The organism is Streptomyces sp. NPDC048462 (assembly GCF_043200175.1).
In the GTDB taxonomy this organism is placed as follows: Bacteria; Actinomycetota; Actinomycetes; order Streptomycetales; family Streptomycetaceae; genus Streptomyces.
Window position 1 is genome coordinate 286879 of record NZ_JBICXG010000004.1, and the last position, 57028, is coordinate 343906.

At 71.5% G+C, this 57028-nt stretch carries 53 protein-coding genes (1 of these 53 cut by a window edge); 37 read left to right on the forward strand and 16 right to left on the reverse strand.

The window, feature by feature from the left end; translation table 11 throughout:
* From ACGFU6_RS09785 to ACGFU6_RS09795, 3 genes are all read right to left on the reverse strand, one after another.
* Positions 1–1613 carry the 5' portion of an alkyl/aryl-sulfatase gene (locus ACGFU6_RS09785; protein WP_393609416.1) on the reverse strand. 133 nt of this gene lie to the left of the window's left edge, so the window shows 1613 of its 1746 coding nt (coding positions 1–1613); the start codon lies at positions 1611–1613; its stop codon lies off the left edge, out of view.
* A gap of 145 nt (positions 1614–1758) precedes the next feature.
* Positions 1759–2721, reverse strand: coding sequence for an electron transfer flavoprotein subunit alpha/FixB family protein (locus ACGFU6_RS09790; protein WP_393609418.1), 963 nt, complete (start codon positions 2719–2721; stop codon positions 1759–1761).
* 52 nt (positions 2722–2773) lie between these two features.
* Complete coding sequence (locus ACGFU6_RS09795) at positions 2774–3559, reverse strand: electron transfer flavoprotein subunit beta/FixA family protein (protein ID WP_393609419.1); 786 nt, start codon at positions 3557–3559, stop codon at positions 2774–2776.
* Positions 3560–3666: 107 nt separating this feature from the next.
* On the opposite strand from ACGFU6_RS09795, the gene ACGFU6_RS09800 reads away from it, so the two are divergent.
* The gene (locus ACGFU6_RS09800; RefSeq protein WP_393609420.1) at positions 3667–4383 is read left to right on the forward strand and encodes a TetR family transcriptional regulator; all 717 of its coding nucleotides are present in this window, start codon (positions 3667–3669) and stop codon (positions 4381–4383) included.
* Positions 4384–4571: 188 nt separating this feature from the next.
* Positions 4572–4973: a Zn-ribbon domain-containing OB-fold protein gene (locus ACGFU6_RS09805; protein WP_393609422.1), complete on the forward strand. Its 402-nt coding sequence runs from the start codon at positions 4572–4574 to the stop codon at positions 4971–4973.
* 46 nt (positions 4974–5019) lie between these two features.
* On the opposite strand, the gene ACGFU6_RS09810 is transcribed toward ACGFU6_RS09805, so the two are convergent.
* A complete protein-coding gene (locus ACGFU6_RS09810) occupies positions 5020–5973 on the reverse strand; it encodes an NAD(P)-dependent alcohol dehydrogenase (RefSeq protein WP_393609741.1) in 954 nt (317 codons plus the stop codon).
* Between the two features lie 124 nt (positions 5974–6097).
* On the opposite strand from ACGFU6_RS09810, the gene ACGFU6_RS09815 reads away from it, so the two are divergent.
* Entirely contained in the window at positions 6098–6787 is a 690-nt protein-coding gene (locus ACGFU6_RS09815; protein ID WP_393609423.1) for a TetR/AcrR family transcriptional regulator, read from the forward strand.
* A 157-nt stretch (positions 6788–6944) separates the two neighbouring features.
* Positions 6945–7511: a hypothetical protein gene (locus ACGFU6_RS09820; protein ID WP_393609424.1), complete on the forward strand. Its 567-nt coding sequence runs from the start codon at positions 6945–6947 to the stop codon at positions 7509–7511.
* Here ACGFU6_RS09820 and ACGFU6_RS09825 read toward each other — a convergent pair.
* Together ACGFU6_RS09825 and ACGFU6_RS09830 are read right to left on the reverse strand one after the other, a co-directional pair.
* Complete coding sequence (locus ACGFU6_RS09825) at positions 7493–8446, reverse strand: acyl-CoA thioester hydrolase/BAAT C-terminal domain-containing protein (protein ID WP_393609425.1); 954 nt, start codon at positions 8444–8446, stop codon at positions 7493–7495. The genes ACGFU6_RS09820 and ACGFU6_RS09825 overlap by 19 nt on opposite strands.
* Positions 8447–8450: 4 nt before the next feature.
* Positions 8451–9335 (reverse strand): SIS domain-containing protein, encoded by an 885-nt coding sequence (locus tag ACGFU6_RS09830; protein WP_393609427.1) that lies wholly within the window; start codon positions 9333–9335, stop codon positions 8451–8453.
* A 184-nt stretch (positions 9336–9519) separates the two neighbouring features.
* Here ACGFU6_RS09830 and ACGFU6_RS09835 point away from each other — a divergent pair, with 184 nt between their 5' ends.
* The 22 genes from ACGFU6_RS09835 (at position 9520) to ACGFU6_RS09940 (ending at position 34591) form a co-directional block, all read left to right on the forward strand.
* Positions 9520–10320 (forward strand): DeoR/GlpR family DNA-binding transcription regulator, encoded by an 801-nt coding sequence (locus ACGFU6_RS09835; RefSeq protein ID WP_393609429.1) that lies wholly within the window; start codon positions 9520–9522, stop codon positions 10318–10320.
* Between the two features lie 541 nt (positions 10321–10861).
* Positions 10862–11872 carry an ABC transporter permease gene (locus ACGFU6_RS09840; RefSeq protein WP_393609431.1) on the forward strand — a complete coding sequence of 337 codons (1011 nt, stop codon included), beginning with the start codon at positions 10862–10864 and terminating at the stop codon, positions 11870–11872.
* The gene (locus ACGFU6_RS09845) at positions 11869–12828 is read left to right on the forward strand and encodes a carbohydrate ABC transporter permease (protein WP_123527207.1); all 960 of its coding nucleotides are present in this window, start codon (positions 11869–11871) and stop codon (positions 12826–12828) included. The genes ACGFU6_RS09840 and ACGFU6_RS09845 overlap by 4 nt, the downstream gene beginning before the upstream one ends.
* A gap of 53 nt (positions 12829–12881) precedes the next feature.
* Positions 12882–14522 (forward strand): hypothetical protein, encoded by a 1641-nt coding sequence (locus ACGFU6_RS09850; protein ID WP_393609433.1) that lies wholly within the window; start codon positions 12882–12884, stop codon positions 14520–14522.
* A 60-nt stretch (positions 14523–14582) separates the two neighbouring features.
* Positions 14583–15758, forward strand: coding sequence for a Gfo/Idh/MocA family protein (locus ACGFU6_RS09855; RefSeq protein ID WP_393609435.1), 1176 nt, complete (start codon positions 14583–14585; stop codon positions 15756–15758).
* Positions 15759–16161: 403 nt separating this feature from the next.
* Positions 16162–17160 carry an MBL fold metallo-hydrolase gene (locus ACGFU6_RS09860; protein WP_393609437.1) on the forward strand — a complete coding sequence of 333 codons (999 nt, stop codon included), beginning with the start codon at positions 16162–16164 and terminating at the stop codon, positions 17158–17160.
* A gap of 120 nt (positions 17161–17280) precedes the next feature.
* Positions 17281–18708, forward strand: a complete 1428-nt coding sequence (locus ACGFU6_RS09865; RefSeq protein WP_393609439.1) for an ATP-binding protein — start codon at positions 17281–17283, stop codon at positions 18706–18708.
* A complete protein-coding gene (locus ACGFU6_RS09870; RefSeq protein WP_123527212.1) occupies positions 18705–19130 on the forward strand; it encodes a roadblock/LC7 domain-containing protein in 426 nt (141 codons plus the stop codon). Before ACGFU6_RS09865 ends, ACGFU6_RS09870 begins: the two co-directional genes overlap by 4 nt.
* Complete coding sequence (locus ACGFU6_RS09875; RefSeq protein ID WP_393609442.1) at positions 19127–19480, forward strand: DUF742 domain-containing protein; 354 nt, start codon at positions 19127–19129, stop codon at positions 19478–19480. Before ACGFU6_RS09870 ends, ACGFU6_RS09875 begins: the two co-directional genes overlap by 4 nt.
* Positions 19458–20072, forward strand: coding sequence for an ATP/GTP-binding protein (locus tag ACGFU6_RS09880; protein WP_393609443.1), 615 nt, complete (start codon positions 19458–19460; stop codon positions 20070–20072). Before ACGFU6_RS09875 ends, ACGFU6_RS09880 begins: the two co-directional genes overlap by 23 nt.
* A complete protein-coding gene (locus tag ACGFU6_RS09885) occupies positions 20069–21343 on the forward strand; it encodes a cytochrome P450 (protein ID WP_393609444.1) in 1275 nt (424 codons plus the stop codon). Before ACGFU6_RS09880 ends, ACGFU6_RS09885 begins: the two co-directional genes overlap by 4 nt.
* Positions 21344–21426: 83 nt before the next feature.
* Positions 21427–21846 (forward strand): cell division protein SepF, encoded by a 420-nt coding sequence (locus ACGFU6_RS09890; RefSeq protein ID WP_185092430.1) that lies wholly within the window; start codon positions 21427–21429, stop codon positions 21844–21846.
* Positions 21847–21971: 125 nt separating this feature from the next.
* Positions 21972–23297 carry an ATP-binding protein gene (locus ACGFU6_RS09895; RefSeq protein WP_393609446.1) on the forward strand — a complete coding sequence of 442 codons (1326 nt, stop codon included), beginning with the start codon at positions 21972–21974 and terminating at the stop codon, positions 23295–23297.
* Complete coding sequence (locus ACGFU6_RS09900; RefSeq protein WP_393609448.1) at positions 23294–23653, forward strand: nucleotide pyrophosphohydrolase; 360 nt, start codon at positions 23294–23296, stop codon at positions 23651–23653. The genes ACGFU6_RS09895 and ACGFU6_RS09900 overlap by 4 nt, the downstream gene beginning before the upstream one ends.
* A 125-nt stretch (positions 23654–23778) precedes the next feature.
* Positions 23779–24315, forward strand: coding sequence for a DUF6099 family protein (locus ACGFU6_RS09905; protein WP_393609449.1), 537 nt, complete (start codon positions 23779–23781; stop codon positions 24313–24315).
* 105 nt (positions 24316–24420) lie between these two features.
* Positions 24421–25344 (forward strand): LLM class F420-dependent oxidoreductase, encoded by a 924-nt coding sequence (locus ACGFU6_RS09910; RefSeq protein ID WP_393609451.1) that lies wholly within the window; start codon positions 24421–24423, stop codon positions 25342–25344.
* 19 nt (positions 25345–25363) lie between these two features.
* A complete protein-coding gene (gene mmuM / locus ACGFU6_RS09915) occupies positions 25364–26392 on the forward strand; it encodes a homocysteine S-methyltransferase (RefSeq protein WP_393609453.1) in 1029 nt (342 codons plus the stop codon).
* A gap of 43 nt (positions 26393–26435) precedes the next feature.
* Positions 26436–27911, forward strand: coding sequence for a 3' terminal RNA ribose 2'-O-methyltransferase Hen1 (locus tag ACGFU6_RS09920; protein ID WP_393609455.1), 1476 nt, complete (start codon positions 26436–26438; stop codon positions 27909–27911).
* Positions 27908–30550 (forward strand): polynucleotide kinase-phosphatase, encoded by a 2643-nt coding sequence (locus ACGFU6_RS09925; RefSeq protein WP_393609457.1) that lies wholly within the window; start codon positions 27908–27910, stop codon positions 30548–30550. The genes ACGFU6_RS09920 and ACGFU6_RS09925 overlap by 4 nt, the downstream gene beginning before the upstream one ends.
* 69 nt (positions 30551–30619) lie before the next feature.
* Complete coding sequence (locus tag ACGFU6_RS09930) at positions 30620–31852, forward strand: arginine deiminase (RefSeq protein WP_393609459.1); 1233 nt, start codon at positions 30620–30622, stop codon at positions 31850–31852.
* A gap of 117 nt (positions 31853–31969) precedes the next feature.
* The gene (gene argF, locus ACGFU6_RS09935) at positions 31970–32974 is read left to right on the forward strand and encodes an ornithine carbamoyltransferase (protein WP_393609461.1); all 1005 of its coding nucleotides are present in this window, start codon (positions 31970–31972) and stop codon (positions 32972–32974) included.
* Positions 32975–33166: 192 nt separating this feature from the next.
* Entirely contained in the window at positions 33167–34591 is a 1425-nt protein-coding gene (locus ACGFU6_RS09940; protein WP_393609463.1) for an amino acid permease, read from the forward strand.
* A gap of 4 nt (positions 34592–34595) precedes the next feature.
* On the opposite strand, the gene ACGFU6_RS09945 is transcribed toward ACGFU6_RS09940, so the two are convergent.
* Positions 34596–35030, reverse strand: a complete 435-nt coding sequence (locus tag ACGFU6_RS09945; protein ID WP_393609465.1) for an ATP-binding protein — start codon at positions 35028–35030, stop codon at positions 34596–34598.
* A 254-nt stretch (positions 35031–35284) separates the two neighbouring features.
* On the opposite strand from ACGFU6_RS09945, the gene ACGFU6_RS09950 reads away from it, so the two are divergent.
* Complete coding sequence (locus ACGFU6_RS09950; protein WP_393609466.1) at positions 35285–36112, forward strand: enoyl-CoA hydratase family protein; 828 nt, start codon at positions 35285–35287, stop codon at positions 36110–36112.
* Entirely contained in the window at positions 36109–38412 is a 2304-nt protein-coding gene (locus ACGFU6_RS09955; RefSeq protein ID WP_393609467.1) for a bifunctional salicylyl-CoA 5-hydroxylase/oxidoreductase, read from the forward strand. The genes ACGFU6_RS09950 and ACGFU6_RS09955 overlap by 4 nt, the downstream gene beginning before the upstream one ends.
* On the opposite strand, the gene ACGFU6_RS09960 is transcribed toward ACGFU6_RS09955, so the two are convergent.
* Genes ACGFU6_RS09960 through ACGFU6_RS09975 form a run of 4 tightly spaced genes read right to left on the reverse strand, consistent with a single transcriptional unit; the run spans position 38399 to position 42157 of the window.
* The gene (locus tag ACGFU6_RS09960) at positions 38399–38827 is read right to left on the reverse strand and encodes a hypothetical protein (RefSeq protein ID WP_393609469.1); all 429 of its coding nucleotides are present in this window, start codon (positions 38825–38827) and stop codon (positions 38399–38401) included. The genes ACGFU6_RS09955 and ACGFU6_RS09960 overlap by 14 nt on opposite strands.
* Complete coding sequence (locus ACGFU6_RS09965; protein ID WP_393609471.1) at positions 38820–39656, reverse strand: GNAT family N-acetyltransferase; 837 nt, start codon at positions 39654–39656, stop codon at positions 38820–38822. Before ACGFU6_RS09965 ends, ACGFU6_RS09960 begins: the two co-directional genes overlap by 8 nt.
* Positions 39657–39699: 43 nt before the next feature.
* Entirely contained in the window at positions 39700–40515 is an 816-nt protein-coding gene (locus ACGFU6_RS09970) for a PaaX family transcriptional regulator C-terminal domain-containing protein (RefSeq protein ID WP_393609472.1), read from the reverse strand.
* Between the two features lie 4 nt (positions 40516–40519).
* The gene (locus ACGFU6_RS09975; RefSeq protein ID WP_393609474.1) at positions 40520–42157 is read right to left on the reverse strand and encodes an AMP-binding protein; all 1638 of its coding nucleotides are present in this window, start codon (positions 42155–42157) and stop codon (positions 40520–40522) included.
* 146 nt (positions 42158–42303) lie between these two features.
* Between ACGFU6_RS09975 and ACGFU6_RS09980 the strand changes: the two genes are divergently transcribed.
* Entirely contained in the window at positions 42304–43431 is a 1128-nt protein-coding gene (locus ACGFU6_RS09980) for an acyl-CoA dehydrogenase family protein (RefSeq protein ID WP_393609475.1), read from the forward strand.
* Positions 43428–43829, forward strand: a complete 402-nt coding sequence (locus ACGFU6_RS09985) for a RidA family protein (protein ID WP_393609477.1) — start codon at positions 43428–43430, stop codon at positions 43827–43829. Before ACGFU6_RS09980 ends, ACGFU6_RS09985 begins: the two co-directional genes overlap by 4 nt.
* A 96-nt stretch (positions 43830–43925) precedes the next feature.
* On the opposite strand, the gene ACGFU6_RS09990 is transcribed toward ACGFU6_RS09985, so the two are convergent.
* From ACGFU6_RS09990 to ACGFU6_RS10010, 5 genes are all read right to left on the reverse strand, one after another.
* Positions 43926–45059: an FAD-dependent monooxygenase gene (locus ACGFU6_RS09990; protein ID WP_393609478.1), complete on the reverse strand. Its 1134-nt coding sequence runs from the start codon at positions 45057–45059 to the stop codon at positions 43926–43928.
* A 66-nt stretch (positions 45060–45125) separates the two neighbouring features.
* Positions 45126–45695: an ATP/GTP-binding protein gene (locus ACGFU6_RS09995; RefSeq protein WP_393609480.1), complete on the reverse strand. Its 570-nt coding sequence runs from the start codon at positions 45693–45695 to the stop codon at positions 45126–45128.
* Positions 45696–45701: 6 nt separating this feature from the next.
* Positions 45702–46103 carry a DUF742 domain-containing protein gene (locus ACGFU6_RS10000; RefSeq protein WP_393609481.1) on the reverse strand — a complete coding sequence of 134 codons (402 nt, stop codon included), beginning with the start codon at positions 46101–46103 and terminating at the stop codon, positions 45702–45704.
* A complete protein-coding gene (locus ACGFU6_RS10005) occupies positions 46100–46537 on the reverse strand; it encodes a roadblock/LC7 domain-containing protein (protein ID WP_393609483.1) in 438 nt (145 codons plus the stop codon). Before ACGFU6_RS10005 ends, ACGFU6_RS10000 begins: the two co-directional genes overlap by 4 nt.
* The gene (locus tag ACGFU6_RS10010; protein ID WP_393609484.1) at positions 46534–49440 is read right to left on the reverse strand and encodes a nitrate- and nitrite sensing domain-containing protein; all 2907 of its coding nucleotides are present in this window, start codon (positions 49438–49440) and stop codon (positions 46534–46536) included. The genes ACGFU6_RS10005 and ACGFU6_RS10010 overlap by 4 nt, the downstream gene beginning before the upstream one ends.
* 346 nt (positions 49441–49786) lie before the next feature.
* Between ACGFU6_RS10010 and ACGFU6_RS10015 the strand changes: the two genes are divergently transcribed.
* The 7 genes from ACGFU6_RS10015 to ACGFU6_RS10045 are packed head-to-tail and all read left to right on the forward strand — an operon-like array spanning position 49787 to position 56842.
* Positions 49787–52702, forward strand: coding sequence for a Na+/H+ antiporter subunit A (locus ACGFU6_RS10015; RefSeq protein WP_393609486.1), 2916 nt, complete (start codon positions 49787–49789; stop codon positions 52700–52702).
* Complete coding sequence (locus tag ACGFU6_RS10020) at positions 52699–53397, forward strand: Na(+)/H(+) antiporter subunit C (RefSeq protein ID WP_393609488.1); 699 nt, start codon at positions 52699–52701, stop codon at positions 53395–53397. The genes ACGFU6_RS10015 and ACGFU6_RS10020 overlap by 4 nt, the downstream gene beginning before the upstream one ends.
* On the forward strand, positions 53394–55046 hold the full coding sequence (locus tag ACGFU6_RS10025; protein ID WP_393609490.1) for a Na+/H+ antiporter subunit D: 1653 nt from the start codon (positions 53394–53396) through the stop codon (positions 55044–55046). Before ACGFU6_RS10020 ends, ACGFU6_RS10025 begins: the two co-directional genes overlap by 4 nt.
* A complete protein-coding gene (locus ACGFU6_RS10030) occupies positions 55043–55687 on the forward strand; it encodes a Na+/H+ antiporter subunit E (protein ID WP_393609492.1) in 645 nt (214 codons plus the stop codon). The genes ACGFU6_RS10025 and ACGFU6_RS10030 overlap by 4 nt, the downstream gene beginning before the upstream one ends.
* Entirely contained in the window at positions 55684–56019 is a 336-nt protein-coding gene (locus ACGFU6_RS10035) for a monovalent cation/H+ antiporter complex subunit F (RefSeq protein ID WP_393609494.1), read from the forward strand. The genes ACGFU6_RS10030 and ACGFU6_RS10035 overlap by 4 nt, the downstream gene beginning before the upstream one ends.
* Positions 56016–56372: a monovalent cation/H(+) antiporter subunit G gene (gene mnhG, locus ACGFU6_RS10040; RefSeq protein ID WP_393609496.1), complete on the forward strand. Its 357-nt coding sequence runs from the start codon at positions 56016–56018 to the stop codon at positions 56370–56372. The genes ACGFU6_RS10035 and mnhG overlap by 4 nt, the downstream gene beginning before the upstream one ends.
* 44 nt (positions 56373–56416) lie before the next feature.
* Positions 56417–56842 (forward strand): contact-dependent growth inhibition system immunity protein, encoded by a 426-nt coding sequence (locus tag ACGFU6_RS10045; RefSeq protein WP_393609498.1) that lies wholly within the window; start codon positions 56417–56419, stop codon positions 56840–56842.
* Positions 56843–57028: the final 186 nt, after the last annotated feature.

Below are 57028 nucleotides of genomic sequence, written 5' to 3' on the forward strand. Positions count from 1 at the left end.
AGCGCACCGACCAGCGCCGCCTTCGGGCCGGTGACCGTGAGAGGGGTGCCGGGGTGGGCACCGCGGCGGGCGTTGAGGACGCCGCGGGCCACCCGCATGGTCCAGGTCTCGTCCAGGTCGGTGAAGCGGAAGCCGATGCGCAGGTCCACGTCCGCCGCCCTCTCCCCGATCACGTGCACGGCGGCGAAGTCGAAGAGGATGTCGATCGGCATGGCCAGGATGGTGTCCGGGCTCGCGGTGGCGAAGGTGGCCGGCTGGACGCCTTCACGCAGCTCCTTGGCCGCGGTGAGGAAGATGCCGCGCCACTGCGGGCCCTCGGCCTGGTACCCCATCTGCTCGTACGCGTCGGCCTGTAGCTCGCGGGCCGCCCGGTTGTCCGGCTCCGCGAAGACCAGGGTGTGCAGGATCTGCGCGGCCCAGCGGTAGTCGGCGGAGTTCAGGGCGCGCCGCCCCTCCTCCAGGATCTTCTCCGCCCCGGTCATGGCGACGAAACGCCGGGCGGCCTCGACCGGCGGGTGGGGATGCAGCGAGACCGGGTCGCCGTCCCACATCCCCAGCTCCTTGGTGAACACCGCGCGGACATCGTGGTGCAGGGTCCCGTGGTAGCCGCGGTTGAACCACTTGCGCCCCAGCTCCTGCGGCAGCTCGATCACCTCGGCCGCCTCAAGGGGGGTGAAGCCCTTGTTGGCCAGCCGCAGCGCCTGGTCGTGGAGGTATTTGTACGTGTCGCGCTGCGACTCCAGGAACGCCGTCACCTGCCGGTTCTCCCACACCGGCCAGGTGTGGGGGCCGTAGTGCACCTGTACGTCGTCGCCCCAGCGCTCCAGAGTCTCGTCGAGGTAGCGGGCGAAGTTGCGTGCGTCCCGGGTGCGCGCGCCGCGCAGCGTCTGGATGTTGTGCAGCGAGTGGTTGGCGTTCTCCGCACAGGTCAGAGCGCCGAGTTGCGGGATCCAGATGTGCATCTCCTCGGGCGCCTCGGTGTCGGGGGCGTAGAGGAACTCGAACTCCAGCCCGCCGAGGTCCCGCCTCGTTCCGGTCTCGGTGATCGGATCGGTCGGCGAGAGGTACGAGATCGTCACGCCGGGCACGGAGGTGATCCCGATGCCACAGGTGACGCACCCGCCGGGGCCGGGGTCCAGGAGGCTGTTGAACGCGTACGCGGCCCGGCGGGACATGGCGTTGCCGGCGATCACGTTCTCACCGATCGCGTGCTTGTCGAACGAGGAGACCGTGCCCGGGGCGATGATCGGCACCTTGCCCGATGCCACGTCCTCGGCGCTCACGACGCCCTTGACGCCGCCGTAGTGGTCGATGTGGGTGTGGGTGTAGATCACGGCGGCGACCGGTTTGTCGCTGACGTGCTCGCGGATCATCGCCATGCCCTGGGACGACGCCTCGACCGAGGCCATGCAGTCGACGATCACCAGACCGGTGTCGCCCTCGACGACGGTCAGGTTGGCGATGTCGTTGTTACGGACCTGGTAGACACCGTCCACCACCTTGTACAGGCCGCCCTTGCGGATCAGCTGCGACTGCCGCCACAGGCTCGGGTGCACGGTGTCGGGCGCGGGGGCGTCGTCGAGGTAGTCGAACCGGGCCGTATCGAAGATCACCCGCCCGTCCGCCGCGTACAGCTTGTCCGGGAACGGGGCGAGAACGCGGTGCGGGGCCGCGCGGTGTGTTCACCGTGCGGCCCCGGGCCGTTGGATCGTGCGGGTCGTACGGACCTCGCAGGTCGTGCTCGTCGTGCTGGTGGGGTCAGCCCTTGCGGGTGTTGACCTCGTCGGTGAGCTGGGGCACCACGTCGAACAGGTCGCCGACGACGCCGTAGTCGACGAGGTCGAAGATCGGGGCCTCGGCGTCCTTGTTGACCGCGACGATCGTCTTGGACGTCTGCATCCCCGCCCGGTGCTGGATCGCACCCGAGATACCCGACGCGATGTACAACTGCGGAGAGACCGACTTACCCGTCTGCCCGACCTGGTTGGTGTGCGGGTACCAGCCCGCGTCCACCGCCGCCCGCGAGGCACCGACCGCCGCGCCCAGCGAATCCGCGAGCGCCTCGATCACCGCGAAGTTCTCCGCACCGTTGACACCCCGGCCGCCCGACACCACGATCGCCGCCTCCGTCAGCTCCGGACGGCCCGTCGACTCACGCGGCGTCCGCGACAGCACCTTCGTACCCGTCGCCGACGCGGAGAACTCCACCACCAGCTCCTCCACCGCACCCGCACCCGCCACCGGCTCCACCGGCGCCGAGTTCGGCTTCACCGTGATCACCGCGACGCCCCGCGACACCCGCGACTTTGTCGTGAACGACGCCGCGAACGCCGACTGCGTCGCCACCGGACCCTCTGAACCCGCCTCCAGATCCGTGGCGTCGGTAATGATCCCCGAGCCGATCCGCACCGCGAGGCGCGCCGCGATCTCCTTGCTCTCCGCCGACGACGGCAACAACACCGCCACCGGCGACACCACACCAACCGCCGCCTGCAGCGCATCCACCTTCGGCACCACCAGATACTCCGCGAACTGCGACGCCTCCGACGTCAGTACCCGCACCGCACCATGCTCACCCAGCACCTGCGCCGTGGCACCCGCACCAGCACCCACCGCCACCGCCACCGGATCACCCAGCCGCCGCGCCAGCGTCAGCAACTCCAGCGTCGGCTTACGGACCGCACCATCCACATGATCGACAAAAACCAGAACATCAGCCATGGAACTTCAATCTCCTGCACATCGAGACGAGAACAACGAGGAACGAACGGGATCAGATGAACTTCTGGCCGGCCAGGAACTCCGCCAGCGCCTTGCCGCCCTCGCCCTCGTCCTTCACGATCGTGCCCGCCGTGCGGACCGGACGCGCGGCCGCGGAGTCGACCGCGGTCCAGGAACCACCCAGACCCACCTCGCCCGCCTCGATCCCCAGATCATCCAGATCCAGCGACTGAACCGGCTTCTTCTTCGCCGCCATGATCCCCTTGAACGACGGGTAACGCGCCTCACCCGACTGGTCGGTCACCGACACCACCGCCGGCAACGACGCCTCCAGCCGCTCCGACGCCGTGTCACCGTCCCGGCGCCCCCGCACGACCCCGCCCTCGACCGACACCTCGGACAGCAGCGTCACCTGCGGCACCCCCAGCCGCTCCGCCAGCAGCGCCGGAACCACACCCATCGTGCCGTCCGTCGAGGCCATCCCCGAGATCACCAGGTCGTAACCCGTCTTCTCGATGGCCTTCGCCAGCACCAACGACGTACCGATCACATCCGTGCCGTGCAGATCGTCGTCCTCGACGTGAACAGCCTTGTCCGCACCCATCGACAGCGCCTTGCGCAACGCGTCCTTGGCATCCTCCGGACCCACCGTCAACACGGTGACCTCCGCGTCATCAGCCCCGTCCGCGATCTGCAACGCCTGCTCGACCGCGTACTCATCCAGCTCCGACAACAGACCGTCGACATCCTCACGGTCCAGCGTCAGGTCATCGGCGAAATGCCGGTCACCGGTCGCGTCGGGCACGTACTTCACACAGACAACGATCCTCAAGCTCACGCCGGCTCTCCTCACTGATGCGGTTCGTATGCCGACCCTATGGCACTCAGTACCCTGAGTAAAGGTACCAAGTGCCGGATGTCCATTTCTGGTGCTACGTTTCCGCCATGACTGAGGACCGCGGACCTGCCAAGAAGCCTCCGATGCGTGACGTGCTCGCCGAGGCGGCCTTCGGCCTCTTCATGGAGCGCGGGTTCGAGCGGACCACGGTGGACGACATCGTCGCCAGGGCGGGGGTGGGACGGCGTTCGTTCTTCCGCTACTTCCCGTCGAAGGAGGACGCGGTCTTCCCCGATCACGAACGCTGTCTCGCGGACATGACCGCGTTCCTGGAGGCCGCCGACGGCGGCGACCCGGTGGACACGGTGTGCGACGCGGCCCGGCTCGTGCTGCGGATGTACGCCGTGAACCCGGAATTCTCCGTGCAGCGCTACCGGCTCACCCGGGAGGTGCCCGGTCTGCGCACCTACGAACTCTCCGTCGTGCGCCGTTACGAGCGGACCCTCGCCGGATACCTGGAGCGGCGCGGCGCCGGTACCCGGGACGCCGCGCTCCGTGCGGAGGTGATCGCCGCCTCGGTGGTCGCGGCGCACAACAACGGCCTCCGGTCCTGGCTGCGTTCGGGCGGTGAGGGCGATGCCGGGGCCGAGGTGGACCGGGCGCTGGAGCTCGTCCGCACCGTGTGGGGCAGGGCGGCCGAGCCTTCCGCCGCGCCGCCCGCCGCGTCCTCCGGCGAGGACGAGGTGATCGTGGTGGTCGCGGCGAAGAACGCCCCCATGTGGCGCGTGGTGCAGCGCGTCGAATCGGCTCTCGGCAAGGACTGAGCCTGCGGTCGGGGCGCTCCCTGGGGCCCAGCGAGGCACTACGGAAGGCGTCCCGAAGGCCATCCCCGAAGGCCGTTGGGCAAGAATCGGCACTCAGTACCTTTACGTGCTGGCACTAAGTGCCATACGGTGCCGGAGTGCCGTCGCCGGCGGTGCGGCGCACCGAGTCGAGCGCGGGAGGCCGAGTCGTGTTCAGTACCGGAATCGATGTGGGGCGGACGGCCTGCGACACGGCGGAGCCGCATACCGTGGAGGGGCTGGTCTATCAACTGTGCCGATGGTGCGGCACCGCGTCCTTCCGTAAACTGCTGTGCCCCGTCTGCGCGTCGAGCGACCTCGAACCGGAACGCAGCGACGGTCACGGCGTCGTCGTACGCTCCAGCGTCGTGAACCGCTATTCGCGGGTGATGCGGAACGAGTCGCTCGTGCGCTTCCCCGAGGGCTTTGTGTACCGGTGCCGGATCGTGGGCGCGGCGCCCCATCTGGTGAGCGTCGGTGACCGGGTCCGGCCCGTCGACGGTACGACCTCCGAGGCGGGTGAGGTGGTCCTCGAACTGTGCGACCCGCCCCTCACGGCCGGCTGGTACTGACCCGGCGCCGCAGCGGCGCGCCCCGGGCCCGCCCGGTGCCGCCCGCTCAGCCGCCGGCCGGTCCCGCGATCCGTATGACGTGCTTTCCGCGTACGCCGCCGTCATCGAGGGCCCGGTGGGCGGCCGCCACCTCCGCCAGGGGGTGGACCGTGTCCACGACGGGGCGGATCCCGCCCTCCTGCGCGTACCGCGCCACCCGGGTGAGCAGTTCGGTGTGCGGGTTGCCGCTGAAGAAGCGCACCCGCCGGGAGCCGTGGACGGCCGAGGCCAGCAGGTAGGAGACGGAGGGGACGAGGCGGTCGACGTCGAAGGCCACGGCCACCATGCGTCCGCCCGGGGCCAGGAGGCGGCGGTAGGCGCGGTGCTGGGTGCCGACGGTGTCCAGGACGACGTCGAAGGTGCCCAGCCCGGCGGGGTCGGTCGCCCGGTAGTCGAAGGCCTCGTCGGCGCCCAGCCCCCGGACGAAGTCGAGGTTCTTCGCGCCCGCGAGAGCGGTGACGTGGGCGCCGAGCACCTTGCCGAGCTGTACCGCGACGCTGCCGACCCCGCCGCGCACCAGAAGCCGCTCGCCGGGCCCGAGGCCGGACTTGGCGGTCAGCGCGGTCAGGCTCGTGGTGCCTCCGGCCAGCAGGGAGACGCCTTCTTCGGGTGTCAGGTTCGCCGGGGCGGGCGAGATGTTCCGGGGTGAGACGGCGACGTACTCGGCCGCGCTGCCGAGGCGTCGCGGCAGCACCCCCCACACCCGCTCACCCACCCGCACCCCGGACACCGACGGGCCCACCTCGGCGATCTCGCCCGCGAAGTCGATCCCGGTGCGCTGAGGGAACCTGCGCCCCGTCGCGAGGCGCACCTTCCCGGCCCGGCCGAACAGCTCACCGCCGTTGACCCCGACCGCGTGGACACGGACCAGCACGTCGTCGGGCCGCACGTCCGGCACGGGAACCGTGCCCACGTACAGCACCTCCGGGGGGCCGAACCGGTCGTAGAGGGCCGCGCGCATCTCGTCCACGTATCTCGTCCTGCTCTGTCTCGGGAACCGTAAGCGGAATGGTGTTTCCGCTTCCTTCTCCTCAAGCTAACAGCCTAAGTGGATGGCACCTTCCACTTACCGTAAAGTGAGAGACATGCCTGCTCAGCCCTCTCGGAAGCGCCCCGCCACAGCCACTGAGCCCCTCCCGTCCGCCGCCCCGGCCGGGCTGCGTGCCGACGCCCGGCACAACCGTGACCGCATTCTCGAAGCCGCCCGTGAGGCCTACGCGGCCCACGGCATCGACGTGCCCGTCACCACGATCGCCCGGCGGGCGGGCGTCGGCGTCGCCACCCTCTACCGGCGCTTCCCCACCCGCGCCGACCTCGTCGCGGAGGCCTTCTCCGAGCAGCTCGCGGTGTGCGTCGCGGCTCTCGACGACGCGCTGCGGGACCCCGACCCCTGGCGCGGTTTCCGCACCCTCATCGAGAAGGTGTGCGCGATGCAGGCCACCGACCGGGGCTTCACCGCCGCGTTCCTCTCCCGGTTCCCCGACGCCGTCGACTTCGAGGGCCAACGCGCCCGCGCCGAGGAGGGCATCGCCCGGCTGGTACGGCGCGCGCAGGACTCGGGGCAGCTCCGCGCCGACTTCGACCCCAGCGACGTCACGCTCCTGCTGCTGGCGAACAACGGCGTCGCCGCGGACTCCCCGGCCGTGTCGGCGGCCGCGTCCCGGCGGCTCACCGGCTACCTGCTCCAGTCCTTCCGGGTCGAGCGCACCGCGCCCCTCCCGCCGCCGGCCCCGCTGGAGTTGCGCCGTATCCACCAGCTCCCAGCCGGACCGTGAGACCACCGCGCTCAGTGGGATGTGCAGCCGCTGCCCGACGGCGGCGTCGGCGTGGCCCCGGGGCGGCGCCCCCGTCAGCGGCCTCCGCCGGCCACGAGCGGGCGGGTGAACACGGGCTTACTGGCCCCGTACAGGTTCGTCGGCCATACTGCCCGCCGTGGAGCAGCGCATAGATCCGAACACTCAGCCCGCGTACGCCGCAGGGACAGACCCGGCGTACATCCCTGGTCTCACGGCCCCCCGAGCCACCGGAAAGGCGGACGACGAGGAGCCGGAGCGGACCGGGGAGCCCGTACCCGAGGACGCCGCGCCCGAGGGTGCCGCGCCCGACGACGCCGCAGCGGATGGCGTGTCCAAGGACGCGGAAACCGACGGCGAGGCCGTCGCGAAGACGGCGGACGACGAGGAGGACGAGGACGACGAGAAGGCGAACAAGGGCGAGGACGGTCCCTCGTTCGAGGTGAGCGACCGCCGCGGGTCGATCACCGCGGACCGGGAGGGCATCCGGTTCACGCTGGACGACCAGGAGGCCGACTTCCGCTGGGACGAGATCGGCGCGGTGGAGCTCAAGCCGGCCCGGTTCGGCCGCCGGTTCACGATCACCGTCCACATGTCGAGCACGCGGTGGTTCAACGCCGAGGTCGAGGCGGCGGCCAGGAGCAGCCTCAAGGAGTGGACGGAAGGCTTCGACGCGGTTCTGGACGCCTACTTCGAGGAGTCCTGACCGGCGGCTGACGCGGCCGTGCCCGTGCCGCTGTCCCTGCCGCTGCCTCTGCCCCGGGGCGGGCCGAGGAGCGCGCGGCGGATGTGCGGCCAGGCGGCCGCCCCCAGCGCCGCGTCGGCCGTCGGCGTGCCCCCGTACCGGAAGGTGGCCGACGCGGGCGCGGCGCTCTCGCCGGGCAGCCGGGGCCGGTGTCCCGCGTCGGCGCGGGTGACCAGCCGGACGGGGAGGCCGGCTGCCCGGCGCCGGGCAGCCAGTTCCTCGGCGTAGCGCAGCGAGGGCCACATCAGGTCGTCGCCGCCCGCGACCAGTACGAGTTCGGCGCCGGACCGCTCCACCGGGAGGGCCGCGGCGGGGACCCGGTCCGGGCAGGCCCGCAGGCTCTGTTCGTACCAGCCGAGGACCGAGATCGGGACGCCCGAGGGCTCGGACGCCGTCCAGTTGGGGGCGTAGGGGACGAACGGCAGCGGCTGCCCCCGCCAGGTCCAGGAGGAGCGGTGGGGCTTCGTCGAGCCGTCCCGGCCGGGGCCGATGTTCGCCCAGGTCAGTGAGGTGGGGGAGAGCGCCACCACCGCGTCGACGCGAGGTTCGGTGACCGACAGGTGCAGCGCGGCCTCGGCACCCTTGGAGACGCCCAGGACACTGATGCGCCCGGCTCCCGCGGCGCGGAGCCGGGCGAGCGCGGACACGAAGGTCTCCAGGGGGACTTCACAGATTCCCGGCGGCTGCCCTGGGCCGCCGAACCAGCGGATCGAGAGGGCCGCCACACCCTCCCGCGCCAGCAGTCGGCACCGCTCCACCTCGATCCGTCCGCTGGACCCGGAGAGCACGAGCACCCCGACGTCGCTGCCTCGGGCGGGCGCGGCACGGAAACCTGTCCAGGGATCCGCGCCGTGCCCGCCCGAGGCACGCACACTGCTCTCGACGAAGTCCGCCACGGGCTCAGGCGTCGGCCAGCACCACGGAACGGGTCAGGTGGCGCGGGCTGTCCGGGTCGAGACCGCGGGCGGCGGCGCGGGCGATGGCCAGGCGCTGGACGCGGACCAGCTCGGCCAGCGGGTCCAGTCCGCTCTCCACCCAGCGGGCGCCGGTCCCCTCGACCTGCTCGCGCAGGCCCTCGGGGGCGGTGCCGAACATCCAGGTCGCGGTGCCGGTGGTGGCGATGCTGATGGGACCGTGGCGGTACTCCATGGCCGCGTACGCCTCCGTCCAGGACAGCGAGGCCTCCTTCATCTTCAGCGCGGCCTCGCTGGCGAGACCGGCCGTCCAGCCCCGGCCGAGGAAGGTGAACTGGGTGCAGTCCAGGAGCCCTTCGGGCAGCGGCTCGGCCAGCGCGGTCTCCGCGTCGCGGACCACGGCGTCGGTGTGCAGACCGAGGTGGGCGCGGAGCAGGGTCAGCAGCGTGGTCGCGAAGCGGGTCTGCACGACGGACTGCTCGTCCGCGAAGTCGAGCACGACGACCGCGTCCGCCGACGTCATCACCGGGGTCTGCGGGTCGGCGGTGATGGCCACCGTCGGGGTGACGCCGCGCAGCCGGTCGAGGAGTTCGAGCACCTCGGTCGTGGTGCCGGAACGGGTGAGCGCCACGACCCGGTCGTAGCGGCGGCGAGACGGGAACTCCGAGGCGGCGAATGCGTCGGACTCGCCCTGGCCGGACTCCTCACGGAGCGAGGCGTATGCCTGAGCCATGTAGAACGAGGTGCCGCAGCCGACCACGGCGATGCGCTCACCCGCCGTGGGCAGTGCGGCCGCCTGGCTCTGCGCCAGATCTGCGGCGCGACGCCAGCAGTCCGGCTGACTGGCTGTCTCGATCTCGACAAATGACACTTTTGCACTCCGTACTAGTGATGGGATGCTCGTTAACGCACGATATACGGGACGTGCAAGCATTATCAAGCATTTTTCTTGCAGGCGACTTGACTCGCGAGGCCCTTGTGCGACGCTTGCGCGAGTCCGGTGATCGCGCCCAAGGGGATGGGTGTTCACGGCCGGACCTGTGAGGAGAGTGCACGTGTCCAGGGATTCCCGGTGGAACTCACTGCTGGAGCTCGTCGGTAAGCATGGCCGGGTGGACGTCGAGGACGCCGCGAAGGCGCTGGATGTCTCGGCCGCGACCATCCGCCGAGATCTGGACCAGCTCGCTGAGCAGCAACTGCTCACCCGTACGCGGGGCGGCGCGGTCGCCCACGGAGTCAGTTACGAGCTGGCGCTGCGCTACAAGACGGGGCGCAACGCCCCGGAGAAGCAGGCCATCGGCCGCGCCGTGGCCGAACTGGTCGCGGTCGGCGAAGTGGTGGGGCTGACCGGCGGCACCACCATCACCGAGGTGGCCCGCGCGCTCGCCGTGCGCTCCGACCTGGCGGGGGACGCCGCCGCGGGGGCGTCCGGCCAGCCGACCCTCACCGTGGTCACCAACGCACTCAACATCGCCAACGAGCTGGTGATCCGGCCGCAGATAAAGATCGTGGTGACCGGCGGGGTGGCCCGGCCGCAGTCGTACGAGCTGACGGGCCCACTGGCCAGTGGCGTACTGGGCGAGATCACGCTGGATGTCGCGGTACTGGGTGTCAACGCCATCGACACCGAACGCGGCGCCTACGTCCACCACGAGGGCGAGGCCAGCATCAACCGGCTGCTCGCGCAGCAGGCCCAGCGGGTGGTGGTGGCGGCCGACTCCTCGAAGATCGGCAAGCGGGCCTTCGCCCGGGTCTTCGACCTCGGGATGATCGACTTCCTGGTCACCGACAGGGGGATCACGGCTGAGGTGACGGCTCGTTTCGCCGAGGCCGGTGTCACGGTCATCGCCGTCTGAGCCGCTCCGTCCCGATCCGTCCGGACCCGTCTTGACCTGTCTGGTCCATCCGATCCGTATGATCCGGACGAATCTCCCCGTACCGTCCAAACCAGCTGAACCGGCTGAACCTGTCGGAAACGGCGGTCCGTTTCACCCGAAGGGTGCGGCGGTCCGCCGTTCGGCATGCCCTCGGCCATGTCCCGGCGGCGTGCTGGAACATGCGCTTGATCGTGCATGATCGATCACAACAGTGCATCCAGTAACCGGTTCTGACGGTTCGGTAGCGATGCCGGCGGGCACTTCGAGGTCGCCTTGTGCCTCTTCTGTGCATATTTCGATCCTCGCGGTGTGCTGGCGTGCTGCGTGTTGTGGTTTTTGGATGTCAATAGATGTTCGTTACCTCTGTGAAATGAACAACTCTTGCCATTCGGGTGCGCTGTCGTGAACTATGTGCCTGTCGCCGTGAAGGAGCTGCGGCCGCACCCCTCCCGGGACGCGGCCTGCCTCCACGTATGCGGGACGTTTTCTCGCTCCATCAGCCCTGGAGGTGCCTGTGACGATGGCAGATGTGCCGGTCACAGCAGCGCGGCAGTCCGTGCCGCAGCCCCGCGACCCGGACGGCGCCGACCTGCCGGCCGGGAAGAAGCGCAGGAAGAACCGAATACGGCAGCCGCTGCGGCACCGCCTGAAACGAGACAGGGCGCTCCTGCTCCTCTGCCTGCCGGGTGTGCTGTTCTTCGCGCTGTTCTTCTACCTGCCGCTCGCGGGCAACGTCATCGCCTTCCAGGACTACCAGCCGTTCCTGGGGTTCAAGGAGAGTCCGTTCGTCGGCCTCGCGAACTTCACCGCGCTGGTCGCCGAACCGGACTTCTGGAGCGCGGTCTCCAACACGCTCCAGATCACCGCGATCCAGCTGGTCCTGTACTTCCCCGCGCCGATCGCCCTGGCGCTGCTGCTCAACTCGCTGATCAGCGAGAAGATCAAGCGGTTCATCCAGACCGTGGTGTACCTCCCGCACTTCCTGTCCTGGGTCGTCGTCGTGGCCATGTTCAAGCAGGTGCTGGGCGGCGCGGGTTCGGTCACCACGCTGCTGATGGAGCACGGCGTCAGCATCGGCAACGTGATGACGGACCCCGGCACCTTCAAGCTGCTCATCACCGCGCAGGCCATCTGGAAGGACACCGGCTGGGGCACGATCATCTTCCTGGCGTCCATCGCCTCGATCGACATGGCGCAGTACGAGTCCGCCGCGATGGACGGCGCCGGCTGGCTCCGCCGGATCTGGCACATCACCCTGCCGGGCATCCGGCCGGTGATCCTGATGCTGCTGATCCTGCGGCTCGGCGACATCCTGTCGGTCGGCTTCGAGCAGATCATCCTGCAGCGTGACGCCGTCGGCCCGGACGCCTCCGAGGTCATGGACACCTACGTCTACTTCCACGGAGTCGTGGACGGCGACTGGGGCATGAGCACCGCCGCCGGTCTGATGAAGGGCGTCATCGGATTCGCCCTCATCCTCGCCGCCAACAAGCTGGCCCACCGCTTCGGCGAGCAGGGAGTCTACCGATGAGTCAGCAGTCCGTCGCGACCCGGCTGCGCACCGCCAGGTTCGGCCCGAAGACCGGTGGGGGCCTGCGCGCCTCCAACGGCAGGCCGCCGTGGATGGAGCGCCCCCACTGGTACGGACAGGGTGCCAAGGGCCTGGCCCTGGCCGCCCTCACCGTGATCGTGCTCTACCCCTTCGTCCTCGCCATCGGCACCAGCCTGGCGGGCCGCGAGGAGCTGAACGCCAACGGCGGCTACGTACTGCTGCCGCACCACCCGACCCTGGAGGCCTACCGGGTCATCCTCTCCGGCGGGGTCGTCACGCAGGCCGCGCTGGTCTCCATCGGGATCACGCTGGTCGGCACCGCGCTCAGCCTGGCCTGCACGGTCATGATCGCGTACGGCACCTCGCGGCCGGGCACGGTCCTCGCCAAGCCGATCCTGCTGCTGGTGCTCGGGACCTTCCTCTTCGCCCCCGGCATCATCCCGACGTACCTGGCCGTCCAGCAGTTCAAGATGCTGGACACCTACGCGGCGCTGATCCTTCCGGTCCTGCTCAACGCGTTCAACATCGTGGTCGTCCGCTCCTTCTTCCAGAGCATCCCCGAGGAGCTGTACGACGCGGCGCGGATCGACGGCGCCGGTGAGATCACGGTCCTCTTCCGGATCGTCCTCCCGCTGTCCAAGGCGGTCCTCGCCGTGGTCGGCCTGTTCTACGCGGTGGGGTACTGGAACAGCTTCTTCAACGCGGTGCTGTACCTCAACGACTCCAGCAAGTTCCCCATCCAGGTGATCCTGCGCAGTTACGTGCTCAACGGGCAGAGCATCAACGCGTCGGCGATGGGCGTCCACGCGGTGCCGCCGGCGACCTCCTTGCAGATGGCCGTGCTGATCATCGCCATCGTGCCCATCTTCTGTGTCTACCCCTTCCTCCAGAAGTTCTTCGTCAAGGGCGTCCTCACCGGGGCGATCAAGGGCTGATCCGCCCGTCCCCTGCATCGCCGCCACGCACTTCACACCCTCCAAGGAGCCCCATGTCCACCAACTTGTCCCGGCGCGGTTTCATGGGCGCCGCGGGAATCGCCGGCCTCACCGTGGCCGGGCTGTCGACCCTGAGCGCCTGCGGCAGCGGCGCCTCGGTCAGCAAGGGCGGTTCCAAGGCGTCGGCCAAGCTCAAGCTGCCGACGTACGTGCCCGCGAAGACCGCCCCCGCCGACCTGGCGGGCAACGCGGCCGGTCTCGACGCCGCGTATCTGCGCTACCCCAAGGCCCTCACCAAGTCGGTGGCCAAGGCGCCCGGCGACGGCAGCCGCATCACGGCCCTCACCGAGACCTTCACCACCCCCGCACCGCCGCAGGCCAAGAACGCCTACTGGCAGGAGCTGAACAAGCGCCTCGGGGCCCGGTTCGACATGACGATCGTGGTGGACCAGGGCGTCGACGCCTACCTCCAGAAGTTCAACGCGATGATGGCCGGCGGCGACATACCCGACCTGGTGTGGTTCCCGCCGAACCAGGGCATCCAGCGCGTGCCCGAGCTGCTCGACGCCAAGTTCCACGACCTCACCCCGCACCTGTCGGGCGACGCCGTCAAGGACTACCCGAACCTGGCGAACCTGCCGACCACCTCCTGGAAGACCGCCGTGGTCAACGGCAAGATCCGCGGCGTCACCGTCGCCTACGGCTCGATGGGCCAGGTCTACGTCGTCAACCAGGACTTCTGGAAGCCGGTCGGCGGCGCCGAGTTCACCAGCGCCGAGGACTTCCTGGCCAAGGGCAAGGAGCTCGCGGACCCCAAGCGCAACAAGTACGTTCTGGAGCCGGCGTACGTGAACCACATCGGCCAGTTCGCCCAGTGGTTCGGCGCCCCCGCCTCCTGGCGCCTCGAAGGCGGCAAGCTGACGCACCAGTACGAGACGGAGGAGTATCAGGAGGCCCTGGCGTTCGCCGTCAAGGTGGCCAAGGCCGGTCTCTTCTGGCCGGACCCCAACCTCTCCACCACGATGGAGAAGATGGCACAGGGCTCGCTCGGCGCCTACGTGCAGTCCTTCCCCAGCTTCCTGATCGACGCCAAGACGTACGACTTCCCGTTCGGCGTCATCACGCCCTTCGCCGCCAAGGCCGGTGCGAAGCCGAGGTACAGCATGGGCTACGGCTCGGTCGGCTACACCGCCATCAGCAAGAAGGCCGATGACAAGCGCGTGAAGATGCTGCTGGGCGTCATGGACTACCTGGCCGCCCCGTTCGGTACCGAGGAGCGTCTCTTCCTCGACAACGGGATCGAGGGCAAGCACTTCACCCGTACGGCCAAGGGAGACGTCAAGCTCACACCCAAGGGGACCTCGGAGGCCGTGACCACGGCCATGCCGCTGGCCTTCCTCGCCGCCGGACCCGAGTACATCTACCTGCCGGGCCAGCCCGAGCTGGCCGGTCACATCCACGGCTGGCAGCAGGACCTCCTCAAGATCAGCCAGTCCAACCCGACGAGCGGGCACTTCTCCGACACGTACACCAGTAAGAGCCCCTCGCTCACCACCGCGATGAGCGACTGCCAGCTGGACATCGTCGCGGGCCGCAAGCCGATCTCCGCGTTCAAGGAGCAGCTGGCGAAGTGGCGCTCCGGCGGCGGCGACAAGATGCGCGCCGAGTTCGAGGCCTCGCTCGCCGGGAAGTAGCCGAGGGCCGGGGAGCCGGCCCTCATCCGCACCACCCGTACAGACAGAGAAGGGACCCCCGTGTCAGACCTGCGACTCGGCGTCATCGGACTCGGCCTGCGCCGTTCCATCGCGATGTCCGCCCACCACCCCGGACAGGGTTCGGCGATCACCGCCGTCTGCGACCTCGACCCCGAGGTGCGCAGCCGCGAGGCCGAGCGCTTCGGTACGGACGTCGCGGTCGAGGACTACAAGCTGCTCCTCGGCCGGGACGACATCGACGCGGTCATCGTCGCGACGCCCGACGACACCCACGAGGCCATCGCCATCGACGCGCTGCGGGCCGGTAAGGCCGTCTTCGTCGAGAAGCCGCTCGGGATCACCGTCGAGAGCTGCGACAACGTCCTGCGCGCCGCGTACGAGACCGGGACCCGGCTCTACGTCGGCCACAACATGCGGCACATGGGCGTCGTGCGGCTGATGCGCGACATCATCGCCCGAGGCGACATCGGCGAGCCCAAGGCCGTCTGGGTGCGGCACTTCGTCGGCTACGGCGGCGACTACTACTTCAAGGACTGGCACGCCGACCGGACCCGGACCACGGGCCTGCTCCTGCAGAAGGCCGCGCACGACATCGACGTGCTGCACTGGCTGGCGGGCGGCTACACCCGGCGCGTCAACGCACTGGGTGACCTGCTGGTATACGGCGACCTGCCGCGGCGCGAGCCGGACACCCCGCGCCCCGACAACTGGCTGCGCGAGTTCGACTGGCCGCCGACCGCCCGCAAGGACCTGCACCACATCGTGGACGTCGAGGACGTCTCCGTGATGAACATGCAGCTGGACAACGGCGTCGTCGCCGCCTACCAGCAGTGCCACTTCACCCCGGACTACTGGCGCAACTACACCGTCATCGGCACCGAGGGGCGGCTGGAGAACTTCGGCGACAGCCCCGGTGACGAGGTCAAGGTCTGGAACACCGGCCCCAGCGGATACCGCGCCGACGCCGACATCACCTACCGGGTCCCGGAGGCGGGCGGCTCGCACGGCGGCGGGGACACCCGGATCATGGCGGAGTTCTGCAGGTTCGTGCGTGACGGAGGCGTCACCGACACCTCGCCGGTCGCTGCCCGGATGAGCGTCGCCGCCGGCGTGCTCGCGACGCGGTCGCTGCGTGAGGGCGGTGCGCCGTACGACGTGCCGGCGCTCGACCCCGAGCTGGTCGCGTACTTCGAGCGCGGTCAGGTCCGCGCCTGAGATCCTGACCGGCGGGTTTCCCCGGTCAGGAGGTGTACGGGGAGGTGCGCGGGAGGCGCACCGGGCCGGTACACGCACGGCAATGGTCCCCGGGCCCCCGGCAGGCCGCTTCGAGCGGTCCTGCCGGGGGCTTTGTGGCGTCTGTTTTGAGCCATGCTCGGTGGGTAATCGGCCTCTTCCGGTTTGACGGGCGCTCACTGCGCAACGGCGAAGCGGCGGGGATCGCCCGGGGGATATTGACGAGAACATCCGGATAATCCCGTGAGGCGGGCGGCTCCGCTGCTCTCGTACGGTCACCGGTCGACTGTCCTGGAGGAGGTAGAACGGCGATTTCAAGCCAGTTGAAGGTCTTGGTGTCCGATTTCGAACGCGCGACCGGAAACCGGTCGGCATAATCGCGTCCATGTCGATCACGGGTGGAGACGTCGTTGACCTGGGGCGGGGCCTGCACGCATGGCTCCCGCCGAAGCGGGGCTGGGGGCTGGCCAACTGCGGCCTTCTCGTCTCGCCCCGTGGCGCGCTCTGGATCGACACCCCGTACGACCCGGCACTCGCGGGGCAGTTCCTGGCCGAGAGCACGAAGCTGCTGCCCGCCGGTGTCTCCATCGACCGGGTGATCGTCACGCACGCCAACGGCGACCACTTCTGGGGCGCGGGCGTGCTCCCGGACGCGGAGATCATCGCGACCCGCGAGGCCCGGGAGCACATCCACTACGAGCCCACCCCCAAGCAGCAGCACGCGCTGGTCAACGGAGGCGATCCGGCCGGACCGCTCGGCGACTACCTCGGCCGCCACTTCGGCCTGTTCGACTGGTCGCAGACCGAACCGGTCCAGCCGACCACCTACTTCACCGGGGAGCTCGAACTGACCCTGGGGGAGTACCCCGTCCGGATCACCGCCCTGCCGCCCGCCCACACCACCGGTGACCTGCTGGTCCACCTGCCCGCCCAGAGCGCCGTGTTCAGCGGCGACATCATCTTCTCCTCGACTCCCGGGCAGCCCGGCGACCACCCGATCCACTGGGCGGGCCCGCTGAGCAACGTGATCGCGGCCTGCGAACAGATACTGGCCACCGGAGCCGAAACCGTCGTGCCGGGCCACGGACCGGTCCTGGACCGGGCCGGGGTACGCGAACACATCGCCTATCTGGAGTACGTACGGGAACGGGCACACACCCTCCACGCCGCCGGGGTGCCCGCACCGGAAGCGGCCCGCCGCGTGATCGCCGAAGGGCGCTACCCCGGACTCGGGCTCCCCGAACGGCTGGTGGTGACGATCGGCAGCGAGTACCGGCAGCTGGACGGCTCCGAGATGCCGGGGGTCCTCCAGGTGATGACCGAGGTGGCCGTGCTGGCACGCGAAGTGGAACAGGCCCGTGAACCCGCGGGCGCGGTGGAGTGAGCCCCCGGCCCGCCGCAGTGGCCGGGCCGACCGTCCGGCACACAGGCCGGGCCGACCGTCCGGTTCTCCGCCGCCGCCCCGGCCGGAGAACCGGCCCGACGACAGAAACGCGGTAACGGCATGGGATGGATCGTGGCGGTGATCGCCGTCGTGGCCGCCGTGGCGGCGACGACGCGCTCGTACGGGTCCGCCCGCTCGGAACAGCTCGCCGTGGCCCACGCCGAGCTGACCGAACGGCAGCTGAAGGCCGCCGAGGCGCGTACCGCCGTGCTCGTCGACGAGATCAGGCAGCTGGCCCAGAAGCGGATACCGGCCGCCGCCGTCGCCCTCTCCCACCCCACCGCCCAGGTCCCCGGACTGCGCGAGGCCGCCGAGGTCGACGGCGAGGCCGCCCGGCTGCTCACCGAAGCCGTGCAGGCCGCCAGGACCGCCGTCATCGAGGAACGACAGCGTGTCGACGCGGCAGCCCGCGCGGCGATGCGCGGCACCTCGGCCAAGATCCAGTCGCTGCTCAACCAGTCCCAGCAGCTGCTGCACGAACTCCAGCACGAGTACGACGACCCGCGCATCCTGCAACTGGACTTCCGCAACGAACTGGCCCTGCGCCGCACCCAGTCCACCGCCGTCCTGTGCGACGCCTGGCCCGGCCTCGCCCGGCAGAACTCACCGCTCGTCGAGATCGTGCTCGGGGCCCAGTCCCGCGTCGCGGGCTACGAGCGGATCAAGGTGGCCAACCACCTGCGCGAGGAGCGGCTGGCGCTCGCGGCCAGGGCAGCCGAACCTCTCGCGATCGCCCTCGCGGAACTGCTCGCCAACGCCACCGCGTACTCGCACCCCGACACCGATGTGACGGTGACGCTCCAGCAGAGCGGCGGCCGGGGCGCGTTCCTGGTCGTCGACGACGCGGGCATCGGCATGGACGAGGACGCGCTCGACCGGGCCCGCGCACTGCTGGCGGGCCGCACCGAGGTGCTCCTGACCGAGCTGGGCGACCCGCCCCAGACCGGCTTCGCGGTCGTCGGCCGGCTCGTGACGCAGTACGGCTTCCACTGCCACATCGAGGCCTCGCCGTTCGGCGGCATGCGGACCATCCTGCGCGTCCCCGCACATCTGCTGACCGTGCTGAAGGAGGACCGGACGCTCTCCGCCCTGGCCCCGACGCCCGTGTCCGGGCACGCCGCCCCGCCCGAGGAGTCCGGCCCGGCCGAGGAGTCCGCCCCGGCCGCCCCCGCCGCGTCCGCTGCCCCCGCTGTCCCCGCTGTCCCCCCGCAGGACCCCCCGCGGACCGCCCCCGCCGAGGCCCCGGCCGGCCTGCCCAGCAGGCGCCGGCGCGCACCCCGGGCGGTCGCGGCCCAGGCCCAGGTCCCCGCCGCCGCCCCGGCCGCCGGACAGGTGCCCCGTACACCGGAGCAGGCGGAGTCTTCCTGGGCGGCCCTCCAGCAGGGCACCCTCAACGGCAGGAGCGTCGCCGGGCGGGCCCCCGCACCGGAATCGGACGGCCACGACCACCTGGGCGACCAGGACGACCAAGGAGACGACGAGACGTGAGCGCCCCCAGCCCCACCACCGGTGACCTCGCATGGGTGCTGACCCCGCTGCTGGAGCTGCCCGGAGTCCAGCATGCCGTGGTCGCCACCGGTGACGGCCTCATCGAGGGCGCCTCACCCGGTCTCGACCGGGCGTCCGGCGAACGGGTCGCCGCGATGACGGCCACACTGCACGCCGCCGCGCGCGCCTTCACCACGGCGTTCACCGACGCGGAGGGCCCGAAACTGGCCCAGACGGTCGTCGAATCCGACCTGGGCTTCGCCGTCGTCGTACCGGCGGGGAACAACACCACGCTCGCCCTGTTCGCCGAACCCGGTGCCAAACTCGGTGACATCGCCTACCAGATGCAGGTGCAGGTGACCGCGCTGACCCGGGCGATGCACGCGCCGGCCCGCCAACCGGACACCGCCACCCGGCCATGAGCGCCGGACCGGGACGCCGTCTGATCCCCGCCTACCTGGTCACCGGCGGCCGGTCCCGGCCCGCCGGCCCCGCGCTCGACCGGCTCGCCGTGCTCGTACGCACCGATACGGCGCCGCCCCCCGGGACCGGCTCCGAACAGCGCAGACTGTGCGAACTGCTGGAACCCGGCGCCCTCACCGTCGTCGAGTGCGCGGCCCACCTGGACCTGCCGGTCAGCGCCACCGTATTCCTGGCCACGGACCTCGCGGCCGCCGGACTTCTGCTCACCCGACCACCGATACCCAGTGCCGGGGAGATCGACCGGTCGCTCGTCGAGAGGCTGCTCGTTGGACTCCGCTCCCTCCACTGACCGGAGCGGCGTCGGCTATCTGCCGGCCGCCGCCCGGACCCTGATGAAACTCGTCGTCACGGGTCCCTTCGGCGTGGGCAAGACAACCCTGATCCGTACGCTCTCGGAAATAGCCACCCTCCATACGGAGGAGGCGATGACCCAGTCCAGCACCCTGCTCGACGACACCGCCGGGCTCCCCGACAAGACCACCACCACGGTCGCCATCGACTTCGGACGGCTCACCGTCCTGGACGACCTGGTGCTCTACATGTTCGGCACACCCGGGCAGGAGCGGTTCCTGCCGCTGTGGGAGGACATCGCCCGCGGCGCGCTGGGCGCGCTCATCCTGGTGGACACCCGGCGGCTCGGTGACTCCTTCGCGGTCATGGACATGGTGGAGGAGCAGGGCCTGCCCTACGCCGTCGCCGTCAACCGCTTCCCCGACGCGCCCGCCCACAGCGACGACGTCCTGCGCAAACACCTCGACCTCGCCCCCGGGACCCCGCTCATCCAGTGCGACGCCCGGGAGCGCCGCGGCAGCATCGACGCCCTGATCGCGCTGGCCGAACACGTGCTGACCCGACTGCCGCGACCCGAGGACCCGTCATGACCCTGTACGCACCGCCGCCCCAGCCGCTCGCGCTGTACGGTCCCGACTTCGCGGCCGACCCGCACGGCCACTACCGCAGGCTGCGCGAGCACGGCCCGCTGACACCGGTCCGCATCGCCCCCGGCGTCGAGGCGATGCTGGTCACGGACTACCAGGCGGCCGTCGACCTGCTGCGCGACACCCACACCTTCAGCAAGGACCCCCGCGCCTGGCAGGCGACGATTCCGCCGGACTCGCCGGTGCTGCCCGTGCTCGGCCACCGTCCCACCGCGCTGTTCAGCGACGGCGACGAGCACGCCCGCTACCGCGACGCGATCAACGACAGCCTCGCGCTGATCGAACCGCACATCCTGCGGGCGGAGGTGGCCAGGGCCGCCCAGCAGCTCATCGGGGAGTTCGCCGCCACCGGCACCGGCGACCTCATCGCCCAGTACGCCAGGCGGCTCCCGCTGCACGTCTTCGTCACCTGGTTCGGCGTCGACCCCGAGGACGGCGAACGGATCGTCGACGGCATCGGCGGCATGATGAACTCGGCGCAGGGCGCCGCCGCCGCGTACGCCGACTTCGTCGATGTCGTCACCCGGCTCGTCGCCGACCGGCGCGCCCGCCCGCGCCGCGACCTGACGTCGTACCTGCTCACGCATCCGGCCCGCCTCGACGACGACGAGACGGTGCGTCAGATCACCCTGGTGATGAGCGCGGGCCACGACCCCACGACCAACCTGATCGGCAACTCCATCCTGCACATGCTCACCGACGAGCGGTACGCGGGTTCGCTGCACGGGGGAGCGATGACCGCGCACGAGGCGATCAACGAGGTCCTGTGGCAGGAACCGCCGCTCGCCAACCTGGCCGCGCACTACCCGCGCCAGGACACCGAGTTCCACGGGGTACGGCTGCACGCCGGACAACTGGTCCTGGTCTCGTTCGGCGCCGCCAACACCCAGTCCGCGACGGTCACGCCGCAGGAAGGCGGCCGTTCCGGGGCCAGCGCCCACCTCGCCTGGTCGGCGGGCCCGCACCGGTGCCCCGCGAAGCAGCCCGCGCTGCTCATCGCGATGACCGCGATCGAGCAGTTCACCAGCCAGCTGTGCGACGCGGAACTCGCCGTTCCGGTGAACGAACTGCTCTGGCGGCCCGGCCCGTTCCACCGGGCCCTGGCGCACCTTCCGGTCCGCTTCACACCGCTCGACACGACGCCCGCCACCGGCCCGGACCAGGGCTCCGCGACCTTTACCGCCGGCACTCCGAAGGTGTCGATCGGGTCCTGAGCCGTGTCGCTGGTAGGCCGAACGGGTGAGGGGCGAGAGAATTGCCCGATGAACAGTGAGCGCAGCCGGCGCAACGCCGACCGATGTACAGACGGAGTGGTCCGGTGAGCAGGTACGACAGGTATGACGTCACCGACGAGCAGTGGGAGGGACTGGCCCAGGTCGTACCCCTGCGCAGCCGCAACGAGTGGCCCTCCAGGGTGGACCACCGCACGGTCCAGGAGGAGCGGGAGAGCGCCGAGCAGCGGCGCATGGTGGTGCTGCGGGTCCAGGTCTTCGCGGATGCGCGCGAGGTGGCCGAGTACCTGGTCGGGCAGGTTCCGGTGCTGCTCGACCTGACCGGCGCCGAGCCCGATGTGGCCAAGCGGATCCTCGACTTCACCAGCGGTGTCGTCTTCGGTCTCGGCAGCGGAATGCACCGGGTGGACCGGAACGTCTTCCTGCTGTCGCCGATCGGCATGGAGGTCGAGGGTGTGACGGCGGCGGGTGTGCCGGGCGCCTGAATCGTGTTGCGGGTTACCCCGGTGTGCGGCACGGCATGCGGGCGGGGGAGGCCGTTACTTCGATTGAAGGATGACCGGTCCGGCGGAACGGTTCGCCGGAGAGCCGGGTGCATACGGTCCTTGGCATGACCGCACCCGGCCTCCGCGCCGATCCGCCCTGCACCGATCCACTCCGCACCGACCCTCCCTGCACCGGTCCGCCCCGCACCGCGGCGCCCTGCACCGGTCCTTCGGAGCCGTCCGGCTCCGATTACGGCCGGTGGTCGAAGCGTTGTGCCGGTCCGGTCGTGACCGAGCTGCGGCTCTCCGCCTTCGCGGCGCACCGGGGCACGGTCGTACCGCTGGCCCCGCTCACCCTTCTCACCGGCCCGTCGGGCAGCGGTGCGTCGAGTGTGCTGCGGGCCTACGAGGCGCTGTCCCGGCTGGCGGCCGGGGCGTCGCTCCACGAGGTCTTCCCCGATCCGGCGGGGTGCGTCCCCGAAGGGGCAGCGGCCGACGGGCAGCGGCGGCGCGGGTTCCGGATCGGTTGCACGGCGGACGGTCCGGCAGGCCCGGTCCGGCTCGAACTCGCCGTCCAGGCCGAGCCCACCCTGCGGATCGTCGGCGAGCGGCTGACCCGGGCCGGGGAGACCCTGTTCAGCACCGCGCTCCGCGATCCGGGCCGGCCGACGCTCCAGGCGGCCTGGCAGACCGCGGACGAGCTCCCGGTGACGCGCGAACGGCTGCCGGACGACCGGCTGGGCACGGCGCTGCTGCCGCTGCGGGTCGCGGGCCGGACCCCGGGCCAGCTGCAGGTGCTGGCCGCCGCCGAACAGCTGGTGGTGGCGCTGCGCCCGGCCTTCGGCTGCGAGCCGTTGCCGCATCGGATGCGGACCCCGGTGCCACCGGGCGAGAGCCGGCTGCGCCGCGACTGCGGGAACCTCGCGGCGGTGCTGCACGCCGCGCACAACGGGCACGGGAGCGGGGGTGCGAGCGGGCGGGGGCCCGGGGGTGGGTACGCGGGCGGGTACGTGTACGGGCGACGGCATGCCCGGCTGGTCGCGCTGGCGGACGCAGGATGCGCACGCCCGGTGACCGGGGTCGGCGTCGAGAGGCTCGCGGACGGGCTGGTCCGCGCGCTCGTGGCCCGGGGCGACGGCCCCGGCACCCCGCTGGAGAGGCTCGGTGACGGCGAACTGCGTTATCTGGCACTGGCCGTCGCCCTGCTGATGGGCCCGGGGGCGGATCCGGCGGACGCCGATTCGGAGGTGCCGTCGGCCCTGCAGACCCGCACCTTGCTGACTGACGGGCTCGACCGGGACCTGGACGGGCGCCAGACGCGCGAACTGCTGGCGGAGGCGGCGTCGACGGTGGCCGCGGGCCGGGTCCGGCTGCTGGGCACGGTGACGGAGGCGGGCGCCGCACGGGCCCGCGGGACGGCCGGAGCGACAGTGGTAGACCTGGGACCGTGACAGAACTCGACGTACCCGACCTGCAACGACGGCTCGCCGCATTCGCGGCCGCACGCGACTGGGAGCAGTACCACACCCCGAAGAACCTGGCGTCGGCGCTGAGCGTCGAGGCGTCCGAACTCATGGAGATCTTCCAGTGGCTGACGCCGGAGCAGTCGGCCCGTGTGATGGACGACCCCGGTTCCGCGCACCGGGTGTCGGACGAGGTCGCCGACGTCCTCGCGTATCTGCTGCAGTTCTGCGCGGTGCTGGACATCGACCCGCTCGCGGCGCTGGCGGCCAAGATTGAGCGGAATGAGGCGCGCTTCCCGGCCACGAAGGGTGCTGATACGGCCGATCGTCACTCTTCGGAGTGATCGACTTATTCACAGTCGACAGGGTGTCCACAGATTTCCGAAATCCTCTGGCCTTTCGGTACCACCGCCCTCACTGTGGGTAATGGAAGAGGTGAGCGGGTTTCCGTACCGAACGGGGGCAACACATGGAAGCGGAGCGGTTGGTAGCGGTCATCAGGCAGGCTCTGGCCCGGAGCAGGGGCACGCCGGACATCATCGCCGAGGCCTGGCAGGCACAGGCCCTGGCGCAGGCGGTCGGGAGCCGGCTGGCGGCGAGCGGCCCCAAGGAGTTACGGGGCGAGGCGGGAGGCCTCAGCGAGATCGGCGGGAGAAGCAACGGGACACTTGACCATCCGGCGGCGCGGGCCGGGGTGGCGAGGGCGGCGCAGCTCTCCGAAGTGGCCGACCCGCGCGCCGCGCTGACGGGGCTGGGCACGCTGCTGGGGGAGGTGGGGATAGCCCTGGTCGGGGTGGCGTGCGAGACCGATGAACAGAGCCTGTACTGGCAGTGCATGGAGGCGATCGACGCCGCCGACGAGTCGACGGACCGGGTCCACGGAATGCTCCGGCTCCTCGACGAACGGGACCGGGAGCGCCAACAGGATCTGGAGCGCAGCAGGGAGCGGGACGGCCCCCACGGCGTGCTCCACGGACCGGCGGGCCCGGCCGCCGGCCGGCCCTGAGGGCTCGGGCCCGTCCGGCGGACCATGCCCGGGATGCCACGGACACCGCGGCGGCGAAAGGGACGGGAGAGGGACGGGCGGTGTCCGGGGGTGCAGGATGGATGCATGGATCTTCGAATCTTCACCGAGCCCCAGCAAGGGGCGAGCTACGACACCCTGCTCACCGTCGCCAAGGCCACCGAGGACCTCGGCTTCGACGCCTTCTACCGCTCCGACCACTATCTCCACATGGGAGGGGGAGACGGGCTCCCGGGCCCGACGGACGCCTGGATCACGCTGGCCGGGCTGGCGCGTGAGACCAAGCGGATCCGCCTCGGCACGCTGATGACGGCAGGTACGTTCCGGCTTCCCGGCGTGCTCGCCATCCAGGTGGCACAGGTCGACCAGATGTCCGGCGGTCGCGTCGAACTGGGCCTGGGCGCGGGCTGGTTCGAGGACGAGCACAAGGCGTACGGCATCCCGTTCCCGCAGGAGAAGTTCGGCCGGCTGGAGGAGCAGCTGGCGATCATCACCGGGCTGTGGTCGACCGAGGTCGGCAAGACGTTCAGCTACGACGGCACCCACTACCAGCTCACCGAGTCACCGGCCCTGCCCAAGCCGGCGCAGGCCAAGGTGCCGGTCCTGATCGGCGGGCACGGGGCCAAGCGCACACCGCGGCTGGCCGCCAAGTACGCGGATGAGTTCAACATCCCGTTCGCCTCCCTGGAGGACAGCGAGAAGCAGTTCGGCCGGGTCAGGGAAGCGGCCGAGGCGGCGGGCCGGGGGCCGGACGACCTGGTGTACTCCAACGCGCTGGTGGTCTGTGTCGGCAAGGACGATGCCGAGGTGGCCCGCCGTGCCGCCGTCATCGGGCGGGACGTGGCGGAGCTCAAGGCGAACGGCCTGGCGGGTTCGCCCGCCGAAGTGGTCGACAAGATCGGCCGGTTCGGGGCCATCGGGGCTTCCCGGATCTACCTCCAGGTGCTGGATCTCGACGACCTGGCGCACCTGGAACTGATCTCGTCGCAGGTCCAGTCCCAGCTCGCCTGAGACCGGGAGAGGAGTATCTGTGCGTCCCGCCCGTGACCCCGGCCGGAGCGCCCGCACTCCGGGCAGTGACAGCCGGCCCTCCGGCCGGCCGTTCGCCGGAGCGCCGTCCCGGCCCCTCGCGGCCGCGCTCGCGACGGGTACGGTCCTGCTCGATGGCGGTCTCTCCAACCAACTGGAGGCGCAGGGCTGCGATCTGTCCGACGCGCTGTGGTCCGCCCGGCTGCTCGCCGACGGGCCGGAGCAGATCGAACGGGCTCACTCGGCCTATGTGCGGGCGGGTGCACAGGTGCTCATCACCGCCAGTTATCAGGCGAGTTTCGAAGGGTTCGGGCGGCGTGGTCTGGGGCGGGCGGAGGCGGCCGCGCTGTTCGCCCGCAGTGTGGAGCTGGCCCGCCGGGCTGCCGGTTCGGTGGAACGGGACGTGTGGGTCGCCGCCTCGGTCGGCCCGTACGGGGCGGTGACGGCGGACGGCGCCGAGTACCGGGGCCGGTACGGGCTCTCGGTCCGGGAGCTGGAGCGCTTCCACCGACCCCGGATCGAGGCGCTGGCAGCCGCGGGGCCCGACGCCCTGGCGCTGGAGACGGTGCCGGACACGGTTGAGGCGGAGGCGTTGCTGCGGGTCGCGGAGGAGTCCGGGCTGCCGGTCTGGCTCTCCTACACCGTGGCGCGGGGGGAGACCAGGGCGGGACAGCCGCTGGAGGAGGCGTTCGGCCTCGCCTCGGGGTACGAGCGGGTGGTGGCGGTCGGGGTGAACTGCTGCGATCCGGCCGACGCTGACGTGGCGGTGCGGACGGCCGCCGAGGTGACCGGAAAGCCGGTCGTCGTCTACCCGAACAGCGGGGAGCGCTGGGACGCCGGGAGACGGGCATGGGCCGGCGGCGCCACGTTCGATCCCGGCCGGGGCCGGGCCTGGCGGGAGTCCGGGGCCCGGCTGGTCGGAGGCTGCTGCCGGGTCGGCCCGGAGACCGTCGCGGAGCTGGCGGCGCTGCTCGGGGCACCGGCGGGAAACCACGTGGAAGGAGGGACGGAAGACCCGGAGGCGGACTGAAAATGCCTGGTGAGGGGGAATGAACGAGTCCATACTCGGATGTGTGTTCCTGACGATCAGTACCACCGGCACCCCGGAGCGTCCCGCCACCGATCTCGGATTCCTGCTGCACAAGCATCCCGAGAAGGCGCAGACGTATTCCACCTCCCATGGCACCGCGCACGTCTTCTATCCAGAGGCGTCCGCGGAGCGCTGCACGGCGGCGTTGCTGCTGGAGGTGGACCCCGTGGCGCTGGTACGGCGAGGCAAGGGCAAGGGCCGGGGCGGCGCCCCCGACGCGGCACTCGCCCAGTACGTCAACGACCGCCCGTACGCGGCCTCCTCGCTGCTGTCCGTCGCGATGAGCACCGTCTTCAAGTCCGCGCTGAGCGGCGCCTGCCGGGCGATGCCCGAGCGGGCCGAGGAGACGCTGCCGCTGCGGATCGAGGTGCCCGCCCTGCCGGCCCGTGGTGGTGCCGAGCTGGTGCGCAAGCTCTTCGGTCCGCTCGGCTGGTCGCGGGTGGACGCGGTGGCCGTACCGCTGGACGAGCAGTTCCCCGAATGGGGGGACTCGCGGTACGTACGGCTTGTGCTGGAAGGCGAGTTGCGGCTGGCCGACGCGCTGCGACAGCTGTACGTCCTGCTGCCGGTGCTCGACGACGCGAAGCACTACTGGGTGTCGCCGGACGAGGTGGACAAGCTGCTGCGCGCCGGTGAGGGCTGGCTGGCCGGTCACCCCGAGCAGAAGCTGATCACCAGCCGTTACCTGGCCCGCCGCTGGGGGCTGACCAGGCAGGCGATGGAGCGGCTGGAGCTGGTCCGGCTCGCGGAGTCGGACGACCTGGACGTCGAGAGCATCGACAACGCGGTCGACGAGACGGCCGACACCGAGGAGCGGCCGGTGCCGCTCGCGGAGCAGCGGCGAGCCGCGATCCTGGCCGCGCTGACCGGGGCCGGAGCGAGCCGGGTGCTCGACCTGGGCTGCGGACAGGGCCAGTTGGTGCAGGCGCTGCTGAAGGACGTGCGGTTCACGGAGATCGTCGGGGTCGACGTCTCGATGCGCGCCCTCACCGTCGCCTCGCGCCGGCTGAAGCTGGACCGGATGGGGGAGCGGCAGGCCGCCCGCGTGACGCTCCAGCAGGGCTCGCTCACGTACACCGACAAGCGGCTCAAGGGGTACGACGCGGCGGTGCTCAGCGAAGTCATCGAGCACCTCGACCTGCCGAGGCTGCCCGCGCTGGAGTACGCGGTGTTCGGTTCGGCCCGGCCCCGCACCGTCCTGGTGACCACACCGAACGTCGAGTACAACGTCCGCTGGGAGACGCTCCCGGCCGGGCATGCCCGGCACGGAGACCACCGCTTCGAATGGACCCGGGCCGAATTCCGTTCCTGGGCGGGCGAGGTGGCCCGTCGGCACGGGTACGGGGTGGAGTTCGTGCCCGTCGGACCCGAGGACCCGGAGGTGGGTCCGCCCACCCAGATGGCCGTGTTCACCATGACCGCGGCCGACGAGACCGAGAAGGAGGCGAAGGCCGCATGAGCGGGACGAACGACAGCACCAGCACCAGCACAAGTTCCAGCACCAACAGCAGTTCCAGTTCTGGCACCGGGTCCGGCACCGGCGACGAGGCCGCGCGCGTCCTGCCGGTGACCGACCTCTCCCTCGTGGTCCTCATCGGGGCGAGCGGCTCGGGCAAGTCGACCTTCGCCCACCGGCACTTCCGGCCGACCGAGATCATTTCCTCGGACTTCTGCCGGGGTCTCGTGGCCGACGACGAGAACGACCAGAGCGCGAGCAGGGACGCCTTCGACGTCCTGCACTACATCGCGGGCAAGCGGCTGGCCGCCGGACGGCTGACCGTCGTCGACGCCACCAACGTCCAGCCCGAGAGCCGCCGCCAGCTGGTGAAGCTGGCCCGGGAGCACGACGTGCTGCCCATCGCGATCGTGCTGGACCTGCCCGAGGAGGTCTGCCAGGCGCGCAACGCCGCCCGCCCCGACCGGGCCGGCATGGGCCGCCACGTCGTCCAGCGCCACCGCCGCGAACTGCGCCGCTCGCTGCGTGGCCTTGAGCGCGAGGGCTTCCGCAAGGTCCACATCCTGCGCACCGAGGAGGAGGCCGGGCACGCCGAAGTGGTGCGGGAGCGCCGCTACAACGACCTCCGTCATCTCACCGGCCCCTTCGACATCATCGGCGACATCCACGGCTGCAGCTCCGAGCTGGAGACCCTGCTCGGCAAGCTCGGCTACGCGGACGGCGCGCACCCCGAGGGACGTACCGCGGTCTTCGTCGGAGACCTCGTCGACCGAGGCCCCGACAGCCCCGGAGTGCTGCGCCGGGTGATGTCGATGGTGTCCGACGGCAACGCGCTCTGCGTGCCCGGCAACCACGAGAACAAGCTGGGCCGCTACCTCAAGGGCCGAAAGGTCCAGCAGACCCACGGACTCGCGGAGACCATCGAGCAGCTGGAGCGGGAGGACGCCGGGGACCCGCAGTTCCGCGAGCGGGTCCGGGAGTTCATCGACGGGCTCGTCAGCCACTACGTACTGGACGGCGGCGACCTCGTCGTCTGCCACGCCGGGCTGCCCGAGAAGTACCACGGCCGCACCTCCGGACGGGTCCGCTCGCACGCCTTGTACGGCGAGACCACGGGCGAGACCGACGAGTTCGGCCTGCCGGTGCGCTACCCGTGGGCGGAGGACTACCGGGGCCGGGCCGCAGTCGTCTACGGCCACACGCCCGTGCCCACCACCTCCTGGATCAACAACACCATCTGCCTGGACACCGGCGCGGTCTTCGGCGGGAAGATGACCGCGCTGCGCTGGCCGGAGCGCGAACTCGTCGACGTACCGGCCGAGCAGGTCTGGTACGAGCCGGTGAAGCCGCTGGTCACCGAGGCGCCGGGCGGCCGGGAGGGCCGGCCGCTGGACCTCGACGACGTGCGCGGCCGCCGGATCGTGGAGACCCGGCACCTGGGCCGCATCTCGGTGCGTGAGGAGAACGCGGCGGCCGCGCTCGAGGTCATGAGCCGTTTCGCAGTCGACCCCCGGCTGCTGGCCTACCTGCCGCCGACCATGGCGCCGACGGCGACCTCGAAGGAGGAGGGCTATCTGGAACACCCGGCCGAGGCGTTCGCGCAGTACCGGGCGGACGGCGTGGCGAAGGTCGTGTGCGAGGAGAAGCACATGGGCTCCCGGGCCGTGGCCCTCGTCTGCCGCGACGCGGACGTGGCACGCGAGCGCTTCGGGACCGGCGACGCGGGCGAGGACGGTCCGACGGGCGCCCTGCACACCCGCACCGGGCGCCCGTTCCTCGACGACGCGGCGCTGACCGAGGTGGTCCTGGGCCGGCTGCGCGCCGCCGTCACCGCCGCCGGGCTGTGGGAGGAGTGGGACACCGACTGGGTGCTGCTCGACGCCGAACTGATGCCCTGGTCCCTCAAGGCGGCCGGACTGCTCCGCTCGCAGTACGCGGCGGTCGGCGCTGCCTCGGGCGCCGTCTTCCCCGCGGCCGAGGCAGCCCTCGCGGCGGCGGCGGAGCGCGGCATCGACGTCGGCGCGCTCGCCGGCCGGCAGCACGGCCGGGCACGGGACGCGGCGGCGTTCACCGAGGCCTACCGCCGTTACTGCTGGAGCACCGAGGGGCTGGAGGGAGTGCGGCTTGCACCGTTCCAGATCCTCGCGGTGCAGGGCCGCTCGCTCACCACCGTCCCCCACGACGAGCAGCTGGCCTGGCTGGACCGGCTGGTGGAGCACGACCCCACCGGGCTGCTCCAGGTCACCCGGCGGCTCGTCGTCGACACCGCCGACGAGGCCTCGGTCCGCTCCGGCATCGACTGGTGGCTGGAGATGACCGGGCGCGGCGGCGAGGGCATGGTGGTCAAGCCGCTCGGCGCGTTCGCCAGGGACGGCAAGGGGCGCTTGGTCCAGCCGGGCATCAAGGTGCGCGGCCGGGAGTACCTGCGGATCATCTACGGACCCGAGTACACCCGCCCGGAGAACCTGGAGCGGCTGCGCGGCCGGTTCCTCGGCCACAAGCGCTCGCTCGCCCTGCGCGAGTACGCCCTGGGCCTCGAAGCCCTGGACCGGCTGGCCGGCGGTGAGCCGCTGTGGCGGGTGCACGAGGCGGTGTTCGCGGTGCTGGCGCTGGAGTCGGAGCCGGTGGACCCCCGGCTGTAGTAAGGGTCGTGGAAGAACCGGCAGGCGATTCGCCGGGTGAACGGCGCTCCGCGCGGTGAGGATGAGGGCATGGGATTCCATGTCGACTCCGAGGCCGGGCGGCTGCGCCGCGTCATCCTGCACCGCCCCGATCTGGAACTGAAACGGCTCACCCCGAGCAACAAGGACGCACTGCTCTTCGACGACGTGCTCTGGGTGCGCCGGGCCCGCCAGGAGCACGACGGGTTCGCGGACGTGCTGCGTGACCGAGGCGTCGAGGTCCACCTCTTCGGTGATCTGCTCCGCGAGTCGCTGGAGATTCCGGTGGCCCGGCGGCTGGTGCTGGACCGGGTCTTCGAGGAGAAGGAGTACGGCCCGCTCGCCACCGAACACCTGCGGGCCGCCTTCGAGGAGCTGTCCGCCACCGAACTCTGCGAGGCGCTGGTCGGCGGGATGACCAAACGGGAGTTCCTGGAGCGGTACCGCGAACCGACCTCGGTCCGCTTCCACGTGATGGATCTGGACGACTTCCTGCTCGGACCGCTGCCGAACCACCTCTTCACCCGCGACACCTCGGCCTGGATCTACGACGGGGTCTCCATCAACGCCATGCGCTGGCCGGCCCGGCAGCGCGAGACCGTCCACTTCGAGGCGATCTACGGGCACCATCCGCTCTTCACCGGACCCGACGCGGGCGCCTTCCACCACTGGTCGCAGGGGCAGGACGACTACCCCTCCACCATCGAGGGCGGCGACGTCCTGGTCATCGGCCGGAGCGCCGTCCTCATCGGGATGAGCGAGCGCACCACTCCGCAGGCGGTGGAGATGCTGGCCCGCGGACTCTTCGACGCCGGGTCCGCCCGGACGATCGTGGCGCTGGACATGCCCAAGAGCCGGGCCTTCATGCACCTGGACACGGTGATGACGATGGTCGACGGGGACACTTTCTCCAAGTACGCGGGCCTGGGCATGCTGCGCTCGTACACCATCGAGCCGGGGGACGGCCCGCGTGACCTCAAGGTCACCGACCATCCGCCCGAGCACATGCACCGCGCCATCGCGGCGGCGCTGGGGCTGGACTCGATCCGGGTCCTCACCGCCACCCAGGACGTGCACGCCGCCGAGCGCGAACAGTGGGACGACGGCTGCAACGTGCTGGCCGTCGAACCGGGTGTCGTCGTCGCCTACGAGCGCAACGCCACCACCAACACCCATCTGCGCAAGGAAGGGATCGAGGTCATCGAGATCCGCGGCAGCGAACTGGGCCGGGGCCGGGGCGGGCCCCGTTGCATGAGCTGCCCGGTGGTCCGCGATCCGGTGTAGCCGGGCGTGCGGCGCGGGCGGAGGGGGGCCCGAACGCCCTGTATAGCGATGCATTGCATCGTATAGACTTCCAGGGTTACCGTATGCGTCCCCCCGCCCGACCCAGGAGCAGTCACCATGGCCATAGACCTCGAAGGCCGCCACTTCATCAAGGAGCTGGACTTCACGGCCGAGGAGTTCCGCGGCCTGATCGACCTGGCCGCGGAGCTGAAGGCCGCGAAGAAGGCGGGGACCGAGGTGCAGCGGCTGCGCGGCCGGAACATCGCGCTGATCTTCGAGAAGACCTCGACCCGCACCCGGTGCGCGTTCGAGGTGGCCGCCGCCGACCAGGGTGCGGCCACCACGTACCTCGATCCGTCCGGCTCCCAGATGGGGCACAAGGAGTCGGTGAAGGACACCGCGCGCGTCCTGGGCCGGATGTTCGACGGGATCGAGTACCGGGGCGACAGCCAGGCGGCCATCGAGGAGCTGGCCGCGTACGGCGGGGTGCCGGTCTTCAACGGGCTCTCCGACGACTGGCACCCCACCCAGATGCTCGCCGACTACCTCACCATGACCGAGCACAGCACGAAGCCGCTGGAGCGGATCGCCTTCGCCTACCTCGGGGACGCCCGGTTCAACATGGGCAACTCCTACCTGGTGACCGGCGCCCTGCTGGGCATGGATGTGCGGATCGTCGCGCCGAAGGCCTACTGGCCCGCCGACGGGATCGTCGCGGAGGCCCGCAGGCTCGCCGAGGGCAGCGGGGCGACCGTCACGCTCACCGAGGACATCGCCGAGGGCGTGCGCGGCGCCGACTTCGTCGCCACCGACGTCTGGGTCTCGATGGGCGAGCCCAAGGAGGTCTGGGACGAGCGCATCGCCGCCCTCGCCCCCTACGCCGTCACCATGGACGTCCTGCGGGCCAGCGGCAACGCCGACGTGAAGTTCCTGCACTGCCTCCCGGCCTACCACGACCTCGGCACCAAGGTCGGGCGCGAGATCCATGCCCGGCACGGTCTGACCGAGCTGGAGGTCAGCGACGAGGTCTTCGAGTCCGCCCACTCGGTCGTCTTCGACGAGGCGGAGAACCGGATGCACACGATCAAGGCGGTGCTGGTCGCGACGCTGGCCGCGCACTGACCAGGACATACCGCATGTTCATGCGCTCAATTGGGTGAACATGCGCATGGGTACCTATCATGGTCCCCATTGGTGGGGTTCGAGCTCGCACGCTCGAACCCCATTTTTCGTGTGCCCGACGGCCCCCACGCCGTCACCGGCGCCACCCGCACCACCCCCCCCACATGTGCCACCAGAGATGAGAACAGTCCCGTGAGCCCTCTGCGCCTGCCCGGCCCGCCGTACCGCGTCAAGGACCCCCACCAGCTGATCGCGGAGTCGGGAGCCGACTTGGAGGGGCACGGCCTCAAGCGCACCATGGGCCTCTTCCAGCTCGTCTGCTTCGGAGTCGGCGCCGTCGTCGGCACCGGCATCTTCGTCGGCCTGTCCGACAGCGTGGCCGAGGCCGGCCCGGCCGTCGTGCTGTCCTTCGTGCTCGCCGCGATCACCTGCATCTTCACCGCGCTGTCCTTCGCCGAACTGGGCAGCGCGATCCCGGTGTCCGGCAGCTCGTACTCCTTCGCCTACGCCACCCTCGGCGAACGCGTCGCGTTCCTCGTCGGCTGGTGCCTGCTCCTGGAGTACGGCGTGTCCGTCTCCGCCGTGGCGGTGGGCTGGAGCCAGTACGTGAACGAGCTGCTCGACAGCCTCTTCGGATGGCAGCTGCCCGCCGCGCTCTCCTCGGGGCCCGGCGACGGCGGAGTGATCAACCTGCCCGCGGTCGTCGTGGTCATGATGGCGGCGACCCTGCTGGTGCGGGGCATCCGGGAGAGCGCCGGGGCCACGGCCGCGATGGCGGTCCTCAAGATCACCGTCCTGGTGATGTTCTGCGCCATCGCCTTCACCGCCTTCGAGCACGGCAACCTCACCCCGTTCGCGGCCCACGGCGCGGGCGGCGTCACCGCGGGGGCGTCGCTGGCGTTCTTCTCGTACATCGGGTTCGACGCCATCACCACCGCGGGCGAGGAGGTCAAGAACCCCCGGCGCAACATCCCGGTCGCGATCATGATCTGCATCGGCCTGGTCACGCTGCTCTACTGCGCGGTCGCCCTCGCCGCCATCGGCGCCCTCGGCCCGGACGCCGTATCCGACAAGCCGGCCGCGCTCTCGCTGATCGTCGACCGGGTCACCGGCTCGACGCTCGGCGGCGGGATCATCGCCTTCGGGGCGATCGTCGCCATCGCCTCGGTCGTCCTGGCGGTGATGTACGGGCAGACCCGCATCCTCATGTCGATGTCGCGCGACGGTCTGGTCCCCCGGGTCTTCGAACGGGTCTCGCCGCGCACCTCGACGCCGGTCGCCAACACCTGGATCGTGGCCACCGTCTTCGCCGTCCCGGCCGCCTTCTCGTCACTCGACGTGGTGGTGAACCTGACGACCATCGGCACGCTGGCCACCATGGTCGCGGTCAACCTCGCGGTCATCGTGCTGCGCCGCCGCAACCCCGAGGTGCGCGGCGCCTTCCGGATCCCGCTCCACCCCGTCGGCCCGCTGCTCGGCGTCGGCTTCTGCGTCTACCTCATGTACGGGACCGGCTGGACCACCTGGGTCCAGTTCGCGGTGTTCCTCGCGGCCGGCGCGGTGCTGTACGCCCGCTACGGCCGGAGCCGTTCCCGGCTGGCCGGCCGGGCGGCGTGAGCCCTTAGTCCACCGGCCCGGTCTGCGACGGCAGGGTGAACCACACCGCCTTGCCCTGTTCCGTGGTGCGGTGACCGCAGGACGAGCTGAGGGTGCGGATCAGCAGCAGGCCCCGGCCGTGCTCCTGCCAGGGGTCCGGCTCGCTGCCGGGCCCGGGGCGGGAGAGGTCGCCCGGGGGCGCGGGGTCGCGGTCGTGCACCTCCACCTGGCAGCCGGTCGGCAGCAGCTCCACCACCAGCTCGACGGGCTCCACCCCGAGGGTGTGCTCCACCGCGTTGGCGACCAGCTCGGCGGTGAGCAGTTCGGCGGTGTCGGTGTCCGCCGGGGCCTCCAGGTCCGCCAGCGCCGTGCGGATCAGGGCGCGCGCGATCGGCACGGCCGCAGCCGTGTGCGGCAGCGCGATCCGCCAGGAGGCGGGGGCGGGGACATCGGGCGGCACGGCGGGGGTTCCATTCGGAGTCGAGACGTTCCTGGAACGCATTGCTTCTTGGTTCAACCGTACGAAGCATCGCGGCTCGGACAAGGGGCTGTCGACCGGTACGAAGGGGGACTTTCGTCACTACGTCCCCGCGCTCCGTGTGCCGACGGCCTCACGCTCCGCACATCATCTATCGCGCACTCGTGACGGGAGTCACGTACGAGTGATAAATTCGGTGCAAGCAGTAGCCCGACGGCTGAAGGGGACCACCCTCCATGAGCCCGTTTCCCAGCTCCGCGGCACCTACGGAGAACTGGCGCCATCTCCGGGTCACGACGCGTGACGGGGTCGCCACCGTCACCCTCGCCCGCCCCGAGAAGCTCAACGCGCTGACCTTCGGCGCCTACGCGGATCTGCGCGATCTGCTGGCCGAGCTGTCCAGGGACCGTTCCGTGCGGGCCCTGGTGCTGGCCGGTGAGGGGCGCGGCTTCTGCTCCGGCGGCGATGTGGACGAGATCATCGGCGCCACCCTCGCGATGGACACCGCCCAGATCCTGGACTTCAACCGGATGACCGGCCAGGTGGTACGGGCCCTGCGCGAATGCCCGTTCCCCGTCGTCGCGGCCGTGCACGGGGTCGCCGCGGGCGCGGGCGCCGTCCTCGCGCTGGCCGCCGACTTCCGGATCGCCGACCCGTCGGCCCGGTTCGCCTTCCTGTTCACCCGGGTCGGGCTCTCCGGCGGCGACATGGGCGCCGCCTACCTGCTGCCCCGGGTGGTGGGCCTCGGCCACGCCACCAGGCTGCTGATGCTCGGCGAACCCGTCCGCGCCCCCGAAGCGGAACGCATCGGGCTGATCAGCGAACTGACCGAGGAGGGCCGCGCCGACGAGCGGGCCGCGGAGCTGGCACGCCGCCTCGCGGACGGCCCCGCGCTCGCCCTCGCCCAGACGAAGGCACTGCTCACCGCCGAACTCGACATGCCACTGGCCGCCGCCGTCGAGATGGACGCCGCCACCCAGGCACTGCTGATGCACGGCGAGGACTACGCCGAGTTCCACGCCGCCTTCACCGAGAAGCGGCCGCCGAAGTGGCAGGGCCGGTGACAGCCCCCGGCACCGCGGACCCCGCAGGCCCGCACCGCATCGCCGTCATCGGCGGCGGCCCCGGCGGGCTCTACGCCGCGGCGCTGCTCAAGCGGCTGGACCCGGAGCGCGAGATCACCCTCTGGGAGCGCAACGCTCCCGAGGACACCTTCGGCTTCGGCGTCGTCCTCTCCGACGAGACGCTCGGCGGCATCGAGCACGCCGACCCCACCGTCCACCGCGCCCTGCAGAAGGAGTTCGTCCGGTGGGACGACATCGACATCGTCCACCGGGGCCACACCCAGACCTCCGGCGGCCACGGCTTCGCCGCGCTCGGCCGCCGCCGCCTCCTGGAGATCCTGCACGAGCGCTGCGCCGCCCTCGGGGTGCGGCTCCGCTTCCGCACCGGGGCGCCGCCCGCCGCCGAGCTGGCCGCCTCCCACGACCTGGTGATCGCCGCCGACGGAGTCCACAGCGCCACCCGCGACGCCCACGCCGACCGCTTCGGCCCCCGCGTCAGCGACCACCGCTGCCGCTACATCTGGCTCGCCGCCGACTTCGCCCTGGACGCCTTCCGCTTCGAGACGGCCGAGACTGCGTACGGCGTGATGCAACTGCACGGCTACCCCTTCTCGCCGGACGCCTCCACCGTCATCGTGGAGATGCGCGAAGAGGTCTGGCGGGCCGCCGGGTTCGACACCTGCGACGTGGCCGAGTCGACCCGGCACTGCGCCGCGATCTTCGCCGGCGCGCTCGGCGGCCGGCCACTGCGCTCCAACAACTCCTCCTGGCTCACCTTCAGCACCGTCGTCAACGCCCACTGGTCGCACGGCAACACGGTCCTCATCGGTGACGCGGCCCACACCGCGCACTTCTCCATCGGCTCCGGCACCAAACTCGCCGTCGAGGACGCCCTCGCGCTCGCCGCCTGCATCGAGGAGCAGCCCACCCTGCCCGCGGCCCTCGCCGCGTACGAGAACGAGCGCCGCCCCGTGGTCGAATCGACCCAGCGCGCCGCGGCCGCCAGCCTGCGCTGGTTCGAGGAGCTGGGCACGTACGTCGACCAGCCGCCCCGCCAGTTCGCGTTCAACCTCCTCACCCGCAGCCGCCGCGTCACCCACGACAACCTGCGGCTGCGCGACAGCGGCTTCACCGCCGCCGTCGAGGAGGAGTTCGGCTGCCCGCCCGGCACCCCGCCGATGTTCACCCCGCTGCGGCTGCGCGGTCTCGAGCTGCGCAACCGGGTCGTCGTGTCGCCCATGGACATGTACTCGGCAACCGACGGGGTCCCCGGCGACTTCCACCTCGTCCATCTGGGGGCGAGGGCGCTCGGCGGCGCGGGGCTCGTCATGACGGAGATGGTCTGCGTGAGCCCCGAGGGCCGCATCACCCCCGGCTGCACCGGCCTCTACAACGACGAACAGGCCGCCGCCTGGACCCGGATCACCGACTTCGTGCACACCGGATCGCCCGGCACCGCCATCGGCCTCCAGCTCGGCCACTCCGGCCGCAAGGGCTCCACCGGACTCATGTGGGACGGCATCGACCAGCCGCTCGACGCGGGCAACTGGCCCCTCGTCGCGGCCTCCCCGCTTCCGTACGCCCCAGGGGTCAACCAGGTCCCGCACGCTCTGGACCGGGCCGGGCTCGACGCGGTGCGCGGGCAGTTCGCGGACGCCGTCCGCCGCGCCGACGCCTGCGGATTCGACCTCGTCGAACTGCACTGCGCCCACGGCTACCTGCTCTCCGGCTTCCTCTCGCCGCTCACCAACCGGCGCACCGACCGCTACGGCGGACCGCTGGAGAACCGGCTCCGCTTCCCGCTGGAGGTCTTCGACACGGTCCGGGAGCTGTGGCCCGACGACCGTCCGATGACCGTCCGGATCTCCGCCACGGACTGGGCCGAGGGCGGCACGACGGCCCAGGACGCCGTGGAGATCGCCCGCGCGTTCGTCGCGCACGGCGCCGACGCCATCGACGTCTCCACCGGCCAGGTCGTCCCCGGCGAACAGCCCGAGTACGGGCGCTCCTACCAGACCCCGTACGCCGACCGGATCCGCAACACGCTGTGCGTGCCCGTCGTCGCGGTGGGCGCCATCTCCTCCTGGGACGACGTCAACTCCCTGTTGCTGGCGGGCCGCGCCGACCTCTGCGCCCTCGCCCGCCCCCACCTGTACGACCCGCACTGGACGCTGCACGCGGCGGCCGAGCAGGGCTACGCGGGGCCCGGCGCGCCTTGGCCGCTCCCGTACCGCGCGGGCAGCCGCACCCCGCCGACCGGCCGCACGGACGCACCGAAACCGAGGCTCACCCTGGGCTGAGCGGCAGGCACTCGTGGCAGCGGCAGGGATCGGGGTGCGGGGCGGCGTGGTAGTGGCGCCGCTCGTGGCGGGCGACCCGCTCCAGCAGCTCGGCCAGTTCCTCGGCCTCCGCCCGAGTCCGGGGCCGGGTGCCGCTCCGCCTGAGCACCGCCGGGGAGTACACCAACTGGTGCCGGAAGGTGTGCAGATGGCGGGTCGCGGTGTCGATGGTGATCCAGTGGCTGGTGTGCCGGCCGTGGCCCACCGCGGTCAGCTGCTCGTTGGCCATCCCGGGATAGGTGTCGATGACGTAGACCTTCGCCCCGCCCCGGAACGCCTTCGTACCGGGCCGGAACTCCTGCCCCAGCTCCCCGTACCGCCGCCACAGCACCACGTTCGCCGCGACCAGCCAGAGTGGCTCGGGGGCCTCATCCACCGTCGGGCGCCGCGCGGACGGGCAGCCGGTCGCAGACCGCCCGGTAGCCGATCCGGGTGTACACACCGTTGCTGGTCGGGTTCGCCAGGTCCGTGAAGAGCAGCACCTCGTCCACGCCCGCCTCCCTGGCCGCCCGGCTGACCTCCGCGGTCACCGCCGCCGCGTAGCCCCGGCCGCGGTGTTCGGGCGGGGTGTAGACGGGAGCGACGCGGGCCGTGCCCGCGAGCCGCAGCGAGATGCCCGCCATCGACACGGGGACGCCCTCGTTCTCCCAGAGCGTCAGCCGGCCTTCCGCCGTCCGCTCGTCGACCGCCCGCCCATGACGTTCGCCGTGCCCGGCCGGCCCGCCGATGTCGACGGCGAACGCGGCGTACCAGCGCAGCAGCAGGGGCCGGTCCGAGGGAGTCGCGGGCCTCGCCCGCCCGTCGGGAGCGGGTGACGGCCGAGTGAGCTCGCCCAGCCGGTACAGCCGCTGCTCCTCGTCGACGCGGTGTCCCGGCCAGTGGGCCGCCACCGCCAGGGCAGTGGCCCGGTCCGCGTTGACGTGAGTGAGCCGGCGGGCCGCCATCAAAGGGGCCACGGCCTCCGGGGCGAGCGCGTTCAGCGTCGCGGGGTAGGGCGGCGTCTGGAGCATGGTGCCCGCCACCTCGCCGTTGGCACCGCGCCACCAGCCCATCACCGGATCGTGGTCGCCGTAGGCGGTCGGACCGTGGCGGCGCAGGGCCGCCGTCACGGTGAGCATGACCGTGCTCTCGGCCGGCCGCGCGGCCAGCGAGGGGCCGGCCACGTCGAGGAAGACGTCGACGTCGTCGGTGAAGGTCCATGTCATGCAGCCGCATTCTGCCGGGCGCACCACCGTCGGGGCAGCCGGTTTATCCGCGTACGAACGCCGTCCCCGCGTCCCGCAGCCGCTCGTGCAGCTGACCGAAGACCTCCGCCGATCTGTCGCCGGGCCACTCCTCGGGCAGCAGTTCGCGCGGCAGGCCCGGGTCCGCGTACGGCACCTGGCGCCAGGAGTCCAGTGCGGTGAGGTAGTCCCGGTAGGCGAGTTCGGGATCGGCCGAGGCGTCGCCCCGCGCCTCCCAGGCCCGCAGCACGGGCTCGTGGCGCTCCAGGAAGGCGTGGTGGAGCCGGGCGACGGCCGCCAGGTCCCACCAGCGCGCCACCGAGTCTCCGGTGGCGGTGAAGCCCAGGTGGTCACCGCGGAACAGGTCGACGTACGGGGTGAGTCCGAGGCGTTCCAGGGTGTGCCGGGTCTCGTCGTACAGCCCCGCCGGGGCGATCCAGACGCCGGGGGCGGCCGTGCCGAAGCCCAGCCGGGACAGCCGCGAGCGCAGCAGGTGCCGCTTGTTGCGCTCGGCCTCGGGGACGGAGAACACCGCGAGCACCCAGCCGTCGTCGAGCCGGGGGGCCGGGTGCCGGTAGATGCGCCGGTCGCCGTCGTCGAGCAGCTGGCGGGCGTCGGCCGACAGCGCGTATCCGGCGGCCCCGTCCGCCGTCCGGGCGGCGACGAGCAGCCCGCGCCTCTTCAGCCGGGAGACGGAGGACCGTACGGCCGGGGCCTCCACGCCGACGGCGCCGAGCAGCCGGATCAGTCCGGCGACCGGCAGCGGGGCGTCGCCGGGGGTCCGGCCGTAGGCGCCGTAGAGGGTGACGATCAGCGAGCGGGGAGCGTGAGGTTCGGCCATGTGATCATTCTCGGCCCGGGGCGGCGCGGCCGGTACCCGGATCCTCCGTACGCAGCCGGAACCGTTGCAGTTTGCCGGTCGCGGTACGGGGGAGTGCGGGCAGGAACGTGATGAGGCGGGGGCATTTGTGCGGGGCCAGTTCCGTCTTCATGAAGGCGCGCAGCTCGTCGGCCGAGAGCGCGGAGCCCTCCCGCAGCACCACGTACGCCGCGACGATCCGGCCGCGCAGCTCGTCCTCCCGGCCCACCACCGCGGCCTCCGCCACCTCCGGGTGGCGCAGCAGGGCGTCCTCGACCTCGGGGCCCGCGATGTTGTACCCGGAGGAGATGATCATGTCGTCGGCGCGGGCCACGTAGCGGAAGTAGCCGTCGGCGTCGCGCACGTAGGTGTCGCCGGTGAGGTTCCAGCCGTGCCGTACGTAGTCCCGCTGCCGTTCGTCGGCGAGGTAGCGGCAGCCGACCGGCCCGCGCACGGCCAGCAGCCCCGGCTCGCCGTCCGGGACCTGCGCGCCGTCACGGTCCACCACCCGGGCCTGCCAGCCGGGGACCGGTACGCCGGTGGTGCCGGGGCGGATCGCGTCGTCGGCGGCGGAGACGAAGATGTGCAGCAGCTCGGTGGCGCCGATTCCGTTGATGATGCGCAGACCGGTCCGTTCGTGCCAGGTCCGCCAGGTGTCGGCGGGCAGGTTCTCGCCCGCCGACACGCAGCGGCGCAGCGCGGAGAGGTCGTGGCCGTCGATCCCGTCGAGCATCACCCGGTACGCGGTGGGCGCGGTGAACAGCACCGAGACGCGGTGGGCGGCGAGGGCCGGCAGCAGTTGCTTGGGCCCGGCCTGTTCCAGCAGCAGCGCCGAGGCGCCGGCCCGCAGCGGGAAGACCACAAGGCCGCCGAGCCCGAAGGTGAAGCCGAGCGGCGGGCTGCCGGCGAACACGTCGTCGGGCACCGGCCGCAGCACGTGCCGCGAGAAGGTGTCGGCGATGGCGAGCACATCGCGGTGCAGGTGCATGCAGCCCTTGGGGCGGCCGGTGGTGCCCGAGGTGAACGCGATCAGCGCCACATCGTCGGACGCCGTGTCCACGGCCTTGAAGGGGCCCGGTCTGGCGGCCGCCAGAGCCAGCAGGTCGTCCGGGGCGTCACCGCCGTACGAGGTGATCCGCAGCCCCGGGACCCGCGCCTTCGCCAGGTCCTCGACCGAGCGGACGTCGCACAGGGCGTGGCTGATCCGGGCGATGGAGCAGATCGTGGCGAGTTCCGCGGCCCGCTGCTGGGCCAGTACGGTGACGGCGATCGCGCCGGCCTTCAGGACCGCCAGCCAGCAGGCGGCGAGGTGGGGCGTGGTCGGGCCGCGCAGCAGCACCCGGTTGCCGGGGACGACTCCCAGGTCCGAGGTGAGGACATGGGCGATCCGGTCGACCCGGTCGAGCAGTTCCCCGTAGCTCAGAACCGCGCCGTCCGCCGTACGGAAGGCGGCGCGGCCGGGTCCGAAACGCTCCGCCGTACGGTCCAGGAGCTCGGCGGCGCAGTTCAGCCGGTCCGGATAGTGCAGCTCGGGCAGGTCGAAGACCAGCTCGGGCCACTGGTCGGCGGGTGGCAGGTGTTCCCTGGCAAAACTGTCGATGTGCGCTGAGGTTGTCGGGTCCATAGCGGATCGCCCCCTTGTCGCCTCTGGAGCGTATCGTTTGGGTGACGGTAGTCAACGGTCCGCGATAAAACTGGTCACGAGGCAAGGCGCGAAACCACCGCACCGCGTAGAACTCCCGACGGGACTCCGACAAGAGAGGCGCCGGTATGACGGCATTCTCGCTCGATCCGGCCCAGACCGCCTGGTGCGAGGAACTGCGCACCCTCGCCGAGCAGCGGCTGCGCCCGCTCGCGGAGAAGGGCGAGCCCGGTCACGTCAACCGGCCGCTGGTCGCCGCCCTCGGTGAGCTAGGGCTGCTGGACCGGCTGCTGGACTCCGGCGCCCTGGACCTCTGCCTGCTGCGCGAGTCCCTCGCCCGGGGCTGCACGGAGGCCGAGACCGCCCTCGCGCTCCAGGGCCTGGGCACCTACCCCGTGGTCCAGGCGGGCACGGCGGTCCAGCGCGAACGCTGGCTGCCCGAGGTCCGGGCGGGCCGCGCCGTCGCCGCGTTCGCGCTCAGCGAGCCGGGGGCCGGGTCGGACGCGGCGGCCCTGGCGCTCGAAGCCGCGCCCGCACCGGACGGCTGGCGGCTGACCGGCGAGAAGTGCTGGATCTCCAACGCCCCCGAGGCCGACTTCTACACCGTGTTCGCCCGCACGGCACGGGACGCCGGAGCTCGCGGCGTCACCGCGTTCCTGGTCCCGGCCGACCGCCCGGGGCTGACCGGCAGCGCCCTGGACATGCTCTCGCCGCACCCGATCGGCGCCCTCGCGTTCGACCGCGTACCGGTCACCCCGGACGACGTGCTGGGCGAACCGGACCGGGGCTTCCGGGTCGCCATGAACACCCTCAACCTGTTCCGGCCGAGCGTGGGAGCCTTCGCCGTCGGCATGGCCCGCGCAGCCCTCGACGCCACCGTCACGCACACCGGGGAGCGCACCGCGTTCGGCGGCCCGTTGAAGGAACTGCAGGCCGTCGCCCACCAGGTCGCCGAGATGGCCACCCGCACCGAGGCCGCGCGGCTGCTGGTGTACGCGGCGGCCGCCGCGTACGACGCGGGGGAGCCGGGCGTCCCGCGCCGTGCCGCCATGGCGAAGCTGTTCGCGACCGAGACCGCGCAGTACGTCGTGGACACCGCCGTCCAGCTGCACGGCGCCCGTGCCCTGCGCCGGGGCCACCTGCTCGAACACCTCTACCGGGAGGTCCGCGCCCCGCGGATCTACGAGGGCGCCAGTGAGGTGCAGCGCACGATCATCGCCAAGGAGCTGTACGCCAACCGGGAGCCGTCCGCATGAGCCCGATCCACCGCATCAACCCCGTCGAACTCTCGCCGCCCGCAGGCTTCTCGCACGCGGTCACCGCCACCGGGAGCCAACTGGTCTTCCTGGCCGGGCAGACCGCCCTCGACCAGCGGGGCGACATCGTCGGGACCACCCTGCCCGAGCAGTTCGCCACCGCGCTCACCAATCTGCTCGCCGCCCTGCGCGCGGCGGGCGGCGCCCCGGCGGACCTGGCCCGGGTCACGGTCTACGCCACCGACGTGGCCGACTACCGGGCGAACGCCGCCGAACTGGGCCGGATCTGGCGGCGGCTGGCCGGCCGCGACTACCCCGCGATGGCGGTGATCGGGGCGGCACGGCTCTGGGACGAGCAGGCGCTCGTCGAGATCGACGGCATCGCGGTGCTGCCCTGAGGCCGTGTGCCCGAGCGCGAGAACGCCCCGCACGGGCCCGGGAATCCGGGGGGCCGTACGGGGCGCACTTTCACGTACGCGGCGGTCGGCGCGTGATCAGTACGGCTTCACCAGTACGTGGGCCGCACCCGGAATGCCGACCTTCAGCAGCGCGTCCTCCTCGGGAGTCGTCTCGCCCCCGGTCTCCTGCTTGAGCACGGCACGCGACATCGCCTGCACCCACATGGCGCGGGGACGGCGCCGGTCCTCCCAGGCGTCGAGCGCGGCCGCGACGTCCGGCTCGGCGTCCAGCGACTCGGCGAGCACCAGCGCGTCCTCCACGGCCATCGCCGCACCCTGCGCGATGTGCGGGGTGCTCGCGTGCGCGGCGTCACCGGCCAGCACGACCCGGCCGACGTGCCACGGCTCCTCGACGGTCACCTGGGAGATCCGCGAGTACACCACGTCCTGGGGACCGGTGACCGAGGCGAGCGCCTCCGCGACCGGGCCGGAGAACATCGGGAGGCGCTCCTTGAGCTGCTCGTGGGCCCTTTCCGGGTCGGGCCGGAAGTCCTCGGACTCCGGGAACACCGTGCCCAGGTACATCAGTTCTTCCGTGATCGGGGTGAGCAGCGCCTTGGCCGCCTGGCCCGCGGTGCTCATCACGACGCCCTTGACCCGCTCCTGGCGGGGCATGGTGACGCGCCAGTTGGCGAAGCCGGTGTACTGGGGGGCGTAGCGCTCGCCGTACAGCCGGGTGCGCAGCGGCGAGCCGATGCCGTCGAAGCCGACGACCAGGTCCCAGCGGCCGGCCGAGCCGTCGGACAGAGTGACGTCGACGCCCTCGCCGTCGTCCGCGAGCTCCGCGATCGTGGTCCCGAAGCGGAGGGTGGCGCCGGCCGCCGAGGCGGCGTTGCCGAGCACCTGGGCCAGCGCGGGGCGGGGTATGCCGTTGTTGGAGGGGGCGTCGTCCATCCGGGGCTGCGGGATCTCGGCCAGGGTGTTCCCGGCCGGGTCCGCGATGGTCAGGACCTCCCACTCGAAGCCCGCCTTCAGGCAGTCGTCGAGCACCCCGATCTCCCGCATGACGTGGAGGGCGTTGGACGGCTGGATGATGCCGACGCCGAGTGCGTCGAGCTGGTCGCGGAGCTCGATGACCTCGACGGTGTGGCCGCGCCGGGCCAGGGCGGTGGCGAGCGTCAGCCCGCCGATGCCGCCGCCGTGTACCAGGACGCGCAGGGGTGTTGCCATATCGGAGCTCTCCAGAGAGGAAGTCAGCGGGGATCAGCGGGTGCCGGGCGGGACGCCGCGGGGACGTCAGCCGGCCGCGACGGGCAGGCTCATCAGGTGTTCGACCAGGGCCAGCAGCACGTCCCGGCCGAACGGCCGGTCACGCACGTCACCGACGAGCAGCGGGACATGGGGGTCGAGGTCGAGCGCCGCCCGCACCTCTTCCGCCGTCCGGGTGTTGTGGCCGTGGAAGCAGTTGATCGCCACAACGAACGGGATGTCGCGGCTCTCGAAGAAGTCGATCGAGGCGAAGCTGGTCTCCAGCCGGCGCGTGTCGGCGATCACGACGCCACCGAGCGCGCCGTTCACCAGGTCGTTCCACATGAACCAGAAGCGCTCCTGGCCCGGTGTGCCGAAGAGGTAGACGACCAGCTCGGGACTGACCGTGATCCGGCCGAAGTCCAGCGCCACGGTGGTCGTGTCCTTCTGGCCGACACCGGCCAGGTCGTCGACACCGATGCTGGCCTTGGTCAGGAACTCCTCGGTACGCAGGGGCGCCACCTCGCTGACGGCCCCCACCAGGGTGGTCTTGCCGACGCCGAAGCCGCCGGCGATAAGTATCTTGACGGCGGCCGGGGCCGCCTGACTGCTTGTCATCTTTACTCAGAGTCTCCGGAGTCCGTCACGAACAGCGGCCAGCACACCCATGTCCGCACCGCCGGCCGTCCGTGCCACCGAGAGCGGGGCGCGGGCGAGCAGCAGGCCGTGCGACACCAGGTCCGCCAGCAGGATCTTGGTCACCGAGACCGGGAGGTTGAGGTCGGCCGAGACCTCCGCGACGGCCGCGGGACGCAGGCACCGTTCCAGGATCATCCGGTGCTCCGGCTGGAGCCGGCCGGGCCGGGCCGCCGCGCCGTGTTCGTCCCGCGGGTCGTGTGCGGTCGTCAGTACGGTGATGAGGGTGAAGTCGTCCCGCTCGGGAGCGGTCCGGCCGCGGGTGATGGTGTACGGGCGCACCATGGTGCCCGCTCCGTCCTCCTCCTCGTCCTCCCAGTGCGGGCTCACGCGCGGGGCCCGTCCCCGCCGCCGAAGGCGCTGAACTCACCGCGCACCGGCGTGCTGAGCTTCTGGCCGACCTGCTGGACGAGGTTGTGCATGGCCAGCGACATGATCTCGGCGTCCACCTCCTGGGAGGCGACGACGGCCAGGTGCGTGCCCTGGGCGGCCGAGATGATGAAGAGCCACAGGTCCGACAGTTCGACGATCACCTGGTGCACGCCGCCGCCGTTGAAGAGCTGCCCGACGCCCCGGGCCAGACTCTGCTGGCCGGTGCAGATGGCGGCCAGCCGCTCCGCGTCGGCGCGCTCGACGGTGCGCGAATGGCTCACCACCAGGCCGTCGTCGGAGAGCAGCACGGCGTTCAGGGTCTCGGCCACCGAGTCCACGAGGCCGTCGAGCAGCCAGTCCAGGTCCTGATGAGTGGCGGTTGTGCGTGTCATGACCGTTCTTCTCTCGTGGGGAGGTGGGCGGGCGGGTCGGGCTCCGTCGGCGATTCATCGGTCGCGCGGGCGGCCCTGGACCGGCGCTGGAAGGCCCCGATCGCGGCTCCGGCCCTGCGCGGGGCCGGCCGCAGGAGCGGGTTCTCGTCCCAGCTCGGCGGCTTCGGCGCGGCCGGAGCGGCGGCCGGGTCGATCCGCAGTTCGTCCGCGAGGCTGGCCTGCCGTACCCGGCGCGGCAACGGGGGTTCCGCGGCCGGTGCGGTGGGAAGGGCGGGCCTGCCGGTCCCGCCGCCGGGGGTGATGGCGTCGGCGGACGGCGGGGCCGGATGGTCGGGCTCGGCCACCGGCAGCCGTCCGGGGCGCCCGGCGGCCGGTGCCGGCTGCCGGGGACCGGGTACCGGGAACCCGTGCGGATCCTCGGCGGTGCCCGCCGGATACGTGTCCGGGTACGGCGCTTGCGGAGTCATGTACGGCTCCTGCGGCGTCGGGTAAGGCTGTTGCGGCACCGGGTACTGGCCCTCGGCCTTCATGTACGGCTGCTCGGCGGGGGCGTACGGGTCCTCGGGGGAGCCGCCGTACAGGGACTCCGGCCGGGCGGAGCCGTACGGAGACGTCCCGGGGACGGCGGTGCCGAACGGCGGGTACGGGTGCTCGCGGCCATCGAACGAGCCATCGAACGAGCCGTTGAACGAGCCGTTGAACGAGTCGTCCGCAGAGCCGTCCGGCGACCTGTCGAGCGAGCCGGCGAACGAGTCGTCGGGAGAGCCGTTCGCAGAGTCGTCGGACATGCCGTCCGACGAACCGTTCGACGCGCTGTCGAAGGCGGCGTCGAACGGCGCGCCCGAGGCGTGCAGCGCGGTGACCCCGGCGAGGGCCTGGCCGCGGCCCCGGGTGGGCAGCGCCGGGGCGTCACCGGTCGCGGCGGGCACCGGCTGACCGGCCGTCGCGGGGGACGGGACGGCCTCGGGGGACGGGACGCCCACCGGCCCGGTGCGCGGCTCGTCGACCGTGAGCGCGTCCGGGACGAGCACGACGACGCGGGTGCCGCCGAAGGCCGAGGGACGGAACTCCACCCGCAGACCGTGCTGGTCGGCGAGGCGCGCGATCACGTACAGGCCCAGCCGGATGTCGTCGGAGTGGGCCAGCACGTCCATCCTGGGCGGACGGCTCATCAGCTCGTTGGCATCGGCGAGCTGTTGCTCGTCCATGCCGAGGCCGCGGTCCTCGACCTCGATGGCCAGGCCCCGGCTCACCCGGGCCGCCCTGACCTCGACGGGGCTCGGCGGCCTGGAGAAGCTGAGGGCGTTCTCGATCAGCTCTGCCAGTACGTGGGAGACCGGACCGACGGCCCGCTCCGCGAGCCACGGGGCGCCGTCCAGATCCAGCACCACGCGCCGGTAGTCCTGCACCTCGCCCTGGGCGGAACGCATGACGTCCAGCAGCGGAACGGGCTTGCGCCAGCGCCGGTGCGGGGAGCCGCCGGCGAGGATCACCAGGTTCTCCTCGTAGCGGCGGAGGCGGGCGGTGAGGTGGTCGAGGTCGAAGAGGCCGTCCAGCACCTCGGGGTCCTCGTGCTTGCGCTCCAGCTCGTCCAGCTTCTTCAGCTGCTGGCCGATCAACTGCTGGGTGCGGCGCGCGATGCGCTGCAGCAGCCGCTCGAATCCGCGGTGCTGGTCGGCCTGTCTGACCGCCGCCTGCACGGCACTGGTGCGGGCCAGGTTGAGCGCGTTGCCCAGCTGCGTCAGCTCGTCGGACTTTCCGCTCCCGAGGTCCGGCGCGATGGCACGGGCCTCGGCCTCGACATCGATGCGCTCGCCCTTGCCGAGGCGGTCGACCACATCGGGCAGCGTCCGCTCCAGCTCCTCCGCGCGCTCCTGGAGCCCGCCGATACGCCGGCGCAGGTTACGGGTGAGGCGCCAGGTGATCCAGATGACCGCGATGACCGCGAGGAGACCGATCACGGTGGTCAGGACGACCCTGATCAGCAGCGAGATGACGCTGTCCTTGCCGTTCTCGACCACCATCGCGGTGCGGTGCTCCATCAGCTTCTTCAGCTGGGGCGTCAGATCGTCCATCGCGTCGCGCCAGGTCTTCTCCCCGGCGCCGAGGCTGACGAATCCGGCACTGTCCGGATCGGCGGGGCGCAGCACCTCCGTCTCCACCTGGGTCTTGGTCTTCCAGGCGGGACCGGCGGCGATCTCGTCCCACATGGCCTTCTCGTCCGGCGGAAGGTAGGGGGCGACCTTGGAGGTGTACTGGAACAGCTGCGCCGAGACGGCCTGTCGGACCTCCTGGAGGTCCGCCGCGCTCAGCTTGCCCTCGGGCCAGCCCCGGGCCAGCAGGGCGTCGGTGCGGGAGATCATCTCCTTGGCCCAGAACAGGTCGACCAGCGGCTGCGAGAGCGTGGTGATCTTGCCGTTGTCCACATGGCTGAGCGCGGTGAACAGCTGCAGGTCGACCGTGATCAGGTCCGTGTAGTAGCGGTACACGGCCTTCTGCTGGTCACCGTCGCCCTCGTCCACGAGGGTCCGCTGGGCGGGGAGTTGGGTGATCGCCTGACGGGCCTGGGCGACCGCCTCGCGGACCTCGCCCGGTGCGTCGCCGGTGTCGATGTCGGAGAGGGTCTGGAAGCTGGTGATCGCTTCGTCGGTCAGCTTGCGCTGCTTGCGCAGCGCGTCGGTGGCTCCTCCGCCGCGGGCCAGGGCCTCGGCGCTAAGCCGGCGCTCCTCCTGCAGGTTGTAGTACACGATGTTGGACGGCTGGCCGGCCTTCTGGGCCAACTGGCCCTGGGCTGCCTGGGTCTGGAAGTCGAGCAGAGTCTGACCACTGGTGACGGCCCAGAGGGCGGCCAGTGCGACACCGGGGACGATGGCCAGTACGAGCAGGGCTGTCCGCAGCGACATGGTGGTCGAGTCGCTCCGCCGAGACGCGCGCGTGCGCAGGGCATGCTCCTTGGCGATGATGCCAGCCTCACGACTGGTCAAATCCGTTTAGAACTTAGACAGATAGATACTAGTCACATTGTAAAAATGAAAAGTAGGCGGCCTCACATGTGCAACACCGAACACGCACGTGGTCACCATCACCGCGTGGAGCCGCCATCTCCGTGTGGAGCCGCCGGGACCGATCTGAGTGCCCCCGGGTGGGCGCGGCGCGCCGTACGGGTGAAGCCGGTTCTGGGATATATCTGTATTTAGTGCCCTTTGCCCGTTCTGCAACACCCTGCGGCGGACTGCCCCGCGGAGCCGTATGACCGCGCTCATCGTCTGCCACTTCGTCCTGGCCGCCTGCGCCCACCCGCTGGTCCGGCGACTGGGCACGCGCGCGTTCGTCGTACTCGCCCTGCCGCCTGCCGCCACCACCTGCTGGGCCCTCGCCCAGTGGGACACCGCCGCCTCCGGCGCCTCGGTGACCTGGTCGTGGGACTGGATCCCGGCCTACGACGTCTCCCTCGGCCTGCGCCTGGACGCGCTGGCCGAACTGATGGTGCTGCTCGCGGCCGGTGTCGGCACACTCGTCCTGCTCTACTGCGCCTCGTACTTCACCGACGACACCCCGCAACTGGCGGGATTCGCCGGTAACCTGCTCGCCTTCGCCGGGGCGATGCTCGCCCTCGTCCTCACCGACGACCTGATCTCGCTCTATGTGTTCTGGGAGCTGACCACGGTCTTCTCCTACCTGTTGATCGGATACAACAGCGAGCACCGGCACAGCCGCCGGTCCGCCCTCCAGGCGCTCACCGTCACCACCTTCGGCGGCCTCGCCATGCTGGTCGGCTTCCTGATCATCGGTCAGGCCGCAGGCACCTACCGGATCTCCGCGATCCTCGACGACCCGCCCCGCACGAGCGTCTCCGTCTCGGTGGCCGTCGTGCTCATCCTGTGCGGAGCGCTGTCCAAGTCCGCGATCTGGCCGTTCAGCCTCTGGCTCCCGAACGCCATGGCCGCGCCCACCCCCGTCAGCGCCTATCTGCACGCCGCCGCCATGGTCAAGGCCGGCGTCTACCTGGTCGCCCGCCTCGCACCCGGGTTCGCAGACGTGCCCGTGTGGCGGCCCGTCGTGATGGTCCTGGGTGCCGCGACCATGCTCCTCGGCGGCTGGCGGGCACTGCGGCTCAACGACCTCAAGCTCGTCCTCGCCTACGGCACCGTCAGCCAGCTCGGCTTCCTCACGCTGCTCGCCGGGATCGGCAACCGCGACGCGGCGCTGGCCGCCGCCGTGATGATCCTCGGCCACGCCCTGTTCAAGGCGCCGCTGTTCCTGGTCACCGGCATCGTCGACCACGCGGCCGGCACCCGGGACCTGCGCAGACTCTCCGGCGTCGGACGGGCGCTGCCGCACGTCTGCGCCGTCGCCGTGATCGCCGCCGCGTCCATGGCCGCGCTGCCCCCGCTGCTGGGCTTCGCCGCGAAGGAGGCGGCCTTCGAGGCACTGCTGCACGGCGACACCGCCGACCGCTGGGCACTGGGCAGCACCGTCGCCGGATCGATGCTGACCGTCGCGTACACCGTCCGGTTCGTCTGGGGGGCCTTCCTGCGCAAGCCCGGAGTCGCCGACACCCCCGTCCACCGGGTCGGCTGGGCCTTCCTCGCCCCGCCCGCGCTGCTCGCCGGCTGCGGCCTGGTCCTCGGGCCCGGCGTCGGGTGGACCGACCACCTGCTGAGCGCCTACGCCGACACCTTTCCGGCCCCCGCGCACCCGTACCACCTCGCGCTCTGGCACGGATTCGGCACCGCGCTGCTGCTCTCGGCCGTCGCCGTGGCGGGCGGCGCCGCGCTGTTCGCATGGCGCGGCGAGGTCACCCGGCTCTCCCGCCGGATCGCCTGGCCGACCGCCGACAACGTCTTCGGACACCTGCTGCTCGGCCTGGAGCGGCTCTCCCTCCAGATCACCGGGTTCGTCCAGCGCGGCTCCCTCTCCGTCTACCTCGCCACCACGCTGCTCGTCATGCTCGGCGGACAACTGGCCGTGCTCGCCACGGACCGGCCCTGGCGGGGGGCGGCCGCGCCCAGGCTCTGGGACGCACCGCTGCAGGGGGCGGTCGCCGTGCTGACCTGTGCGGCGGCGCTGCTCTGTCTCACCGTCAGACGCCGCATGAAGGCCGTGGTGCTCGCCGGACTCACCGGATACGGGACCGCGTTGCTCTTCGTCGTCCAGGGCGCACCGGATCTGGCGCTCACGCAGTTCTGCGTGGAGACCGTCTCGATGATCGTGTTCGTGCTGGTGCTGCGCCGGATGCCGGTGCACTTCCAGGAGTCGGTCAGCAGCTGGCGCCGCGCCGTGCGCATCCCGGTGGCGCTGGCGGCGGCCGCCACCCTGAGCGTGGTGGTGTGGGTCGCGGCCGCCGCGCGCACCGCGAAACCGGCGGGCGCCGCCATGGTCGAGGAGACCGCGCACCACGGCCTCAAGGACGTGGTGGCCACCATCCTGGTCGACCTGCGGGCCTGGGACACGATGGGGGAGTCCGCCGTGCTCGCCGCCGCCGCGATCGGTGTGACGAGCCTGATCTATCTGCACCGGCGCGCCGAGGGGGCCGCGGCGCCCCCGGAACGGCAGGGGCACACCGCCTGGTCGGTGGCCGCGACCCCGCTGGCGGGGCTGCCGCACGGCGACGAGGGGGCGCCGGAGCGCGGCTGGCTGGCGGCCGGCGCCACGCTCGCGCCCGAGCACCGCTCCGTCGTCTTCGAGGTGGTGGCCCGGCTGCTGTTCCACCCGATCCTGGTGCTCTCGGTGTACCTGCTGTTCTGCGCCGAGAACATGCCGGGCGGCGGATTCGTCGCCGGGCTGGTGGCCGGAGTCGCCCTGATCACCCGCTATCTCGCGGGCGGCCGCTTCGAACTCGCCGAGGCCGCCCCGCTGCAGCCGGGACTCTTCACCGGCCTCGGCCTCTTCCTCTCCACCGGAGTCGCCCTGCTGGGCCTCGCCGACGGAACGGTCCTGCACGCCTGGACCCATTACGGGCGGCTGCCGCTGATCGGCGAGTACCACTTCGGTACACCGGTGGTCTTCGACTTCGGTGTCTATCTCCTGGTGCTGGGCGTGGTGCTGGACATCGTGCGGGCCCTCGGCGCCAAGATCGACCGGCAGATCGAGCGGGCCGCCGCGGAACAGGCGGCCTCGGCGCGGTCCGGACCGGCGCCCGGGGCGGGAGGCGCTGCCTCATGACCGTCAGCGCCTCCCTCCTCGCCACCGCCGCGGTCCTGTGCGCGGTCGGCGGCATCCTCATGCTCACCCGGCCGCTCACCCGCATCCTGCTGGGCGCGGTGATCGCGGGCAACGGCATCAACCTGCTCGTGCTGTCCGCCACCGGCACGGCCGGCCGCGAACCCCTGCTCTACGGCGTCGCGCTGAGCCAGGTCACCGACCCGCTGCCCCAGGCCATCGCCCTCACCGCCATCGTCATCACGCTCGCCACCACCGCGTTCCTCCTGGCCATGGCCTACCGCAGCCACCAGCTGACCGGTACGGACGAGGTCCACGACGACCTGGAGGACCGGCGCATCGTGCTGCGCGCCGAGGTGCTGGGGGAGCGCGACGAGTTGCGTGAGCAGTACCGGGCCGAGTCGGACCGCACCGACGAGGAGCGCCGCCGCTACCGCGCGGAGCGCCGCCGGCTGAGAGCCAGACTGCGCGCCGACCGCGCCCTCCAGGCCCGCGGCCGCGACGCGACCGGGGACCTGTGGCACGACGTCCTGGGCGCGGACCCGGAGCACTACGCGGCGGCCGGCGACGACGAGACTCCCGGCGACGTCCCGGACCCCGTCCCCGGCCCCGACCCCTTCCCCGCCCCCGACGCCGACCCCGACGGCCCCGCCCCCGACTCCCCACCCGACGACCCGAACCGAGGAGACACCGGGTGAACGCACTCGTCCCGCTGCCGGTGCTGCTGCCGCTCTGCGCCACCGGCCTGAGCCTCGCCTTCGGCACCCGGCTCAAGCAGTTCCAGCGCTTCATCAGCGTCGCCGTGCTCACCGCCGTACTCGGCCTCTCGGTCACCCTGATGATCGACGCGGACATCGAGGGACCGCTCACCGTCCACCTCGGCGACTTCGCCCCGCCGCTCGGCATCACCCTGGTCGCGGACCGGCTCTCCGGGCTGATGCTGACGGTCTCGTCCGCCGTCACCCTCTGCGTGCTCGTCTACTCCCTCGGCCAGGGCATGGCCGACCGGGACGAGGAGACACCCGTGGCGGTCTTCCACCCCGCCTACCTGATCCTGGTCGCCGGGGTCTCCTGCACGTTCCTCGCCGGTGACCTGGTCAACCTCTACGTCGGCTTCGAGATCATGCTGGTCGCCAGCTTCGTGCTGCTCACCCTCGGCGGCACCGGCCCCCGCATCCGCGCCGGCTCCACCTACGTGATCATCTCGCTGTTCTCCTCCATGCTCTTCCTCACCGCCATCGCGATGACGTACGCGGCCACCGGCACCGCCAACTTCGCCCAGCTGGCCGGGCGCCTGGCCGCACTCCCGCTGGGCGTCCAGACCCTGATCCAGGCGATGCTGCTGACCGTCTTCGCCATCAAGGCCGCCGTCTTCCCGGTCGCCGCCTGGCTCCCCGACTCCTACCCGACCGCACCCGCACCGGTCACCGCGGTCTTCGCCGGACTGCTCACCAAGGTCGGCGTCTACTGCATGCTGCGCACCGAAACCCTGCTCTTCCCCGGCAACCGGCTCGGGGACCTGCTGATGGCGGCGGCCCTCGCCTCGATGGTCGTCGGCATCCTGGGGGCCGTCGCCCAGACCGACCTGAAGCGACTGCTCTCCTTCACCCTCATCAGCCACATCGGCTACATGGTCTTCGGCATCGGCCTCGCCACCCGCGAGGCGTACGGCGGTGCCATCGTCTACGTCGTCCACCACATCACCGTGCAGACCACGCTCTTCCTGGTGGCCGGGCTGATCGAGCGGCGCGGCGGCACCACCGAACTCACCCGGCTCGGCGGACTCGCCAGAGCCGCACCGCTGCTGGCCGTCCTCTTCTTCGTACCCGCGATGAACCTGGCCGGCATCCCGCCGCTGTCCGGGTTCATCGGCAAGCTCGGACTCATGCGCGCCGGTGTCGCCGACGGCGGTGTCTGGGCGTGGATCCTCGTCATCGGATCGACGGCGACCAGCCTGCTCACGCTGTACGTGATGGCCAAGGTGTGGAACCTGGCGTTCTGGCGGGCCGCTCCTCCCGGGCAGGCGCTGGACGGCACGGTCCTGGAGTCCGACGAGGAGGACGACAGCGACGCCGACGAGGGCCCGGACCGGATGCCCGGCACCGGCGACGAAGGGGTACGGCCCCGCCACCAGCCGGCCGGGCGCGCGGTGGCGGCCACCCTGCACGGACACGCCGTCACCACCACCACGAGGCTGCCGCGCCCGATGACCTGGGCCACCGCCGCGACGGTCGCGCTCGGCCTCGCCTTCACCGTGTTCGCCGGGCCGCTGACCTCGTACACCGACCGCTCGGCCGCCGAACTCCTCGCACGCTCCCCCTACATCGAGGCGGTGCTCGGACGGTGAGACGACTGATCAGGTTCTCCTACCGGAACAAGGACCTGCCGCCGTTCAGCTGCGAGTTCCGCGGCCGCCGCCGGCGCGTGCTCGACCTGCCGCTGATCGCCTGGCTCACCGTCATCTGGGTCCTGCTCTGGTCCGGCCTGCACTGGGCCAACGTACTGACCGGGGTGGTGGTCGCGGTCGCGGTCTGCCTGGCGTTCCCGCTCCCGCAGGTCGACCTCGGGCTCCGGCTGCACCCCTGGGGCATCCTGCGGCTGGCCGCCTTCCTGCTCTACGACATGTACACCTCCGGCGTACGGGTCACCCGGCAGATCTTCGCCGACCATCCGCACCGGGCCGCCGTGATCGCCGTACCCCTGCGCTGCCGGTCGGACCTGATGCTCACGGCGACCGCCGTCGCGATGTCCAACGTGCCCGGCGGATCGGTCGTCGAAGTGCGCCGCGCAACGGCCACCGTCTTCCTGCACGTCCTGGACGCGGACCGCCCCGCCGAACTGGACGCGGCCCGGCGCTCGGTGTGGCGCATGGAGGAGCTGACCGTCCGGGCCTTCGGCACCCGCGACGAGATCGCCCGCGTCGCCGGTCCACCACCACAGACGCCGCACACCGGCGAACTGCCGGGAGAACAGGGGGAGGACGCGTGAGTGTTCCGGAAGCCGTGGACCGGGGGCTGCTCATCGCGGCCGTCGTCGTGATCGTCATCGCCGGTGCGGGCCTGCTGACCCGCATCTGGCGCGGCCCCTCCATGCTGGACCGGGCGATCTCGCTGGACGTCTGCGCCGCCCTGATCATCGCCGGGCTCGGCGCCAAGTCGGCCTTCGCCCGTGACCCGTTCTACTTCCCGATCATGCTGGTGCTGGCCTTCCTCGGCTTCACCGGCTCGGTCGGCATCGCGCGCTTCATCGCCGTACGCGACCGGCCGCCGGGCAGCCCGCGCGCCGACGGCCCCAAGAAGCCGGACAGGGAGACACCTTGAACGTCTGGCTCCAGATCACCGACACCGCCGGCGCGGTCCTGGTCCTGCTCGGCGCCGCCATCTGCCTGCTGGGCGTGATCGGCATGCTGAAGCTGCCGGACGTGCTGTCCCGCAGCCACGCGGCGACCAAACCGCAGTCCCTCGGCATGCTGATCGTGCTGGCCGGCGTCGCGCTGCGGCTGCGCAGCGGCATGGACCTGGCGACCCTGGCCCTGATCGGCTTCTTCCAGCTGATGACCGGCCCGGTCGCCGCGCACCTGGTCGCGCGCTCCGCGTACCGGACCGGTCAGATCGACCACAGTGAGCTGCTCTTCGACGAACTGGACGAGCAGCTCACGGAGGAGAGCCGGTGACCTGAGCCGAGGACTCCCGGCCCGTGCCGGTGAGAATGGAGGCCATGAACCATCTGCTGCACCTGGACCGCACACTCGACGAACTGGACCCACCCCGCTGGACGCTCCCCGCCGCTGACGCGACCCGTCTGGTGCGCACAGTGCACGAGCTGCGGCGGGTGCGCCTCGGGGAACTCGGCCCGGCGGACCTGCGCACCCTCGTTGCGCAGCGGGTGGCACTGCCCTACGTGCTTCCACTCGCAGTGCGCCGGCTGCTCGACGAGCCTCTGATCGACGCCTACTTCTACGAGGGCGACCTGCTGCTCACTGTCGTCGGCGCCCCCGCCGCCGACTGGGCCCTGTTGCCGGACCTGAGCGCGAGGCTGTGTGCCGTGGTCACCGCGCTGCCCGAGGCAGCCGTCGCAGGCCTGCCGCACGGCGGGGCCGAGGCGCTGGGCCACTTCGTCGCCCGCCCCGAACCGCTTCGCTGACCGCGGGTCCGGCGGATCCGCTCGTCCGGATCGGCTCCGTCAGTACTCCTGGCGGCCCGCGGGGTGTCGGCGCGGCAGGCTCACCGGCTGCCGGATTTGCTGTGGAGCGTGGGTGGGAGTCGTGAGGGTTCGCGCAAGTTTCCCGGGATCCGGTGACGGGGGCGGAAGGCTCGCAGGGATCGTCCG

Bases quoted from the DNA above. Each gene is read 5' to 3' on its own strand.
- ACGFU6_RS09790 (WP_393609418.1), bottom strand. From the start codon at position 2,721: ATGGCTGATGTTCTGGTTTTTGTCGATCATGTGGATGGTGCGGTCCGT.
- ACGFU6_RS09800 (WP_393609420.1), top strand. From the start codon at position 3,667: ATGACTGAGGACCGCGGACCTGCCAAGAAGCCTCCGATGCGTGACGTG.
- ACGFU6_RS09810 (WP_393609741.1), bottom strand. From the start codon at position 5,973: ATGCGCGCGGCCCTCTACGACCGGTTCGGCCCCCCGGAGGTGCTGTAC.
- ACGFU6_RS09815 (WP_393609423.1), top strand. From the start codon at position 6,098: ATGCCTGCTCAGCCCTCTCGGAAGCGCCCCGCCACAGCCACTGAGCCC.
- ACGFU6_RS09840 (WP_393609431.1), top strand. From the start codon at position 10,862: ATGGCAGATGTGCCGGTCACAGCAGCGCGGCAGTCCGTGCCGCAGCCC.
- ACGFU6_RS09845 (WP_123527207.1), top strand. From the start codon at position 11,869: ATGAGTCAGCAGTCCGTCGCGACCCGGCTGCGCACCGCCAGGTTCGGC.
- ACGFU6_RS09850 (WP_393609433.1), top strand. From the start codon at position 12,882: ATGTCCACCAACTTGTCCCGGCGCGGTTTCATGGGCGCCGCGGGAATC.
- ACGFU6_RS09860 (WP_393609437.1), top strand. From the start codon at position 16,162: ATGTCGATCACGGGTGGAGACGTCGTTGACCTGGGGCGGGGCCTGCAC.
- ACGFU6_RS09865 (WP_393609439.1), top strand. From the start codon at position 17,281: ATGGGATGGATCGTGGCGGTGATCGCCGTCGTGGCCGCCGTGGCGGCG.
- ACGFU6_RS09875 (WP_393609442.1), top strand. From the start codon at position 19,127: ATGAGCGCCGGACCGGGACGCCGTCTGATCCCCGCCTACCTGGTCACC.
- ACGFU6_RS09885 (WP_393609444.1), top strand. From the start codon at position 20,069: ATGACCCTGTACGCACCGCCGCCCCAGCCGCTCGCGCTGTACGGTCCC.
- ACGFU6_RS09890 (WP_185092430.1), top strand. From the start codon at position 21,427: ATGTACAGACGGAGTGGTCCGGTGAGCAGGTACGACAGGTATGACGTC.
- ACGFU6_RS09895 (WP_393609446.1), top strand. From the start codon at position 21,972: ATGACCGCACCCGGCCTCCGCGCCGATCCGCCCTGCACCGATCCACTC.
- ACGFU6_RS09905 (WP_393609449.1), top strand. From the start codon at position 23,779: ATGGAAGCGGAGCGGTTGGTAGCGGTCATCAGGCAGGCTCTGGCCCGG.
- ACGFU6_RS09910 (WP_393609451.1), top strand. From the start codon at position 24,421: ATGGATCTTCGAATCTTCACCGAGCCCCAGCAAGGGGCGAGCTACGAC.
- ACGFU6_RS09925 (WP_393609457.1), top strand. From the start codon at position 27,908: ATGAGCGGGACGAACGACAGCACCAGCACCAGCACAAGTTCCAGCACC.
- ACGFU6_RS09930 (WP_393609459.1), top strand. From the start codon at position 30,620: ATGGGATTCCATGTCGACTCCGAGGCCGGGCGGCTGCGCCGCGTCATC.
- argF (WP_393609461.1), top strand. From the start codon at position 31,970: ATGGCCATAGACCTCGAAGGCCGCCACTTCATCAAGGAGCTGGACTTC.
- ACGFU6_RS09950 (WP_393609466.1), top strand. From the start codon at position 35,285: ATGAGCCCGTTTCCCAGCTCCGCGGCACCTACGGAGAACTGGCGCCAT.
- ACGFU6_RS09965 (WP_393609471.1), bottom strand. From the start codon at position 39,656: ATGACATGGACCTTCACCGACGACGTCGACGTCTTCCTCGACGTGGCC.
- ACGFU6_RS09970 (WP_393609472.1), bottom strand. From the start codon at position 40,515: ATGGCCGAACCTCACGCTCCCCGCTCGCTGATCGTCACCCTCTACGGC.
- ACGFU6_RS09975 (WP_393609474.1), bottom strand. From the start codon at position 42,157: ATGGACCCGACAACCTCAGCGCACATCGACAGTTTTGCCAGGGAACAC.
- ACGFU6_RS09980 (WP_393609475.1), top strand. From the start codon at position 42,304: ATGACGGCATTCTCGCTCGATCCGGCCCAGACCGCCTGGTGCGAGGAA.
- ACGFU6_RS09985 (WP_393609477.1), top strand. From the start codon at position 43,428: ATGAGCCCGATCCACCGCATCAACCCCGTCGAACTCTCGCCGCCCGCA.
- ACGFU6_RS09990 (WP_393609478.1), bottom strand. From the start codon at position 45,059: ATGGCAACACCCCTGCGCGTCCTGGTACACGGCGGCGGCATCGGCGGG.
- ACGFU6_RS09995 (WP_393609480.1), bottom strand. From the start codon at position 45,695: ATGACAAGCAGTCAGGCGGCCCCGGCCGCCGTCAAGATACTTATCGCC.
- ACGFU6_RS10005 (WP_393609483.1), bottom strand. From the start codon at position 46,537: ATGACACGCACAACCGCCACTCATCAGGACCTGGACTGGCTGCTCGAC.
- ACGFU6_RS10010 (WP_393609484.1), bottom strand. From the start codon at position 49,440: ATGTCGCTGCGGACAGCCCTGCTCGTACTGGCCATCGTCCCCGGTGTC.
- ACGFU6_RS10015 (WP_393609486.1), top strand. From the start codon at position 49,787: ATGACCGCGCTCATCGTCTGCCACTTCGTCCTGGCCGCCTGCGCCCAC.
- ACGFU6_RS10020 (WP_393609488.1), top strand. From the start codon at position 52,699: ATGACCGTCAGCGCCTCCCTCCTCGCCACCGCCGCGGTCCTGTGCGCG.
- ACGFU6_RS10045 (WP_393609498.1), top strand. From the start codon at position 56,417: ATGAACCATCTGCTGCACCTGGACCGCACACTCGACGAACTGGACCCA.